At 44.8% G+C, this 57,671-nt stretch carries 50 protein-coding genes and 1 pseudogene (2 of these 51 cut by a window edge); 11 read left to right on the top strand and 40 right to left on the bottom strand.

From position 1 onward, the window contains the following. On the top strand, positions 1 to 657 hold the 3' portion of the coding sequence (locus tag P364_RS0127675; protein ID WP_024633276.1) for a LysR family transcriptional regulator. Its footprint begins 243 nt before the window's first position; the window shows 657 of its 900 coding nt (coding positions 244-900); the start codon falls outside the window, past its left edge; it ends in the stop codon at positions 655 to 657. Between the two features lie 116 nt (positions 658 to 773). On the opposite strand, the gene P364_RS0127670 is transcribed toward P364_RS0127675, so the two are convergent. From P364_RS0127670 to pdxS, 11 genes and pseudogenes are all read right to left on the bottom strand, one after another. Further along, entirely contained in the window at positions 774 to 2,123 is a 1,350-nt protein-coding gene (locus P364_RS0127670; RefSeq protein WP_442952273.1) for an FAD-binding oxidoreductase, read from the bottom strand. A 189-nt stretch (positions 2,124 to 2,312) separates the two neighbouring features. Next, positions 2,313 to 4,364 carry a serine hydrolase domain-containing protein gene (locus P364_RS0127665; protein WP_024633274.1) on the bottom strand — a complete coding sequence of 684 codons (2,052 nt, stop codon included), beginning with the start codon at positions 4,362 to 4,364 and terminating at the stop codon, positions 2,313 to 2,315. Positions 4,365 to 4,494: 130 nt separating this feature from the next. Further along, positions 4,495 to 5,793 (bottom strand): GHKL domain-containing protein, encoded by a 1,299-nt coding sequence (locus P364_RS0127660; protein ID WP_024633273.1) that lies wholly within the window; start codon positions 5,791 to 5,793, stop codon positions 4,495 to 4,497. Position 5,794: 1 nt separating this feature from the next. Beyond that, entirely contained in the window at positions 5,795 to 6,535 is a 741-nt protein-coding gene (locus P364_RS0127655; protein ID WP_024633272.1) for a LytR/AlgR family response regulator transcription factor, read from the bottom strand. A 263-nt stretch (positions 6,536 to 6,798) separates the two neighbouring features. Then, positions 6,799 to 7,566, bottom strand: coding sequence for an ABC transporter permease (locus P364_RS0127650; protein WP_024633271.1), 768 nt, complete (start codon positions 7,564 to 7,566; stop codon positions 6,799 to 6,801). Further along, positions 7,567 to 8,328 carry an ABC transporter ATP-binding protein gene (locus tag P364_RS0127645; protein WP_024633270.1) on the bottom strand — a complete coding sequence of 254 codons (762 nt, stop codon included), beginning with the start codon at positions 8,326 to 8,328 and terminating at the stop codon, positions 7,567 to 7,569. Between the two features lie 12 nt (positions 8,329 to 8,340). Next, positions 8,341 to 9,204 carry a pentapeptide repeat-containing protein gene (locus P364_RS0127640; RefSeq protein ID WP_024633269.1) on the bottom strand — a complete coding sequence of 288 codons (864 nt, stop codon included), beginning with the start codon at positions 9,202 to 9,204 and terminating at the stop codon, positions 8,341 to 8,343. Between the two features lie 14 nt (positions 9,205 to 9,218). Beyond that, positions 9,219 to 9,548, bottom strand: a complete 330-nt coding sequence (locus P364_RS0127635; RefSeq protein WP_024633268.1) for a PadR family transcriptional regulator — start codon at positions 9,546 to 9,548, stop codon at positions 9,219 to 9,221. 258 nt (positions 9,549 to 9,806) lie between these two features. Continuing rightward, the gene (locus P364_RS0127630) at positions 9,807 to 10,202 is read right to left on the bottom strand and encodes a VOC family protein (protein WP_024633267.1); all 396 of its coding nucleotides are present in this window, start codon (positions 10,200 to 10,202) and stop codon (positions 9,807 to 9,809) included. A gap of 33 nt (positions 10,203 to 10,235) precedes the next feature. Then, positions 10,236 to 10,448 (bottom strand): annotated as a pseudogene (locus tag P364_RS38310) (phage tail protein); the annotation flags it as partial. A gap of 284 nt (positions 10,449 to 10,732) precedes the next feature. Further along, positions 10,733 to 11,614, bottom strand: a complete 882-nt coding sequence (gene pdxS / locus P364_RS0127625; protein ID WP_024633266.1) for a pyridoxal 5'-phosphate synthase lyase subunit PdxS — start codon at positions 11,612 to 11,614, stop codon at positions 10,733 to 10,735. 132 nt (positions 11,615 to 11,746) lie between these two features. Between pdxS and pdxR the strand changes: the two genes are divergently transcribed. After that, on the top strand, positions 11,747 to 13,225 hold the full coding sequence (gene pdxR / locus P364_RS0127620; protein ID WP_024633265.1) for a MocR-like pyridoxine biosynthesis transcription factor PdxR: 1,479 nt from the start codon (positions 11,747 to 11,749) through the stop codon (positions 13,223 to 13,225). A gap of 164 nt (positions 13,226 to 13,389) precedes the next feature. Here pdxR and P364_RS0127615 read toward each other — a convergent pair whose 3' ends face one another. Beyond that, positions 13,390 to 14,796 carry a family 4 glycosyl hydrolase gene (locus tag P364_RS0127615; RefSeq protein WP_024633264.1) on the bottom strand — a complete coding sequence of 469 codons (1,407 nt, stop codon included), beginning with the start codon at positions 14,794 to 14,796 and terminating at the stop codon, positions 13,390 to 13,392. A 178-nt stretch (positions 14,797 to 14,974) separates the two neighbouring features. On the opposite strand from P364_RS0127615, the gene P364_RS0127610 reads away from it, so the two are divergent. After that, a complete protein-coding gene (locus P364_RS0127610; protein WP_024633263.1) occupies positions 14,975 to 15,829 on the top strand; it encodes an AraC family transcriptional regulator in 855 nt (284 codons plus the stop codon). Positions 15,830 to 15,907: 78 nt separating this feature from the next. Here the strand turns inward: P364_RS0127610 and P364_RS0127605 are convergent, their stop codons facing one another. Further along, positions 15,908 to 17,050 carry a phosphotransferase enzyme family protein gene (locus P364_RS0127605; RefSeq protein ID WP_236642116.1) on the bottom strand — a complete coding sequence of 381 codons (1,143 nt, stop codon included), beginning with the start codon at positions 17,048 to 17,050 and terminating at the stop codon, positions 15,908 to 15,910. Between the two features lie 267 nt (positions 17,051 to 17,317). Next, positions 17,318 to 19,570 carry a glycoside hydrolase family 3 N-terminal domain-containing protein gene (locus P364_RS0127600; protein ID WP_024633261.1) on the bottom strand — a complete coding sequence of 751 codons (2,253 nt, stop codon included), beginning with the start codon at positions 19,568 to 19,570 and terminating at the stop codon, positions 17,318 to 17,320. 193 nt (positions 19,571 to 19,763) lie between these two features. Here P364_RS0127600 and P364_RS0127595 point away from each other — a divergent pair, with 193 nt between their 5' ends. Beyond that, positions 19,764 to 21,785, top strand: a complete 2,022-nt coding sequence (locus tag P364_RS0127595) for an ATP-dependent DNA helicase (protein WP_024633260.1) — start codon at positions 19,764 to 19,766, stop codon at positions 21,783 to 21,785. 143 nt (positions 21,786 to 21,928) lie between these two features. After that, positions 21,929 to 22,456 (top strand): DinB family protein, encoded by a 528-nt coding sequence (locus tag P364_RS0127590; protein ID WP_024633259.1) that lies wholly within the window; start codon positions 21,929 to 21,931, stop codon positions 22,454 to 22,456. A gap of 6 nt (positions 22,457 to 22,462) precedes the next feature. On the opposite strand, the gene P364_RS0127585 is transcribed toward P364_RS0127590, so the two are convergent. The 3 genes from P364_RS0127585 to P364_RS0127575 form a co-directional block, all read right to left on the bottom strand. Beyond that, positions 22,463 to 23,536: an NAD(P)H-dependent flavin oxidoreductase gene (locus P364_RS0127585; RefSeq protein WP_024633258.1), complete on the bottom strand. Its 1,074-nt coding sequence runs from the start codon at positions 23,534 to 23,536 to the stop codon at positions 22,463 to 22,465. Between the two features lie 235 nt (positions 23,537 to 23,771). After that, positions 23,772 to 24,236, bottom strand: coding sequence for a hypothetical protein (locus tag P364_RS0127580; RefSeq protein ID WP_024633257.1), 465 nt, complete (start codon positions 24,234 to 24,236; stop codon positions 23,772 to 23,774). An 18-nt stretch (positions 24,237 to 24,254) separates the two neighbouring features. After that, complete coding sequence (locus P364_RS0127575; RefSeq protein ID WP_024633256.1) at positions 24,255 to 24,734, bottom strand: GyrI-like domain-containing protein; 480 nt, start codon at positions 24,732 to 24,734, stop codon at positions 24,255 to 24,257. A 106-nt stretch (positions 24,735 to 24,840) separates the two neighbouring features. On the opposite strand from P364_RS0127575, the gene P364_RS0127570 reads away from it, so the two are divergent. After that, positions 24,841 to 25,803: a helix-turn-helix transcriptional regulator gene (locus P364_RS0127570; RefSeq protein ID WP_024633255.1), complete on the top strand. Its 963-nt coding sequence runs from the start codon at positions 24,841 to 24,843 to the stop codon at positions 25,801 to 25,803. A gap of 188 nt (positions 25,804 to 25,991) precedes the next feature. Here the strand turns inward: P364_RS0127570 and P364_RS0127565 are convergent, their stop codons facing one another. Together P364_RS0127565 and P364_RS0127560 are read right to left on the bottom strand one after the other, a co-directional pair. Continuing rightward, positions 25,992 to 27,023 carry a ketopantoate reductase family protein gene (locus P364_RS0127565; protein ID WP_024633254.1) on the bottom strand — a complete coding sequence of 344 codons (1,032 nt, stop codon included), beginning with the start codon at positions 27,021 to 27,023 and terminating at the stop codon, positions 25,992 to 25,994. A 44-nt stretch (positions 27,024 to 27,067) separates the two neighbouring features. Then, positions 27,068 to 27,811 carry an acetoacetate decarboxylase gene (locus tag P364_RS0127560; protein WP_024633253.1) on the bottom strand — a complete coding sequence of 248 codons (744 nt, stop codon included), beginning with the start codon at positions 27,809 to 27,811 and terminating at the stop codon, positions 27,068 to 27,070. Positions 27,812 to 27,972: 161 nt separating this feature from the next. Between P364_RS0127560 and P364_RS0127555 the strand changes: the two genes are divergently transcribed. Beyond that, complete coding sequence (locus P364_RS0127555; protein ID WP_024633252.1) at positions 27,973 to 28,857, top strand: LysR family transcriptional regulator; 885 nt, start codon at positions 27,973 to 27,975, stop codon at positions 28,855 to 28,857. Between the two features lie 59 nt (positions 28,858 to 28,916). On the opposite strand, the gene P364_RS0127550 is transcribed toward P364_RS0127555, so the two are convergent. Both P364_RS0127550 and P364_RS0127545 read right to left on the bottom strand, forming a co-directional pair. Next, positions 28,917 to 29,432, bottom strand: a complete 516-nt coding sequence (locus P364_RS0127550; RefSeq protein WP_024633251.1) for an AAA family ATPase — start codon at positions 29,430 to 29,432, stop codon at positions 28,917 to 28,919. An 81-nt stretch (positions 29,433 to 29,513) separates the two neighbouring features. Further along, positions 29,514 to 30,425 carry a helix-turn-helix transcriptional regulator gene (locus tag P364_RS0127545; RefSeq protein WP_024633250.1) on the bottom strand — a complete coding sequence of 304 codons (912 nt, stop codon included), beginning with the start codon at positions 30,423 to 30,425 and terminating at the stop codon, positions 29,514 to 29,516. A 108-nt stretch (positions 30,426 to 30,533) separates the two neighbouring features. On the opposite strand from P364_RS0127545, the gene P364_RS0127540 reads away from it, so the two are divergent. After that, positions 30,534 to 30,998, top strand: coding sequence for a VOC family protein (locus tag P364_RS0127540; protein ID WP_024633249.1), 465 nt, complete (start codon positions 30,534 to 30,536; stop codon positions 30,996 to 30,998). A gap of 160 nt (positions 30,999 to 31,158) precedes the next feature. On the opposite strand, the gene P364_RS0127535 is transcribed toward P364_RS0127540, so the two are convergent. From P364_RS0127535 to P364_RS0127515, 5 genes are all read right to left on the bottom strand, one after another. After that, positions 31,159 to 32,130, bottom strand: coding sequence for a hypothetical protein (locus P364_RS0127535; RefSeq protein ID WP_024633248.1), 972 nt, complete (start codon positions 32,128 to 32,130; stop codon positions 31,159 to 31,161). Further along, positions 32,127 to 32,621 (bottom strand): RNA polymerase sigma factor, encoded by a 495-nt coding sequence (locus tag P364_RS0127530; protein WP_024633247.1) that lies wholly within the window; start codon positions 32,619 to 32,621, stop codon positions 32,127 to 32,129. Before P364_RS0127530 ends, P364_RS0127535 begins: the two co-directional genes overlap by 4 nt. 157 nt (positions 32,622 to 32,778) lie before the next feature. Then, positions 32,779 to 33,843 carry a Gfo/Idh/MocA family protein gene (locus P364_RS0127525; RefSeq protein ID WP_024633246.1) on the bottom strand — a complete coding sequence of 355 codons (1,065 nt, stop codon included), beginning with the start codon at positions 33,841 to 33,843 and terminating at the stop codon, positions 32,779 to 32,781. A gap of 156 nt (positions 33,844 to 33,999) precedes the next feature. Next, positions 34,000 to 34,890 (bottom strand): AraC family transcriptional regulator, encoded by an 891-nt coding sequence (locus tag P364_RS0127520; RefSeq protein WP_024633245.1) that lies wholly within the window; start codon positions 34,888 to 34,890, stop codon positions 34,000 to 34,002. A gap of 280 nt (positions 34,891 to 35,170) precedes the next feature. Further along, entirely contained in the window at positions 35,171 to 35,851 is a 681-nt protein-coding gene (locus P364_RS0127515) for a TetR/AcrR family transcriptional regulator (protein ID WP_024633244.1), read from the bottom strand. 170 nt (positions 35,852 to 36,021) lie between these two features. Between P364_RS0127515 and P364_RS0127510 the strand changes: the two genes are divergently transcribed. Beyond that, positions 36,022 to 37,374, top strand: coding sequence for an MATE family efflux transporter (locus tag P364_RS0127510; RefSeq protein WP_024633243.1), 1,353 nt, complete (start codon positions 36,022 to 36,024; stop codon positions 37,372 to 37,374). A 477-nt stretch (positions 37,375 to 37,851) separates the two neighbouring features. On the opposite strand, the gene dnaN is transcribed toward P364_RS0127510, so the two are convergent. The 7 genes from dnaN to P364_RS0127470 all read right to left on the bottom strand — a co-directional run bounded on the left by dnaN (position 37,852) and on the right by P364_RS0127470 (position 45,976). After that, positions 37,852 to 38,988 (bottom strand): DNA polymerase III subunit beta, encoded by a 1,137-nt coding sequence (gene dnaN / locus P364_RS0127500; protein WP_024633242.1) that lies wholly within the window; start codon positions 38,986 to 38,988, stop codon positions 37,852 to 37,854. 16 nt (positions 38,989 to 39,004) lie between these two features. Next, positions 39,005 to 39,244, bottom strand: coding sequence for a CopG family transcriptional regulator (locus P364_RS0127495; RefSeq protein ID WP_024633241.1), 240 nt, complete (start codon positions 39,242 to 39,244; stop codon positions 39,005 to 39,007). Between the two features lie 279 nt (positions 39,245 to 39,523). Next, positions 39,524 to 39,745: a DUF896 domain-containing protein gene (locus P364_RS0127490; RefSeq protein ID WP_024633240.1), complete on the bottom strand. Its 222-nt coding sequence runs from the start codon at positions 39,743 to 39,745 to the stop codon at positions 39,524 to 39,526. A 205-nt stretch (positions 39,746 to 39,950) separates the two neighbouring features. Beyond that, complete coding sequence (locus tag P364_RS0127485; RefSeq protein WP_029881341.1) at positions 39,951 to 41,585, bottom strand: hypothetical protein; 1,635 nt, start codon at positions 41,583 to 41,585, stop codon at positions 39,951 to 39,953. A 76-nt stretch (positions 41,586 to 41,661) separates the two neighbouring features. Continuing rightward, positions 41,662 to 42,558 carry a carbohydrate ABC transporter permease gene (locus P364_RS0127480; protein ID WP_024633239.1) on the bottom strand — a complete coding sequence of 299 codons (897 nt, stop codon included), beginning with the start codon at positions 42,556 to 42,558 and terminating at the stop codon, positions 41,662 to 41,664. 1 nt (position 42,559) lies between these two features. Continuing rightward, complete coding sequence (locus tag P364_RS0127475) at positions 42,560 to 43,453, bottom strand: ABC transporter permease (RefSeq protein ID WP_024633238.1); 894 nt, start codon at positions 43,451 to 43,453, stop codon at positions 42,560 to 42,562. A gap of 57 nt (positions 43,454 to 43,510) precedes the next feature. Beyond that, positions 43,511 to 45,976 (bottom strand): beta-mannosidase, encoded by a 2,466-nt coding sequence (locus P364_RS0127470; protein ID WP_024633237.1) that lies wholly within the window; start codon positions 45,974 to 45,976, stop codon positions 43,511 to 43,513. Between the two features lie 127 nt (positions 45,977 to 46,103). Between P364_RS0127470 and P364_RS0127465 the strand changes: the two genes are divergently transcribed. Then, positions 46,104 to 46,964 (top strand): helix-turn-helix domain-containing protein, encoded by an 861-nt coding sequence (locus tag P364_RS0127465; protein ID WP_024633236.1) that lies wholly within the window; start codon positions 46,104 to 46,106, stop codon positions 46,962 to 46,964. Positions 46,965 to 47,089: 125 nt separating this feature from the next. Here the strand turns inward: P364_RS0127465 and P364_RS0127460 are convergent, their stop codons facing one another. Beyond that, the gene (locus P364_RS0127460; RefSeq protein ID WP_024633235.1) at positions 47,090 to 48,553 is read right to left on the bottom strand and encodes a sensor histidine kinase; all 1,464 of its coding nucleotides are present in this window, start codon (positions 48,551 to 48,553) and stop codon (positions 47,090 to 47,092) included. A gap of 1 nt (position 48,554) precedes the next feature. Next, the gene (locus P364_RS0127455) at positions 48,555 to 49,271 is read right to left on the bottom strand and encodes a response regulator transcription factor (protein WP_024633234.1); all 717 of its coding nucleotides are present in this window, start codon (positions 49,269 to 49,271) and stop codon (positions 48,555 to 48,557) included. Between the two features lie 160 nt (positions 49,272 to 49,431). Here P364_RS0127455 and P364_RS0127450 point away from each other — a divergent pair, with 160 nt between their 5' ends. Next, positions 49,432 to 50,184, top strand: a complete 753-nt coding sequence (locus P364_RS0127450; protein WP_024633233.1) for a hypothetical protein — start codon at positions 49,432 to 49,434, stop codon at positions 50,182 to 50,184. Positions 50,185 to 50,340: 156 nt separating this feature from the next. Here the strand turns inward: P364_RS0127450 and P364_RS0127445 are convergent, their stop codons facing one another. The 5 genes from P364_RS0127445 to P364_RS0127425 form a co-directional block, all read right to left on the bottom strand. Then, positions 50,341 to 52,857: a glycoside hydrolase family 38 C-terminal domain-containing protein gene (locus tag P364_RS0127445; RefSeq protein WP_024633232.1), complete on the bottom strand. Its 2,517-nt coding sequence runs from the start codon at positions 52,855 to 52,857 to the stop codon at positions 50,341 to 50,343. After that, positions 52,811 to 53,848: an ROK family protein gene (locus tag P364_RS0127440; RefSeq protein WP_024633231.1), complete on the bottom strand. Its 1,038-nt coding sequence runs from the start codon at positions 53,846 to 53,848 to the stop codon at positions 52,811 to 52,813. The genes P364_RS0127445 and P364_RS0127440 overlap by 47 nt, the downstream gene beginning before the upstream one ends. After that, a complete protein-coding gene (locus tag P364_RS0127435) occupies positions 53,845 to 55,749 on the bottom strand; it encodes a class I mannose-6-phosphate isomerase (RefSeq protein ID WP_024633230.1) in 1,905 nt (634 codons plus the stop codon). The genes P364_RS0127440 and P364_RS0127435 overlap by 4 nt, the downstream gene beginning before the upstream one ends. A gap of 93 nt (positions 55,750 to 55,842) precedes the next feature. Further along, positions 55,843 to 56,769, bottom strand: coding sequence for a helix-turn-helix transcriptional regulator (locus P364_RS0127430; RefSeq protein ID WP_024633229.1), 927 nt, complete (start codon positions 56,767 to 56,769; stop codon positions 55,843 to 55,845). A gap of 134 nt (positions 56,770 to 56,903) precedes the next feature. Beyond that, a protein-coding gene (locus tag P364_RS0127425) for an ABC transporter substrate-binding protein (protein ID WP_024633228.1) crosses the window boundary here: on the bottom strand, positions 56,904 to 57,671 show its 3' portion. The gene runs 174 nt beyond the window's last position; 768 of the gene's 942 nt are visible here — the last part of the coding sequence; its start codon lies off the right edge, out of view — the gene reads right to left on this strand; it ends in the stop codon at positions 56,904 to 56,906.

The following is a 57,671-nucleotide window of genomic DNA, read 5'->3' as shown; positions in this document are numbered from 1 at the left end:
ACTCTGGATGACCACAGGGGCTCCCAGGCTGGTCGATTGCTGATCGGAAGCACTCACACACCCGCCACATATATGCTTCCAGTATTGTTATCCGAATTCAAACAGCAGCATAATCTGCTCCTGAGTCTTGATGTAAAACCGGCACGCTACATCATGGAGAAAATAAAATATTTCGAATTGGACGTGGGTGTCGTCTCCCATACTTCCCCGGATGACGCTGATCTGATCTTTGAGCCGCTGATGAAAGATGATCTCGTCATTATTTTCCATCCCGATCATCCGCTGGCTCATCAAACTATTGTCCAGCCCAAGGATTTACAGTCATATCCGCTCGTTGCCCATGAAGAGGGCTCAAGTAGTCGTAAGCTAATAGATCAATGGGCAGATGAACATGAAGTCCAGTTCACCCATGCTATTGAAATATCCGGTTCCGAGGCACTGAAATCCATTGTACGCCTTAATCTCGGCATCGGTATGGTTTCTGAAGCCTCGATTATTCAGGAACTGCAAAAGGGAGAGTTAAAGGCCATCCCCATTCCCGACTGGAATCCAGTCAGAACGATCTATGCGGTAAGACATCGCAATAAACTGGTTACTCCAGCTTTAAGCCTTTTTTGGCGCATGTTAGTCACTAGCTTTTCCGTACGAAACGCATGAGTCCTCGTTTCCATTTACAACAAAAAACCGTTAACCTTTTATAGAATTAACGGTTTGAAAATTATAGTTATTACGATCCTTATCCCGATTACCCTCTTGATTTTAAATCCGGTGTCTTATTTATATTTAGCCGGTGGAATGCTTTGCGGGTTATTAAATACATTTTTCGGATCATATTTCGCTTTTACTTTCCGCAGTCTCGTGTAGTTCTTACCATAATAGGTTTGCCCTGGATTTTTAATACCTTGGTCTGGTACGTTAATGTAGGACCCTACAATATAAGGTTGTAATTTCTTTCTCGTGTTCCGAGCTAAGGCAATATTTTTAGCGGCATGGGATGGCTTCACCCATGAGCTGTTCCATTCCACATAAAATTCAGCTTTTCGCCAATAGAACGCAGTGGCTTGAGGAGCTACTCGACTTACAGCACCGCCCCAGTTAAGGAAATAGAACCCGGCTGGTGTGCCTTCCTCCGCTTTTTCCAGAAACTCGCGCATGACTTTGAAGGCTTTATCCGGGAATGGCTGTCTGCCAAAGCCACTGGAAAACTGGTTGCTGTATCTTTGGGTGAGCACAGGATCTGGGGCTAGCAAAAACTTCGTTGCTGCCCTGTATGGCAGGTACAGAATGCTTTTTTTAGTAGGCGTTCCTACGCTAAGAATGGGCTCCAGCTGACGGAGAGCTTCACTCTTCGATCCGAGGTATACCCCTAACATGCTAACATTACCGCCTTTTTTGGGACCAACACTTAATTCACTGCCCAGCTTGGTGCTGGCCTTAGGCGCCCACACTTGCCATTTCTTCACGACTTTTTCGAACTGTTCCCATGGCCAAGTGATACTAAATACAGTAGCTTTGACTGGTGAGCGCCGCACTTTGAATTTATATTTGGTATATACGCCGAAGTTACCGCCGCCACCCCCACGTGTAGCCCACAGAAGATCAGAATTTTGTTTTTTGTTTGCCCGAATGATCCGCCCTTTAGCGTCAACCATTTCGAGTTCGATTAGATTATCGCTGATGAGACCCGTTGTCCTTTGCAGTGGACCAATTCCTCCACCAGGTGTTATTCCACCAATCCCAACCGTTGGACTGTCACCGAACGGGGCCATGAATCCTTGTCGAGCCAGCGTATCCACGAGTCTTCCGACCCGATTACCTGTCTCAACGACGGCTGTTCCGCTTTTTTTGTTTAACTTGATTCTCTTCATTTCACTAACGTCGATGACAATGCCACCATTGACTTGTGAAAGGTTCGGCTCAAGGGCATGCCTACCACTTCTCGGCCGAATAGGGACCTTATTTTGACGCGCCCATCTTATGGCATTTGCTACATCCTGTGTTTTTTGAGCGAACACAAAAACCTTAGGAAATCTGTCCGTATGCGGATCCCAGTTCTTTCGAGCTACTTCATAACCAGGATCACCTTTAAACACCACTCGCCCTGTAAGCTTAACTTTTGAAATCACGCTTCTATCCAACTCCTTAGTAATGAAAATACATCCTTTTCATTAACAAATTAGGCTGATTCCATATAACCTATGTAGGAGAATCATAATGAGTTTGGGCTTATAAAAAAAAAGAAAATATCGGATTACGAGCAACGTAAGCTCGTGATCCGATATTTTCAAATGAAATCACTTTTGCCAAACCATTTACTTTAGTTGGATCTTGAAGACATCTCCGACTTCACCACCAAAAACGATAAAACCACCTTTTGGAAGCTGCGTCGATTGTTGATTGGTCGCTACGGAAAAGTGAACCACTTCACCTTTATCGTTATACACGGCATACCCTCCGCTCTCCGGAGAATCAACGGTTAACGATTTGTTCGCTGAACGGGAGTCGATAGCATACCACCGGGCTTGCCCGTTTGACGGAATGGTGGTAACTCCTGTTTTGCCGGCAAAGATCGGTGTTATGGCATCCTCAGCGATGTACTCCTGTCCATCCTGAATCAAAACTTCAGCTCCATTCTTTGTGTAGAGTTGCAAGTCGAATGCATCTCTTCCATTCATAACAGGAATCTCAACCACATTCTTTGCGTTGTTCGGATCAATGACTTTTGTGCCATTCGTGTATCCATTCTCCGTATCGACGGACAGGTTCTTGATCAGCATCGAAGGAAGCAGATAGAAGATCGACGTTATTTTTTCATCCAGCGCGTAATATTTCGAGCCGTTGCGTGCTTCCCATTTCGCTTTCGTTATTGCTTCCAATGGATTTTGTTCCAGTTTTTGATAATTATAGGTGTTCATCTCCGTTTGGCCTAAACCAGGGAACGTTATATTTGACTGTACTTTAACATACACCTTGTCGTTACGTTCTTTCTCAAAACGGACCTCCACACTTCCATCGGGACTCGTAAATTTCCCTTCACCTGTGTACACGTAGCCCTGCTCCGGGATAAGTCCTCCCTGCAAAGCCGGCAGTTTGAACTCGCTATTTTTAATGTCTATATTCAGCGTTGTACCTACCGTGCCATAAAGACCGGAATACGCAGTCAACTCGGTCGGCATCTTCACTTTGACGGGTGCTGAGAACGTTTGATCGGGCTTGATTTTCTCGATGATACCCTGATCCTCCAGAACCTCCAACAAAACTTTGCTGGCAAACATCTGGTTATACGTAGAAGATCCGCCAGAAGAAAGAACGGCCATCGATATATCATGTTCAGGTATAGTGATTAACGAGGCATGATACAACATGGTGTCTCCACCTTTGGAAAGTGCAGTAACGCCGTAATCGCTGAACGGTGCAAGTGCAACAGCATCCCAACCCAGACCGTAGTTTAAGGTATTTCTTTCTTCAGACACCCAGATTCCATGACGATATTCATGATTTTGCATGGACTCTGCCGAAGATTTGGACAGAATGTCGGGTCTGTTCCCCATCAACACTTCAGCGAATTGGCTCAATTCTTCTGCAGTCGAATAGATACCACCTGTACCGATAATATTGGCATTTTCGATAGGGAGTTTTGTTTCAATCGTAGGCCAATATGTTTCTGATAATCGGTCTCTATCAAAAGAATCAAGAGGGGTCTTGGTTGCTTCCAGCTGTAACGGATTGCTGATGAACTTGGCAATATATTCGCTGTAGCTTAATCCACTCACCCGTTCAACCAATATCTCAAGCAACTGGAAACCATCATTGCAATAAACAGAATAGGCTCCCGGTTTAGATTTAAGCTTTTCTGACTTTAGTTTGAGTAACAATTCATTATGATTGCGGGTATCATTATCGTTAAACAACATGCTGTTCCCATAATGTGTGCCGTAGAGCCCTGATGAATGGTTCATCAGCATGCGCGGCGTAATTTGAGTATATCGGGCATCCGCCATTTCAAAGTCTTTGATATACGAAGTAAGAGGCTGATCCAGATCTATTTTACCGGAATCGACCAGCATCATCGTCGCAGCCGTAACAACCATTTTGCTAACCGAGCCTATGCCAAACATCGTGTCCTTGTCGACTGGTTTTTGGGATGCCTTGTCGTGAAATCCAACACTGTCCGACAAAATGATCTTCCCTTCATCCCTGATGGCATATTGCAACCCTGTGACACCATAATTCTGCACCATCTCTGTGGCGATCTTGTTGGCCTGAACTTCAATTGTTGAGCCCTTGTTCGACTCTGCCATGGCATGTGTCATCGGTGTGACCACAAGCACAGCCGTGCATAACATACTGATCAGTTTTTTCATCTAATAACTTCCTCCTTATGATGCTGCTCATCTGATTGCATTCATCTGATTGCATTCATCATATCGGAGAAGAAATAAATGGAACGATAAAAGTCCCTGAATGGAAAAAAACAATCCCCGAACGGTATGTTCAGGGATTGTTCATGTCAAAAGGAAGCACGACCATGTTATTGAATGTTCGATGATGGTTCTCAATACTCATATGTCCACCATACTTTTCGCACATTCTCGATATATTGGTCAGACCGATCCCATGATACTCCGGATTGGGCTTCTCCGTCTTTAAGTGAGCCAGTTTTTGCTCCACATGATTCAGAATCTGGATGACAAGTGCTGACGCTGTAGAATGAATCGCGATCAGGATATATCTGTCTTCGGCATGTCTTACTTTCTTGGAAGCTTCGATGGCATTATCCAGCATGTTACCGAGTACAACGCACAGGTCATATCGATCAATGAGGACATGTTGTGAATGGAGCTGAATTCGGGTATCAATTTTGATCCCGTTTGCCTGCCCTAGAGCAATGGTATTCGTAACAAGAGCATCGATGACGAGATTGCCAGAGTTCACCCGCTGGTATGCTCCTTCAATCTTATTCAATGTGAGTTTAATATGATCTCCTGCCGAATCCAGCTTGTTTTGCTTAATGCATTCATCAATGTATAGGAACTGCTGATTGATATCGTGAATAATGCTTTTCACATTTTTGAAACTGTGCACCGTCTTCTCATAATTGGCATCCTGATAATCCATCTGACGCTGCAACTGGGCATTTTCATTCGCGAGCTGAACCTTTTCTACCATATTATCGAATACATAAACAATGAACACATTGAGAAAAAGGGAGCCCAGTACGGAGACGACGTAATATATGTTTTTTTCACTATAAGTCGAGGCCACATTGATCTGATAGATCGTAATGGTGGGTACGATCAGAAACAAGAAATAATAACGATAATGCATAGCGAAACTTCTCCGTTTGGCAATCAAACGAACAATCTGGATAACAATGAACATGATACTGCAACCAAGCAGCATCACTTTGGAGAACACCCAATGATATTCCACGTCGAAATGATCCCATATGCTATAATCCGTGGAGTCGATCGCACTCATAATATATACGGCAATGTAATTTACCGTTGTGAGCAGTACTGCATAGAGGATAGTAAAAACAAGTTTTATTATGAATTCCACCTCATAGGATTGTGCCAGGCTGAAGATGAATAACAATGCAAAAGCGGACGAAACGACGGGTGAAAATGAAGATGCCAAATAGAAATAACCCAGCACGACAAATACAATGAAGTAGATTGCTCTATATGGTTTTCGTTTAGGCTTGCCTAGCACTGAATCGAAATAAAAACTCACCTGGAATGCCATAAGTAAGGGAATCCCGATGACGGACAAGATCATATAAGTATCCATATCATTGAATCCTCATAATCATAAATTTAGTATATGCATCTTTGACTTCCTTGACTTTGGAGCGGCCTATGGGCAATTCCGTACCATTTAACATGACGACCTGGGTACCCGCAAACTTCTGAACATGCAACAGGTTGATGATAATTGAACGATGAATCTGCAGGAAACCATGGTCTTTCAAGGCGGTGGCATAACTGGAAAGGATGCCTTTGCTCTCATGCGAATTCTCCTGAGTCACAAATTTTAATTTGTTCTTGATCGTCAAACTTTTCATGACCTCAATCCAGAGAATATCATCGTATTTCAATAGAAGTTCTTCATAATCTGACTTAATCAGTACATACTTTTTGTCCAGCGCTTTAAAATATTGGCACAGCTTAATCATTTTTTCCTCGAAGATATCCGGCAGGATTGGTTTGATTAGATACTGAAAAGTTACTACATCAAAGCTCTCCACCATATACTCCGGATAGCTCGTTAGAAACATGATCTGCACATCCAGATACTTCATATTTCTAATTTCTTTGGCTGTCTGGATCCCATTCATTCCACTCATCTCTACATCCAAGATCAGGACATGAAACGTGTCCCCCACGTTTTTATAATGAGAGACGAGCTGCTCACCGGATGCAAATAATGTAATTTGGAAATCAATATTCGTTTTTAGGGATAAGGAGATCAGCATCATTTTTACAAGTTCTCTTTGTTTCTCCTCGTCATCACAGATTGCAACATTGAACATGTGGGAACATCCGCCCTTCTTTGACATCGACTCTGAATTTCACTCTCGAATATACTATTTTATCATAGGTTTCGGAGCGAATATGGGATGAAATGCATTATTTTGACCCTAAAATGCTGGACCCTTAAAAACGTATCCCAATAAAACAAAAAGGCCGCTAAAATAGCGACTTTTAATGGGATAGTGTTTCTTTGCCCCTTAGCACGAGCCTGCGAGTATGTCTCCCGGCTTGGCATTTTCTTTTAAATGCTTCCCTAGCTGGTTCATTTCCCCTTTTTGTACGCCCTCATTGCAAAAAAGTACGCTACGAGCAAAATCCCAATACACCACGCAAGAGCGATCCATATATCATTGCCAACCGGCTGATCTGACAGTAGCGCTCGAATGGCTTCCACGATCGCTGTCACCGGCTGGTTTTCGGCAAAGGCGCGAACAACCGATGGCATCGACTCGGTCGGCACAAACGCCGAGCTGATAAATGGCAGGAAGATAATCGGGTAGGAAAAGGCGCTTGCGCCATCCACCGTTTTAGCGGACAGACCTGCAATTGCTGCGACCCAAGTCAATGCCAGCGTAAACAGCAAGAGTATGCCGGCTACCGCAAGCCATGGCAGAATCCCTGCCGATGAACGAAAGCCCATAACAAGCGCTACGAGAATGATGACAATGACCGAAATGGCGTTGGATACCAGCGAGGTTAGCACATGTCCCCACAGAACGGCGGAACGTGAAATCGGCATGGTGTGAAACCGCTCCATTATGCCCCGCTGCACATCGGTGAACAGACGGAAAGCCGTGTAGGATACTCCGCTGGCAATCGCAATCAGTAGTATGCCGGGCAACAGGTAATTCACATAGTTATCCGTTCCGGCTTGAATGGCGCCGCCTAACACATAGACGAACAGCAACATCATTGCGATCGGCATGACGGTGACGGTGACGATGGTGTCCATACTGCGGGTAATATGGCGCATGGAGCGCCCGAGCATAACACCCATATCGCTAAAAAAGTGTTTCTTTACGGCTTCCATTTACATGGCCTCCTTCTTACCGACGATTGCGAGGAATATCTCCTCTAATGACGGCTGCTTTTCAACATACTCCACCTTGGCTTGTGGGAACAGCTTTTTCAGCTCCGAGAGCGTGCCACTCGCAATAATCCTGCCTTCGTGCAGAATGGCAATTCGGTCGGCAAGCTGCTCAGCCTCCTCCAAATACTGTGTAGTGAGAAATATCGTCGTACCTCCAGCGGCAAGCTCCCGGACAATCTTCCAAACCTCGATGCGCGACTCGGGGTCAAGCCCAGTGGTCGGCTCGTCGAGGAAAACGATCTGTGGTTTTCCCACGAGACTCAAGGCGATGTCGAGCCTGCGGCGCATACCCCCTGAATACGTAGACGCCCTACGGTCGGCAGCCTCAGTCAGACCAAAACGAGTAAGCATATCGTCTGCAACCTGACGCGGATTTTTGAGGTAACGCAGCTTGGCAATCATGATCAGATTTTCCCGTCCGGTCAGCATTTCATCCACGGCGGCAAATTGCCCGGTCAGACTGATCTCCTGTCGCACATTGTCGGGCTTGGATGCAACGTCGAATCCGTTTACGGTGACAGTTCCGCTGTCTGGTTTGAGCAGCGTGGTGAGAATTTTGACAACCGTTGTCTTGCCCGCCCCGTTGGAGCCGAGCAGGGCAAAAATACTTCCCTTATCCACCTCGAAGTCTACGCCCTTTAGGACTTGCAGCTGCTTGTAGGACTTTTGCAGCCCACTCACTTGAATCGACTTGATTTGCATATTTTCCCCTCCTTAAATAACGGTTACCTTTGACAAATCGGCATTCATGCCTTTAAGAGCGGCATAGGTCAGTTTATCCATCATTGCGCCATCAAAGCTGATGGTTTTGATGGCACGGTAATACTTCTTGGAGAGGACGGACACAGGGAAAGACACATTTTTGAGGGTCGCGTCCTTAAACGTAACGTTGTTTAGCGCCGATTTGTCAAACTTGACGCCGATGAAGGTTTGCCCGTCAAAACACACCCCTCCCAGATCGGAAGATTTGAACTCCACGCCATCAAAGATACAGTTTTCAAAGATGGTTTTTCTGAGGTCGTTCATGGTCAGTTTAACGTCAGTCAGTTTTACATCTTTGAATTTTGCTCCGTCTAGCCCCGATTTGCTGATATTAGTTCGTACAAGTATGGACTTATGGAAGCTCGCATGCGATAGGTCAAGGGTGGAAAAGTTGCAATCCGTCAGATTGGCCTGGTCAAAAATAGCTTCACGGACATCACTGCTCGCAAATGTGCTACCAGTCAAGTCAGCACCCGTAAAGTCAGAGCCCTGTAACGCACTCGCTTCAAATTTCCCTTTATGCGCGATGACGCCCGCAAAGTCACTCTTCACCAGGTTGCTCGCGCTTAAATTGGTTACCACCTGTCGTTCCAGCGATCGGGAAAGGTTAGCCACCTCTTGTACCGTTTGCTCAATGTCGCCGATGCTTTCAATGGTCATCTCAAACGCGGTTTCATCGTCCTTGCCCTCGGCTTTAAGTTCATGGAACCGCTCCTGCAGATCGGAAAGCAGGTCAGCCTTTAATTCGGTGACACTTTTTACCCCATCGTACGGCGCGAACACGCCGTTCAAATAGTTGTTCAATTTGTCATTCATCACATCAACTCTCCTTATAATAAATTTTCAAGCACACGCTTTGCATACTCCCAGTTGCTTTTGTTGCGGGCATAAGTCATTTTGCCCTTTTCGGTAATCCTAAAATATTTACGCCGTCCGCCCTGAGATTCATCGCCCCAATACCACTCGATATCACCGTCGGCCTCAAGCCGACGTACGCTGGAGTACATCGTGGCTTCTTTTAATTCATACTCTCCACCCGAGCGCTGGCCAATCAGCTTGACAATTTCATAGCCGTACCGGTCAGCTTCGGATAAAAGTCGTAAAATCATTGTGTCGGTATGGCCGCGCAGCAAGTCGGATGTGATTTTGTTATCGCTCATGTAAGCACCTCCACATCTGCATCATACGATACACTACTGTGTCTGTCAAGGTAGTGTTTTAATTACACTACTCTGATGAATGCACTTCTGTGTTTGTCTGTACGGTTTGGACAAGGACATATAGCGTTAAAACTCAAAAAAAGCCGCAACAATGCGGCTTTTTTGAGTGTATACTCTTGTCGACTTATCTCGTGTTGATCAACATTAGACACATCATCTGATCAGCTATGAATATAAGTTAATGTCCATACATTATCTCTATGTTAATTGCTGCGCAATCTCCCAGACATGTCCTGCCGGATCTGTGAAGGCGGCCGTACGTACTCCCCAAGGCCGATCCACCGGACCGTTAAGCAGAGCAACGCCATGTGATTTCAATTCGTTACACACTGCATCCACATCTTCCACTCGGATGGTAAACTGGAAACGAGATCCGGATTCTCGACTTGCGACTGTTCCAGGATGGATCAGACCGTGTGCTTCGGAGATATTCAGGAGATTAATACTCATATTTCCGAAGTTGTATACGGCAGAAACATTGTCTTCATATACAGCGGACATTCCGAATACGTCTTGATAGAATGCCCTCACCTTAGGCAAGTCCTCCACAAACAACGTTATAACATCAACATTCATTGACCCTAATGTCCTCATAGGTATACCCCTTCTCATACATTTTTGTTTACTTTAATACGCTCCTTTAATTACAAAAAACGAGCCCCGAATGGTTCCAGCTAATTTAGATTTCTGTCTGGCAAACTTAAACTTCCCTTCTAACTCCTTTGGTACCTCCATCCCCTCAGAAAGCTTAAAACCAACGGCCCGCTTCTTCGGGTCATCAACCGTATACATGACATTGAGATCAAGACCATTTTCATAAAAGACATAGGAAAATTTAATTGTCCACTTGATGGGTTTATAATAACCTTAAATCATGTCAAAATATGATACTGTTTAGGGGGCCCAATGAAAAAAGTTGAACGGATTAATATCATCATGCGCTATATCAACTTAAACCTCTCCCTTTTCAATTCATTATTGTCAAAAATAACAACAAAGCCGATCAATTTGCTCCACTGATCGGCTTTGTCTAATATCTATTTATACTCTATTTAAGCTCAATGCTCATTTACAGCGCTGTGCAGAATCATAACACTGCTTTAAAACCGCTGTTCTGTTCACTCTTACCAACCACGGTTGGACATACGCTCTTCTGGAGCTAATTTGGAAATTTCAATCCCTTTCATAGGAGCGCCCAAGTTTTTGGATACTTCGGCAATCAGTTTGTAATCCGTATAATGGGTTGTAGCTTCAACGATTGCACGAGCGAATTTCTCAGGGTTATCTGATTTGAAAATACCGGATCCTACAAACACACCGTCTGCTCCCAAATGCATCATTAGTGCTGCGTCTGCCGGAGTAGCTACACCGCCTGCTGCAAAGTTAACGACAGGAAGCTTTCCATTTTCATGAACTTCGCGCAGTAGTTCATAAGCCACGCCCAGGTTTTTGGCTTCAGCGTATAGCTCATCCTTAGACATGTTTTGCACTTTGCGGATTTGGCTGTTAATCAGACGCATATGACGAACGGCCTCAACAATGTTGCCCGTTCCAGGCTCGCCTTTTGTACGAATCATCGAAGCACCTTCGCCAATACGACGAATAGCCTCTCCCAAATCTTTGGCTCCACATACAAATGGTACAGTGAACTCATGCTTATCAATATGGAACACTTCGTCTGCAGGCGTCAGAACTTCACTTTCGTCAAGATAGTCTACCCCTAGAGATTCAAGCACTTTGGCTTCTACGTAATGACCGATACGAGCCTTGGCCATAACCGGAATAGACACAACCTTCATAACCTCTTCAACGATGGTTGGATCTGCCATGCGAGCTACACCGCCGGCTGCGCGAATATCAGAGGGTACCCGCTCAAGAGCCATAACAGCTGTTGCTCCTGATGCTTCAGCAATTTTAGCTTGTTCTGCATTCATGACGTCCATGATGACGCCGCCTTTTTGCATCTCAGCCATTCCTCTTTTTACACGATCTGTACCTGTTTGCATATTTGTATTCCTCCTAATTACTTTTTTGTTTCACTTCAATCTATAATTTAGTATAAAATGAGAATGGACAACTAAAAAGATCCAATATTTTCGGTTTTTATTGTACCACTTCAAACGACCATAGGAGGACCTATGCAATTTCATGTAGCTTACAGTTCATATTTGAACCGACCATATACCAAGATGAAGGCTCTTTATCATGCGATTCGTGATGCTATTCATGAAGGTAATCTCGCATATGGCGAGAAGTTACCCTCTACAAGAGAATTAGCTGCGACGTATCACATTTCCCGAGGAACAGCGAATCAGGTATATGATACGTTGACTGCTCAAGGTTACCTTCATTCAGAGCATGGAAGAGGAACCTTTGTTGCTTATCAGTTGGATTTGAGCAAGGATTCTTCCACAGAAAAAGCTTGTACCCATCACTTATCCGCCTGGGGAAATCGTATTCAGCAGTTTGAACAGCAGACGACTCAAAGAAATGCTCAAACAATTGATACCACAATAGAGAGCGACGCAGTTATAGATTTCAGCAAATATCAGCCTGATTTATCCAAATTCCCTTATGATGAATGGAACAATCGACTGTATGCTGAGATACGGCATCGTGAGCATCACATGAATACAACCTCTGCTTTTGTTAGTTCAACAGGGGAGCCGAAATTGAGAGAAGCGATTGCTGCCTACCTTCGAAGGATGCGGGGCATTCAAGTCGATGCAGGTCATATCGCAGTGACTGCAGGCTCTATGCAAGCTATAGCTCTACTCACTCAATTACTTGCAGATCCCGGGGATCATGTGGTAACGGAAAGTCCTTGTTATGTCGGGATTTCTCAAGCGATTACGGCTGCGGGCGCAAAGTTGATTGAAGCCAATCTCGATGGTCAGGGACTTGTACCCCAAAACTGGGAAGCGCGTATGTTGTTTGTGACGCCCTCAAGACAATTTCCTACTGGCGAAATGCTTAGTCTGGAACGCAGACAAACCTTGCTGGACTGGGCACATCGTCATGATGCTATGATTGTCGAGGATGATTATGATAGTGAATTCCGTTATCGCGGGATGCATGTTGAACCTCTGAAAACACTCGATAAAGGGGGGCGTGTAATCTACCTTGGCAGCTTCACGAAAACCTTACCTCTTGAAGTGCGACTTGGTTATGTGGTCCTTCCTCCGACCTTGGCAGACACCTTTAGAAAGGCACAAGCATTATACGAGCCAAGACCTGTCAATCTGATCGAGCAACGGGCATTAGCTGAATTCATGACAAGCGGTCAATATGAGCGTCATCTGCGCAGAATGAATCGTCTATACAGTCGCAAATTTCATCTTTTACTCACACTTTTGAACCAAAAGCTCTCGACATGGTTTGATTGGGTGGAAAATGAAGCGGGTCTTCACGTGTTTGGCTGGTGGCGAGGTGATGCGTCCACTTATGAAGTCTTTCGCGCATCAGCCAGATCAGAAGGGGTTGTATATTCGGAAGTCAGCAGTTCAACGCCTGACGGTACAAAGTATGGTATATATTTATCATTTGCACATTTGTCAGAAGCTCAGTTGCAGGATGGCGTATCCAAATTAAAACATGCTGTCACAGCTCCATTGTGAGGCGCCTCGCCTCTCTCGTCTCTCTAAACTGAACATTAGCTAATGTACACACCGAACGCATATTTTGCCAGCAAAGGTGTGGACTAAGGACTTCTTAATAAAATCAAAGACCACGTTACCCTTTGGCAAGGAAACAACGTGGTCTTTGGATCGTTACCTATTCCTTAGCTATACTGCAGTCTGTCCTTGTACCAGACGTCTGGAATCATATCACGCTCCAGTTCCAACAATTCATGAATGATCTTGTCCGCGTCACTGATGGAATTCACAAGCGGATCGGTGAGCATCGCCCTTCTCAGCTTCTCGTAGCTCTGTTCCATAACAGCTTCGACCGTAAGCTCATGCGTATCCAATACAAGTTCTTGCATACCTCTTATTCCGCGCGGCATCTCGCCTACATGAATTGGCTTCACTCCATCCATGTCCACGTCGCACAGCAGCTCCAGGAACGAATCGGAATTCATATTGGTTACGGCACCTTGATTCAGCGTATTGATGAAAAACTTCTTCCCCAAATTCCCTACCATGTTCTCTATGATATCAGTCGCATGATCCGGGCCAAAGGTGCGCATGTAATCAGCAATCGGGACAATTCCGTCAAGAAAGTCATCCACTTGACGCCACATTTCGTCGTGACGCTGGTACCTGTCTTCTGTCTCCCAGATGGATAGTGGCGGGATCGGGTCTGTAGTCTTGCCGAGACCTTGCCAATACCGAACGTATTCCTTCGTATGCGCCGTACAAGTGGGAATGATTCCGAAAATGTCATACAGTTCATAGGTAATGGCATCGTTAAAAATAGCTTTTGCACCGCGATCACCGCCGTTGTTCTCATCACCAGCCATTTTGCGCATGGCTTCCGCGATTAGGGGCATCACATTTTCCCCTTCGTAATCCGCTTTGAGCAGCCAAGTGAAATGATTGACGCCAGCGATACGGAAATCAAATTTCCGGTCGATCTCATGGGTGAACTCACCTGTCTCTTGAATGATGCCGGCTCGTACAGCGTAATAGGCTTTCTTATGCGGCATATGATGACTATCGCACAGCGCAAACGATTTTAGCTTCGGTGCATAGCGATGTAACGCGATGCCATGAACGGTAGACGGGTTAATATAATTAATCACCCAGGCATCAGGGCATAGCTCTTCAATGTCTCTGGCACATTCCATAATAACCGGGAGCTCTCTCATGGCCCGAAAGATCCCACCCGGGCCAATTGTATCGCCGGAGCACATGCGAATGCCATACTTTAGAGAGACTTGGCAGTCCATTCCCCGGTATTTGACTGATTGTTCTGCAAAGCTAAGCACAACGAAGTCAGCTCCCGGAAGCACTTGTCTTCGGTCCACCGAGCCCTCAATCTTTAAGGATACGTTGTTCTCCCGCGCGACCATCTCTGCCAGTGCTACCATTTTCGAGAGCCGCTCTTCGTCCGTATCCACTAAAGCCAAAGTTCCCTGGTTCAAGTATGGTGAGTGAACCATCTGCCAGATGGATTGGCGACCGAAAAACAGGCTGCCCGCTCCAATAACGACTACCTTTGGGTGCTGTATGTTTGTACCATTCATTACAAACCCCTCCTCTTAACGATATAAGTTCATTATAGGTGAGTGGCCTGAGATCGGAATGTGTGATAGTTTTCAAAACATGTCATATGGTACGATCATTAATAAGAGATAAACTCTTGATTATATTGGTGTAAAATCGAAGGATGTCACAAAGTGGAGAGGAATGAGTTGAAATCATATGCATGCTGGGACCGTGAATATGAGTATAATCGACGAACTTTCGGAGTATATCACACTTCGCATGAGCTCTTATTTGGAACAAACTCACGACAGCAATTGGATGGAGCACAAGTCACATTCCGATTATGATCTGTGGTTCATTACAGCAGGCTCCGTCAAGATTACCATCGATGGGATTGAACATATGGCGGCCCCGGGTGACGTCGTGTTTTTTTATCCGGACATGCCCTATATTGCTTCCACAACCGGAGAGCTGTGCCGATTCATATACATGCACTTTGATTTCAGCATCGTTGAGCAAAAGCGAATTCTAGGCGAATTTCAACTGCCAGGCATCGTACCAGGCAACCTGGTTCGGGAGGAATCCACGCTGTTCACCTCGTCCTATCGAAGGTTCAAGCAGCAGGACAGCGGCGCTTCCGGAAGTCCGCTCTACTTGAAGGCTTCTCTGCTTCTGGTTATTGCAAAAATTTTGGAGCTTCACGGGCAAGGTCTGTATAATGGTGAATTTCTAAAAGGCCGAAAACCGAGGAAAACGGAAGGAAGTCTGGAGGTTCTGCAGAACGTATTCCCATACGTGGATGCGAATCTGCATCGTGTCATCCGAGTTAACGAGCTTGCAGCCATTGCAGGTGTCTCTGAGAAATATTTTATTTCTTTATTCAAGAAAATTCTGGGTATTACGCCGGGACAGTACATCAATCAAATCAAGATGAACCGGGCACGTGACTATCTGTATGAGAAAAAATATACGATCCAGCAGATTGCCGGATTTCTGGGCTATCCCGATCCCTTCACCTTCTCCAAAGCATTCAAAAAATTTTACAACGTGCCTCCTTCCAAATTTGAATAGCGTGTCGTAGACAAACATGGAGGCAACCGGTCTATGCCGGCTGCCTCCACATTTGTTTAGTCATGGGTTATTCACGTTTCAGGTGTATGTCTCTTCAGCGTTCCTCATTAACGTAAAGGGTGCTTCACTCGAATAAATATCATGGAAAAATCCCTTGTACGGTATATCCTCTTCCAGGCATTTAATGAGATACAACAGTTCGTCGTCATCCTCCGGTTCTTCGCCAGTATGCTGCATTTCCTCAAATTGTCCTAGGATATTCTCCAAGAGGGTCACTTGAATAAATAAAGGCAGCTTCTCCATCATCGAATCTTCGATCTTGGTTTCGGAAGTATAACCCGCGAGGGCGGTTTCAAAATAATGATCCATTAACGCTTTGCGTTTACCGGCGTCAGGTTCAAATTGTATCCAGCCCACACCGTGTGTCCATAGATCTGCCAGATCATACATATACCAGCCAAAGCATGAATTATCGAAATCATACACCGTGATTTGACCGGTATCAAAATCGATTGAGTAATTCCCATCGTTATAATCGAAATGAATCATCCCGAATATTTCCTGATTTGTATCCAAACCTTTTAAGGTTTTCAGGAGCTCGACCATCTTCTCCTTAAGCAGAGAGAATGATTCTGGTATCATGTTATCGATATATTCACCCTTGTAATTATCAAAAAAATGATGCCGGCGATGGACGGGAGCATACCCTTTTGATATTTGATGCATTTTCCCCAGGACTTTACCGCAATTATAATAGTGCTCGGTAATTGGAACGCCTTCCCTGTACTGATAATTGTTCTCTGCTAGCATCTTGCCCTTGGCCTTCACAAACAGACAGATGAAGAACGTATGTTCATCAAAAATGATCTCTTCCAGCAGATGCCCCTTTTTCGAACAGATGACGTTCGAGACACTGGCCCCATGCTCGTATAGATATCGGACATATTCCAGTTCGGCAATGTAATCTTCGCGGTTTCTGTCAGGCAAGAATGAAATTCGGAGAATTAGGGATTCACGTCCCTCTTGCTCACAGGTGTAAACGACATTCCGCCCACCCTCATGAGGCGGAATAAGCTGAATGTTGTAACCCTCCAGATGAAACAGCTCGGATACCAATTCCAGTACATGCGTGTTGCTAATGTTAACAGCTTCGTTAAAGTTAATAATGATCTCCTCCAGTAAACATTGATGGGACGGTTTCCCGCACTGCAATGTCCACAAAAGGAATCCCTTTTACGCAAATATCCTTCTGTGAACCTAAAGCACAATCACCTTGTTAGTCATTGAAATTCGCTCCTTTTTGTTCAGATGGTTATATCTTATCCTACAATTCCATATTAATCCAGAGGAGATCACAAAACCGATTTCCCATTGGATAATACACCTTCTATTCCAACAACTGATGAAACCAAGATCAAAATCAAAATACTAAAAAGACGAATTCCGTAAGTTGGAATCCGTCTTCTTTTTGATCATTACTAACCTTGCTTACTCCATTTTCACGGGCAAGATTCCTCCAGCTTCCTTTTTGCCAACCAGCACGTTAATCCCGGCTGTTGTATTGGGCTCCTGCTTGCCATAAACGGCCAGTGCAGAGTGCACGTCCTGCAAATAAATCATCTCGTACGGGTTACCGAGCGATAAAAGCGTGTACCTCTGATTACGACTATTCATCGCATCGATCAAAGTTTGATAAGCGTTCCATCCGAACTGACTTGCCACGTTACGGAACTGATAGGAGGCCAGGATAACGTAATCCGCCTTCGCAACCGCCTCATTCGTTTTGCCTTGTCCGATAACGGAAATCTCCGTCTTTAACGACAGGCTATTTGAGGCTTGCTTCAGTTGCTTCTCGAGCTGCTTCGCCTGTTCTTCCTCAGCTGCGACAATAACCACCCTGTCTCCTTGATGAAGTTGATCTGGTTGCACGCCGTCACGACTGGACAATAATGTGACCGCTCGTTCTGCAATGTTCGTCTCCACCGTGCGATGCTCCTCAGATCCGATGACTGTGTTAAGCTTGGCTAACTTATGTGAAAGACTTTCGCTGCGTTTAAATAAACCATATTTCGATTTCAACTCCAAAATACGCTTCACGGACGCATGCACAGTTTCGATCGGGATCGTCCCACCCTCCACGGCATTCACTAGGGTTTGATGTGCGGCAGCCGAATCTTGCGGCATAAGTACAATATCCACACCTGCCGAGACTGCACGTTCTACCGCTTTATTTTCACCGAAATGCTCCGCAATTGCCTTCATGGTGAACGCATCGGAAATGATGAGACCTTCATATCCCATCTCTTCACGAAGCAGTCCATTCAATACTTTATGGGATAACGTAGCAGGTATCGCCACGCCGCTACCGTCTTTAAGTGAAATGACATGTTCGTTATCTATGGCAGGGAAAGCAATGTGCGCGGTCATGATCATCTCCACACCGTTCTCGATCGCAGCCCGAAATGGTTTTAACTCTACCGAATTCAGCCGCTCAAGGTTATGTGTCAGCACCGGCATTCCGAGATGGGAGTCTACCAACGTGTCCCCATGCCCTGGGAAATGCTTGACCGCCGCGATTACGTTCGATTGTCGTAGTCCTTTTATGGTTGCGAGACCCATCCGCGTTACCAAATCCGCATTCGAGCCGAACGACCGCATACCGATGATCGGATTGTCCGGATTGCTGTTAATGTCGAGCACTGGCGCAAAATTAATGTTGAGTCCAAGTGCTTTCAGCTCCTCCCCCGTCAGTTTTCCAGCCGTTTCGGCCAGCGTTGTGTCCCCGGTTGCACCAAGAGCCATTTGACCCGGCAGATTGGTTCCTCCTGGGATTCGCTGAATAACGCCTCCTTCTTGATCAATGCCAAGAAACATAGGTATGTCCCCTGCTTCTGTTTGCAGAGCGTGCGTGAATGTCGTGACTTGCCTAGTGTCTACAATATTTTTGTCAAAAAGAATAAGTCCGCCCAAATCTTGATCGTGGATGATATCTTTCAGCCCATCATGAACAGTCGTGGTGGCTTTACCATTCCATTGCCTAATATCAGGCATGAGCATTTGGCCGACTTGCTCGCTAACCGTCATATATGAAATTAGCTTATCCCAATCTTGGAACTGTATCGCAGCTTGGCGTTCGAACCGAATCACTCGTGACATAAATACGGCATATTCGGCCCGCGTGACCGTCTGATTCGGACGATAGGTGCCATCCGAATATCCGCCGACCAAACCGTTCGAGCTCATGATGAGAATAGGTGCTGCCGCCCAATGTTTTTCTGTATCTGACCAATGGGCGGATTGTTTGCCTTCCGAAAGTGAGTACGCGCGAGTAAGGAATGCCGCGGTCTCAGCGCGACTAAGCGATTTATCTGGACGGAAGGTGCCACCTGGCAACCCGCTAGCCAGCCCGTTTTTTGCAGCTATAGTTATTTCTCTATAGAAGGGGTGTGTTGTTGGAACATCCGAATATGTCGTACCTTCCACCGGTTTCTCTAACTGTTCTGGATAAAGCTCACGTACCAGAAAAGTGACGGCTTGTGCTCTTGTTACCAAACCTTCGGGCTTAAATTTCCCATTGCCGTATCCTGCGACTGTTCCCCGTTTGGCCATATACTCTATTCCGTTTTCTGCCCACTTTGAATGCTCCAGATCATTAAAACGTTCTTCCGCAGCTGCACTTCCTGCCCATACGAGCAAAGAACCCAGAACGGCACCACATATTGTCATCATTTTTAGTTGCATCTATCTCACTCCTGCTGCTGTTTTATGTAAGATAAATAGACGCTTCCGATATACATTTTGTTGCGTATATACATTTTATTTCCTGTTACCTCCTTATGAACACTTGACTGTTATGGCAGCTTCAAAGATAATTAAGGTTTCACTAAAAATATCCATACAGGTTCATTTTACATTTGGGAGTGAGGTGATCATCATGAATTGGTTGAATGAACTCTATACATCACAGAAGCGTGAGTCGAAAAAGGACCTCGAACGTTCTTTGGTTGATGCCATCTTTCGGGTGTATGACCGCTTTCCACGAATTGGACTTAGAGAGCGAATCGGGCAGCAAGAAATGTCTCTTGATATAGCCGATGCTTATGTCCATGGACGTAACGCCATGATCGAAGCCGGTGTCGGAATCGGCAAGTCTTTTGGGTACCTGATACCAAGCCTGCTCACGAATCAAATGTCCCATCAACCGGTCATTATAGCTACATCCTCCATTCAACTGTCGGAACAGATACATAAAGATTTAAGAGTCATTGGCAGCCGTTTGGGATTCACAACGGTTCGCTCCGTCGTGGGAAAAGGCATGGCCCAGTATGCCTGCCGAAGCAGGGCGGCGGAATTGTTCAGGCCAGATGATCCGAACTCCTCATTGTCTACCCTTGCCCGGCGCGTTTTAGCTTTTGAGATTGATGAACGAGCGGATATTAAAGGTGGAATTCGCGATGCCGAGTGGTCCAATGTATCCGTGAATGATTGCCAATATGAACGTTGTCATCATAAAAATGGCTGCTTGTTTTACAATATGAGAGCCAAATTGAACGCAAAGGCTCACGAGATTGATTTTATTATCGTGAACCAGGACCTGCTCATACGAGATTTGATGAAGAAAAAAGAAGGAACCAGAAGCATCATCTCGGAACAGCCTGCTCTGATCGTTATTGATGAAGCGCATAATCTGGAAGCAAAAGTTCGAGATGCCAGAACGCTCGAGTTTACTTATCGGGGAGTCTGCCGTACTCTCGATACCACTGTGCAGCTTCTCACGAAGCAGTCCGGGGATAAAAGTCTCTTTTCACAATCCAAGTTCATAAAAAACTGCGCCCAGCTTATCTTTAAACAGATAAACGCGGACCTGCTCCACCATGCCAAACAGGATAGCGACCGTATAAAATTATCAGAGATCAACGGTATACCGTTAAACCAGGTCTCGAACGATTTGAAAGATCTCAGTCTTCGCCTTTCCATTTTGACCTCCCGCCACGAGCGGGAGATTGATGACGCTTTTGAAGCCATAAACGGGCTTATTACCCTCATAAATGTTTTGGCGGAAATAGAGGACAACTATCTCATATGGGCAAGCAGTCCTCTTGGAGCAGCCATGATCAGTATTTGTCCCAAAGATATAAGCCACTTTCTGAAGTACGCTTTATTTAATGGCAAGGCGCCTGTTATCCTAACGTCGGCAACACTGTGCCAAGGCGGGGAAACGCTGGAGGAACAGTACTCTTATATGACGCAGTCCCTTGGTTATAAGGGTGATTTTTTGGATCGCAAATCCTCCCCTTTTGACTACACCAACCATGCCATGATGTACATCTCGAACAACGTTCCTTATTACCACCATGAACAGCGCGAAAACTATCTTGAAGCAGCCTACAAAGAACTGATTCAACTCTGTAATTTAACACAAGGAAGAACAATCGTCCTTTTTTCAGCAAAGGAGGACATGAAGTACATTCATAAGAAGTTGGTTTCAAGAACTAATGAGTATACCTGGGCTGTCCATGTTCAAAAAGAAGGGTCTTCCCAGGACGGTGTCATCACCGAATTTAGGGAAAGCAAAGGTGTACTCCTAAGTACCGGTGTATTCTGGGAAGGCGTGAATATCGAGGGTCCCGACCTGTCGCAGGTCATTATTTTCCGTCTGCCCTTCCCTGTTCCTTCTGATCCCATTTATGAATATAAGGCATCTGTAACGGAGAATTCGTTTATGGAAGTGTTTGTACCGGACATGCTGCTCCGGTTACGGCAAGGAACCGGTCGTCTGATTCGCAGTGAAACGGACCTTGGCATACTCAGCATACTGGACTCCCGACTTAGCGCAGGGGCAAAAAAGAGTTACCGGGAACAGGTGCTGGAAACATTACCGTTCAAAAAAGTAACAGAGAATTTTTCGGTTTTGGAGAAGTTTGTTCAAAAAAAGGGGATACGACGTACGGATTGATAATGGAACAATCAAATTATAAAACTGTGAACTCACATGAAAAGGCCCTTCCGTCCATAAAGCGGAGGAGCCAATTTCATGCTGCACGCAAGATATAAGCTAGTATATAATCCAAATATATGAATCTCAAAGGAGGCATTTTCATGATTGAAAGACCAACTACAGAGGAGTATGCAGCTTTTTATGAAGGGTACATGCAGCTGGTTCCAGAAGGGAACATCATCGAACTTTTGGAGCAGCAGGCCAATATCGTACAAACGTTGCTTTCTTCATTGACAGAGGAGCAAGCAAATCATCGTTACGCCGAAGGCAAATGGAGCGTGAAGGAGGTCATCGGTCACCTTTTGGATAACGAACGCATCATGAGCAGTCGATTGCTTCGCATCGCCAGAGGCGACAAAGCGAATCATCCCGGCTATGATCAGGACGTGCTAATGCAGAGCCATCCCTTCAATGCGTATACAGTATCCGATTTGAACGAAGAATATGCCGTTACACGCCGCTCAACCATACTTATGCTCCGTCGCCTCACGCCGGAAGCTTGGCTCTGCAGAGGGATCGTTAGTGATAATCCTGCTTCCGCTAGATCGATAGCCTGTATTATGGTTGGACATGAGCTCCACCATCTGTCAGTACTTCGCGATCGTTATTCGCTGGATGTGAACTTATAATCACAACTAAATAATAGTTCTGGCCTCTTCTACAATTTGATTAATGATATCGCCTGCAGAGTGGTTATCTGTTAACATTCTCGTTCCCTGCCCTGCCCAAAGGGCCATATACTCTGAATTATTTTGGTGAGCAGAAGCATTTCTGATCTCTCGAGTTAATGTATTTTGGGTAGGGAAGGGTAGCGGTTTAGTACGGGATGCTTCCCAATGTTGTATAAAATCGTTCTTTATACCACGCGCTGGCCGTCCAGAAAATGCATTTGTTATTACGGTACTTTCCTCTGTGCTATCAAGTAATGCACGTTTATATACCTCATGTGCGCCAGACTCAGCGGATGTCAAGAAACGGGTCCCCATCTGTACACCTTGTGCTCCCAAAGCAAGTGAAGCCACCAGCCCTCGGCCATCCATAATTCCACCCGCAGCAACGACTGGAATATGGACCTGATCTACAATTTGTGGAACAAGTGCCATGGTTCCGATGTTCGCTCCGCCCGGCTGAGATGACACATCAAAAGTTCCTCGATGTCCTCCTGCTTCACTACCTTGTGCAACAATGACGTCACATCCGCGCTTCTCCGCTTGAATAGCTTCCTCTACCGTGGTGACCTTACTCATGATTTTGATCCCTAACGATTTTGCCCTCTGCATATGATGCTCAGAAAGCAATCCAAACGTTGTACTAATAATCGGAACTTTTTCGTCCAACAAGATACCGAACTGTTCCTCAAAATGATTAGGTGAATGGATTTCATCTTTAGTCCGCTGCTTCACACCTAAGGACTCTCGAATCGAGGTCAGTTCTTCGTTTACTGCATCAAAATTCGTATATTGATCTGGTCCAACATAAGCAAAAATATTTACGGCAAACGGTGCTTGAGTCCGTTTTTTAATCTCGTGTATGGCATCTCTTAGCTCTTCAGGGCTCATATACGCAGCGCCTAGCGTTCCTAACCCACCTGCATTGGAAACCGCAGCGACTAAGGGTGCCATGTTGGCGATACCCGCCATGCCCGCAAGAACGATGGGATAACGAATATTGAAGCTTTCACAGAGCTTGCTGTTTAATTGAATAGACATCGATATGTTCTCCTCATTCATTAGATTGGGTTCTTCTTCAGTTTACATCGAGTTTACCCATCATGTATAATCCGTAAATCAGATGCTACATATCACCATTTCAGATAGATCGTAATCCAACTCTATTTGTCTTTTTCAGTCATCGGGTCAAGAACTCCTGCAAATAGAACAAAAAAAGCCGCTATTACAGCGACTTTCAATGGATGAAATCCCCCACATGTGCTTTTTGCTTATTTTAATACTCTTTCTTTATTACGAAAAACGAACCCCGAATGGTTCCAGCTAACTTCGATTTCTGTCTGGCAAACTTGAACTTTTCTTCTAATTCTTTTGGTATCTCCATCCCCTCAGAAAGCTTAAAACCAACAGCCCGCTTCTTCGGGTCATCAACCGTATACATGACATTGAGAGCAAGTCCATCTTCATAAAAGACGTAGGAAAATCGAATGTTTTCCACTTGAAAAGCCGACGTCTCCAAAGGCTTGGCCGCAAACTCAATATCTCGTTCTTCCTTCAATATTCGGTTTACAAATTCAAGAGTATCCTGACTTTCGCTAGCGGGTACAACCGTGAATTCATGCTTATATTTGTTCATAAAATAACGGGCTTCGTTTGCACGTAAACCAGCCAATGCTTCTGCTACCGGTGAAGACTCTAAACCAACCGTAGACACATTTTTGAAATCAACGCTATACGACATCACGATCTCTCCTTCTCGTTATTTCCTAACTACAGGAATCCACATTTCACCAAACAGCAAGCCGTTTCGCTGCCCCATCTCAACCGTTGTATTTGGCCCACCTACATAAGCGTAATTCTTTTCTTGTGGCAGAACTTGCCCAAAAGCAACGCCAGTAAGGTTATTACTCAACTCTTCAGCCGTTGTCCCTTCCCCCTTAATCACCAGATATTCACCCTTAGGGAATTGGATTACTCTAGTTGCTTCTGGCAATGTTGCTTCGGTCATGACGCCAGCATAATACATCATTTTGTTATTCACCGCTTCGTTCACAGCAAAAATGTAGTCATTTGTAGCTACAGCTTTTAAAGCATCCAGACTTCCATCTTGTTTCACAGCCGACCAAAAATCCGCTTTTTCTTTGTTAATGCCAGCAAAATCTGTGTAGTGGCTCTTAAGCTCAGTTCCAATACCCAAAACGATAAAGCTGTCTTTTTCTTCAAATTGATAATTACTCATCATGAACACCGTCCTCTTTAAATTTATCAGTGGTTTGTCTATTCACTTGATGGGTTTATAATAACCTTAAATCATGTCAAATTATGATACTGTTTAGGGAGGCCCGATGAAAAAAGTTGAACGGATTAATATCATCATGAGGTATATCAACAACCGCGCTCACTTTACCATTTCTGAAATCATGCGGGAATTTAACATCTCACGTTCGACCGCAATTCGTGATATCAGGGAAATTGAAGCCATGGGCATGCCACTTGTCGCTGAAGTTGGGAGGGATGGGGGTTATTTTGTCATGAACAACTCTGTCCTTCCCACGGTCCGCTTTACCGATAATGAGATCAAAGCTCTGTTTATTGCCTTTATGGCCACCAGAAATCAACAACTTCCTTATCTGAAGAGTCGTCAGTCTTTAACAGAAAAATTACTGGGTCTCATCTCCGAAAATCAGCAAGACGACCTGGTTCTTTTAAATCAAATATTATTATTTGAAGGAACCAACCCTCATAATCCCGACTTGCTTGATCTATCAGACCTGCCTCATCCAATGTTGGAAAAACTCATTCAGATTCTTCTTATAGAGGGCTATTTATTGGTTACCGTCAAAGAAGACAGGGAAATAAAGTCTTATCCCATATATCTCTTGCACCTTTATCGTGAAAAAAGTCTTTGGCTCATTGAAGGCTTTGACTTAGATGCAGAAAAGAGGCGGATTTTATCTGTTGACAATCTCATCCATGTAGAACCATTCCCCCCGAAGAAAAGGGTCAGTAAGAAAAAGATTTTAGAACAACTAAGCAAGCAGGAAGAGGTTATCAATCTTGTCCTTGAGCTTGGTCCAAAGGCGATTGCCCAGTTCAAGAAATACCACCCTTTAAAGTTTACTCTTTCATATACGAATCCTTACCAAACCACAGCTGTTATAAAGGCGTTTATTAATGTTCATCATCCAGAAGAATTAACCGAAATAATTAATTGGTTGCTTTTCCTGGGAGGAGATATCAAGGTCAAGGAGTTGCCTGAAGAAGTGTTCGCAGGTGTACAAGAGAGATTTAGCTTATTTTGCCCTTAAGTAGTGGATAGTTAAACCAAATAACTTTGAACTTAATCGTGCTTTTATTATCTGCTGTTTCTACTGGGATCTACTATGGGACATTATCCCAATTGACTAAGCTTTAAGGAAACGTTTAGCGATAAAAAAAACGCATTGAGGAATTATTCTCCTCAACACGTTTTCTGGCGATCTTCAACTCGCTTATATCATCTGTTATTGTTAAGCTCTTCAAAGAACTTAATATTAGTCTCGAAATCAGGCACGGTTTGAGATTCTTCAGCTTGTTTGACTAATCTTACTACCATATCATTATAAGGTGTTGAGATCTGTTTGCCTGAAGCTGACCGTGGAACTACTCCATTGATATAATCAATTTCGGTCTTCCGTTGCTTTTCGAGATCCTGTAGCATACTTGCTTTTAACAGTCGGGAGGACTCCATGAGAACCCGAAGTGTGTCAATGCGTTTCGGGATATCCTTATCACTTTGTATTTCCAAAGATTCAATATCAAAGCTACTCATCGTGGCAAATTTCACACCATTTGCGTGTCCAACTTTGATCGTTTCATCGGCAATACGAACGGCACTTACAATACTAATATCATGATCAAGCACAACGCCATACTCCACGTTTAGTGCTGCAGATAAGCCGCTAAATGCATTGTTAATAAGCAATTTAGACCACTTCGTGCCCACCAGATTATCGGAAATATGTGTTCCACCCACAAGGTCAAGTATAGATTTGATCTTTTGAATTCTTTCGGTTGTTTCACCATTTAATTCGCCAATTTGAAAAGCGTACTGTTTAAAGCGATTGAACTCTGTTGTAAGTCTTGATACTCCCGGTTCAATAAACGTAGCACCAAATTCAACAGATCCGGCAATTACCCGTTCTAGGCCAACAATGGAAGCCACCTTCTCTTCTGGGATACCGTTTTGCAAGGAAAGCACAACACTTTGGTCATCTAAATACGGCAACAGGTCTTTTAGAACGGACTCGTTATATAGCTGTTTAGTTAAAAGCAAGACTAAATCATATGTTCCTGACATGTCGTCAGGAGTAATGGCCTTCACCTTTGCTTGAAAATCCGTAGTTCCAGTAATTTGGGCCCCTGTCTGGTTTAATGCGTCAACATGTGCTTGATAGACATCGATCAACTCTACATCTTTTCCGCCGGCAGCAATATATGCACCAGCGATGGTTCCTAAGGAACCTGCTCCTAAAATTGCAATTCTCATATGGAATTCCCCTACCTTTTCTTTTTGATTGCTTTTAATGACGTTTATTTTTCATCAGCTAAATAATCATATATAACTGTTGGAGAAGGCAGCGAAAGCTCTGTTATGATATGGGAAGCCGAAACAACCTCAAGTACAGGCAAATCTGCCATCGGCGCAAGTGCATGAGCGAATAGCTCCAGTCTTGCAGGGCCTGACCAGGCACCCTTTATTTTAATATCCGTAATTTGGCTCCGGACCAATTCACAGATTCTTGGATATCCGTCATAACTAGGCATCTTTTTCAGCATATAATTTGGTTTAACAATCTCTTGTAGCGCCTCCGAATGATCAAGCGGAAAATGCTTGTATCCCATGGTAGCGGTAGCCACTCTCAAAGAGCCATAATCCATAAGTCCAACCAAAGTGTCGGAGTCTACATACAAACTAGGTTTGCCCATTTTTTTAGGATAGGCACCTATTTCCCTACCTGATGCGATTGCCGGAAAACTGTCTACGTACATTGCGTGGAGATAATCTCCTTCCTCTCCTTCATAGTTAACAGGTATTACCTGACCACACTCTGTATAGGAACCCAGCCCTGTTACATCTGGCATTTTCATAATCTCAAACCTTACAAGCGGAGAGGTAACCTCCAATGGTTCCGGAACGATTTTTCTGATGCTTTCCAGATCAGTCCTATATAAAATGTTCAGATATTCACGATTATAAAAACGATATGGCCCCAAAGGATATGCTCCTGCATCCAGCGGAGTTGTAAATTGCTTAACCACTTCTTCCTTTCTCATCTGAAAGACACCTTCCGATCTCTAGTTTCTTCATTCTGTTGTCTGATTTCTCTATCGAAATGATGATTACAAGACCCATTGTACATCTCAATTTACATTTAATCTAATACATGATAATATATAAACTCATTTATTATAATAAATATAAGAGGTGCGATATAGTGGAGCTGCTTCAGTTGAAATACTTTCAGACCGTCGCTTATACAGAACATATTTCTAAGGCTGCCGAACAATTAAATATTGCTCAGCCTTCTTTAAGCCTGACGATAAAGAGACTTGAGGATGAGTTGGGTACAACCTTATTTGATCGGAAAGGGAGAAATATACAATTGAATGCATCCGGAAAAATCCTCTTGAACCATGTCAACAGGATTTTCACCGAAATTGAAAATGCAAGAATGGAAATTCAGACGAAGGATAAGGAAATTGACCATACCATCAAAATATCGATTTCAAATCCCAGATTCCTATCTGGATTGATCAGCAGGTACATTACCCAGTGGCCGGATTCCAATATACAACAAGGACTTGGAGCTAGAAATGACATCCTTGCAAGCTTAAAAAAAGGGGATATTGATTTGGGGATCGCAGGTCCACCTATAGCGGACGATGAGATTGAAAGTTGTGTCCTTATTAATGAAGATATAGTGCTAGTTTTACCATCCACTCACAAGTTTGCGACAAAATCTGAAATTTCGCTAAGCAATGTGGCCGATGAATCTTTTATTTCCCTTGCTAATAATGAGGAATATAGCTTCTTTACAACCGAGCTTTGTAAAAAAGCAGGATTCACTCCTAAGAATATATTCGAGGTAGATTCTCATTTACTTGCGGAAATTATTAAGGTTAATCAGGGTATCGCATTGCTCCCTATTTCTGTCTGTAGAAAATTGGATTTGATTTACGTCAGAATCGCGGATATTAATCCTACCTATCCAGTGGGACTATCTTGGGTGAAGGATAGACATTTGTCTTCTTCGGCCAGAAATTTCCGTGACTTTATTATTGCATATTTTAATGATCATTATGCATTGTACAAAGTTTGAAAAACTACATATTCAGAGCATTCTGTGACTTTTTGCAACTTGAAATTAGTCATTGGTTTTCATCTAAAGTGCTGTAAAATATCATTTACTGATTGCTCAGGTGACTGCTCCGAACTGTCCAGCCAAAATCCGATTTGAGGTGTTTCTTTCAAAAAGTCTGAATACAAATTCTCTACCGTAAAGCCAGTGTACCCGACCTTTCCTCTTGATTTTTCACGCTCTTTTACTACCTCTACCTTAGGACAGAGCACAACTAACTGAACCCGGTAATCCTTTAACTGGTCCATCATATAGACTAATTCCGCACCATAGTAATTATCCTGCAAAACTACAGAAAAACCATTTTCATAGTAGGTTTTTGCGGCATTTGCGGCTAACTGATAACGCAAATATAATTGACGGACTGCTTCTTCCGACGGTTCAGCGGACATGTCTTCGCGTCCGGATACAATCATGCGACGGAATATATCTCCACGCAGATGCACGGCTTTTTCCAGCTTCGAAGCCAGCAGCTCCGCTACTGTTGACTTTCCAGAAGCCATTACGCCTGTAATTAAGTAGATCGCTTTTTCCATAACTAAGTACCTCCTTCTTTTCATTATTAGAAACAACCCGATACAAAGCCGAAACATGTAACAGAATTAAGTTATAAATTACTAGGCATATTTATTTATCATCGCATTTAGAAACTCTCGAAATTCTTCAACATATGCTTTAGGTTCTATGATTTCCAAGTCCGTTCCGAAACTAGCTAAAAACCGGAATCCAAAGTCGTTTTGCGGCATATCTATTTCGGCTATTAGGAGTTCAGAATTATAGGCTTCAATCCTTTTTTGACCATATCTTTCAATAAATTGATCTTTTATCCGATGTGAGATCAATACTTTAATTGTAATTAGTTTCGGTTGATAATATTGCTCTGATTTCTGTTCAGTCATATAATCTCTAGCAACAAATGTTTTAATATCGATATTCAGATTATCCGTTCTGGACAATTTAAAAGTTCGATATTCCATTCGATCTAAACAAAACCCCTTCAAATACCAACTCATTTCACTAAAATGAAGCTGGTATGGCTCGACCCGTCTCTGCGACTTGACTCCACTTTGATCTATATAATCGAATGTAAGTAACCTTCCTTGCTCTATTGCTTCCTGACAAGTCTTTAAGATTTGCACAATTTCAGGACGACCATCCCAATTGTAAAAAGACAGTTGAATTGTACCTCCCGAAGTCGTTGAACCTATCATCGATTCAATCTTTTTAAGCGTTGATTCTACTTCGTCGCTAAATAGAATTTTTCCTAATCCACCGAGTGCAGTTAGTATATTTTCTAAGTCTTTGCTACTTAAAAGTCGTTTGTCTATTTTGTATTCATTCATAATCCCGTATCCGCCGTTCACTCCATTAATAGAATAAATGGGAATGTTTGATAATCCGAGTGTTTCCATATCACGCAGAATCGTTCTTTTTGACACATTGAATAATTTGGCGAATTCGGTGGCTGAAACCACATTTTTTTGCAGCAAGATCATTATGATAGATATTAATCTTTCAATCTTATTCATAGTACTCCTTTTAGTTAAAAAAAATTTGAACAAAGCTATAATAGGTGACAATGTAGATGTCACCTATTATAGCTTACACTTCAAGTATTACAAAGAGGAGGTTTTATCATGTCAGTTATCTCATATTTAAACTTTGATGGGAACACAGAGCAGGTTATCGCGTTTTATTCAGAAGCTTTAAACGCAAGTGAAGTAAAAAAAGTGAAATTCAAGGATTTTTCACAAGATCCGGACTACCCTTTGCCAGAAAATGAGTTAAACATGATTATGGAGTCATCGTTAGAATTCGCTGGAGGAAAAATAATGATGTCAGATATACTTCCTTCGATGAAGAACGTAACGGGGGAGTTGGTTAAAGGTAACAATGTAATCATTAGCATTATTATTGATGATAAACAGGCAATGGGCAATTACTTTTCTAATTTGTCTGTAGGTGGCTATGTCATCATGCCTTTATCAGAAATGCCTTGGTCTTCCTGCTTCGGAATGTTGGTCGATAAATTTGGTATCGTTTGGAAATTTAATAGCGACGCTGATACATTCCTGGATAGAGTGATTTCTAACCAACAGTAATTCAAATCGAAGCCCACGTGCTGCTCAAGTTGGAGCATTACGTGGGCTTTTTGCCATCTTAATTTGATCCAAACAGTTAGACGATCTTCTCCAGTATCTTTTGAATCAGCATAAAGTTAGTTCCCTATTCCTGAACGTTCATCTTCTCGTTGGTTTCACCTTACTCACCCAGGCTGTTCCAGAACGACTGGAAGGCACCTTTCTCCATTTCGAAGAACACCGGTACATTGCCGTAGCGAACCAGACCTTCGCCGAACAGAACCAGTTGGACCTGCGTCTTATCTTCAAGCGTCAGGTAGATGATTTTGCGATCTTCCTGCCCGTAAAGGTGCTCCTCCAGTTCCGGGCTCGTCGCTATCGGTTTTGCCGCATATAGCGCTGAAATAAAGCTTTTTAGCGATTTGTCCGATGCGAGCGACTGCAGCTGCTGTAAGCCGTTGTTCCAGCTGGCGAAGGTCTCCCACTGCGCCGAAGCGACGTTGCCTTCGAGATGAAGCTTGCCGATCAGGTCTTCGCCGCTGCCGATAGTGATGCCGTTGCTCTGGTCAAACAGTTGGGCATACCCCTGACCATCGATCTCGGTGTAGGACATGATGCGGAAATTCGTGTCGTAGCCGTTGACCGCATAGATGTCCGCTTCTCCAATGTTGGAGGCCAGCTCCGTGTACTCATCTTGGTCGCTCAGCTCATGGATGCCGCCTGTTGTAGTGCCTAACTTCTGTCCGCGCAAAGCAAGCGCATCCGGACCGTCAAGCGAAGTAGCGGACTGTGTGTAGACATTGCCTTGATAGACCACCAGTTGAAGCATATCGGCCTTAACGCCATTACTCTTCGAATCTGGAAGCTCCATCTTCGGAATCACCACCGGGTCGAATAACGCGCCCGGAGTGACCTGTGCCACCTGTGTCACTGGCGCGGCCGGTCCGCTCACTTGCTGCCATATGCTTGGCGCCGCAAGTCCAATACTGGCAGCGATGACGACGCTTGCTGCAATATAAAAAGGTTTTCGCTGGCGTTTTTGCTCATGACGTTGTGTGTTCAAAGTCTGCTCTATCCTTTTTTTCATTTGGTCGTTTGTTTTCATCTGATCCACCGCTTTCTTATAGTTTCGTTTGAATTGTTCCTCGTTCATTGGGGTTCTTCTCCTTCTAGTTCCAGTTTTAACAGCTGTCTTCCCCGCTTCAATCGCATCTTCACCGCAGACTCGCTGATCTGCAGGATCTCGCCGATTTCCCGGATCGGATAATCTTCGTAATAGTACAAATGAACCACCGATCTATACTTGACGGGCAGTGACAGTACGAGTTCGATCAGCGCCTGATCTTCGGGGTCGTCTGTCGTATGGGAATCTGCTCCCTCCAACTTGACCTCCCGTTTGCGCCAGCCTCTGCCTAATAAGGATTTACAATGATTGGTGATGACCCGGATCAACCATGCTTTCTGATGTTCTGCATCGTTGAACGTAGGGGCTTTTTCCATTAACTTGATGAAGGTATCCTGAGTGGCTTCCTCCGCGTCCTCTCGCCTGCCGAGGTGCACCATGGCAATCCGGAACAGCGTATCCGCGTAAGTCTCATAGACTTTCATCACATGATCTCCCCGTTGGGGCACTAATCGCTGCATGGTTGTTCTGCCCTCCTTTATATCTCTAACACTCTCAAGGACGGCATTTGGTCACATTTTGTTGTAAATTTAAATCTAGACAGACAAAAAGCCGTCATTATGACGGCTTACAAGTTTTAACGCATCTATGGTAGTTACAGCAATAACAGAAAGCGTGTTAAATACTTCTATGGATCACACTTTTGGTCTCTGCTGCCTCAAAAATGGTCTCAATCAGTACAAGTACTCTGTTAACTTCATCATTCTTAATTGCAATTTCAGATTTCCCTTCGAGTACAGAGACAAAATTCTCATAGAAACTTTGCTCTTCCAAGTCCGGCTTTTGTATTGCAAACTTTAACGTGGACTGTTCGGACGGCGGTGCCATCGTTTTGGTCAATCCCTGCCCCGCTTGAATAGGTTTCGGCTCTATATGAGCAACATCCGGATTTCGAGTGATAATCTCTCCACTTAAATCCCAGTCCCTAATCACTGCAGTACCTTCCGTTCCTTTGAGATACCATCTCGGTAACTTCACATAATTAGTCGTTCCCACTTCAATCAGTGCCGTCAGGCCATCTTTAAACGTTATATAACTCGTAAAACCATCATCCACTTCGGTTCCCAAAATATAACTTAAATTAGCCGCCACACTTTCAATTTGGCTATCTGTAATCTGCAGCAGTTGGTCCAGCAAATGCACGCCCCAATCCAGCAGCATACCTCCACCGTAATCCTTCAGCTGGCGCCAGTCGCCAGGTATGCCGTTGGCTCCTTGAACCCGGGATTCCAAATGGAACAGCTCGCCCAAAGTCTTTTTATCGATGATGTCCTTGGCAGTCCGGAAATCTTCATCCCAGCGACGATTTTGATGGACCGTAAACACGCGTTTCTCCTGGTTCGCTACCTTGACAATATCATTAAAGTCCTTGCTGGTTATTGTAACCGGTTTTTCGCAAATTACATGTTTACCAGCCTGCAGAGCTTGAATTGCTATATCTTTGTGAACATCATTAGGTGTAGCAATCAAAACGATATCCACCAGCTCATCTGTCAGAACAGCATCCAGACTTGCGTATGTTTTATAGCCGGCTTCCTTGCCCAATTCCATCCGATATTCAACAGTATCATATACACCGATTACGGAAATTTGTGATACAGGCTCAATTAACTGGCAATGATAGCCGCCCATCCCCCCAAAACCAACAATTGCTATATTATAAATTCGGTTATTCATCTTCATCGTCCTTTCCCATTTTGACTATGCCTACATAGACTTCTCACAGCAAACTTTATGTAAAAAAAGATGAGTGGCTGCGACCTTGATTCTATGCAAGATGTATAGCACCTCAACTTGTTTAATACCCTTATCATACAAGTCTGATAAAAGACTATCTTCCTATTTTCTTGCTGTTTTATTCCCGGATATTGTCATGCGATACTTTAAAGGCGATGTCCCCGTTGCTTCCTTGAAGAAGTGATGAAACGTCTTAACGCTATTGAATCCCGCCTGCTCAGCTATTTCGGTAATTGAATAATTTTCATTGAGCAAAATCCATTTCGCTTTATTAAGTCGATATTCATTTAGAAAGGTTATAAAGGTCATTCCTGTATTTTTCTTGAAGAACTTAGTGAAATAATACGGGCTGAACCCTATATAGTCGGCAACGTCCTTTAATATAATTGATTCCTGGTAATGCCTTTCTACATATTCGAAAATTCGTTCCAGCTTTAAAAGCATTTCTTTGGTCGGAGTCAAGATATGTTCCGAAATTTGGGGTCGATGTGTCTCATTCCCCCTTGGTACTTCTCTTAGAATAAAAGCCAACATTTCGTAAAGCCTAGCCTTGATCATATATGCATAGCCCTCTTTGCGCTCATCATCTTCTGTGCTTATGCTTTGAAGAAGAGGAAGAAGCCTGGTTGCCGTTTCATGAGGCCAGTTCCTGCTGGATTGCTCTATTTGAGTAAAAATGTCACGAAGCGACCGATCATCGTAAATTAGTGTGGATACGTCTTGAAACAGATTCAGATCAAATTGAATAACAATTCGCTCACTGTCTGGGGATGACAAAAAAAAGTGGACGTCACCGCCATTAATGAATTGGACTTCCCCCTGCTTCAGACGGATCACCTTATCATTCAAGCCCAAATCCAAGCTTCCTTGGGTAACATAAATAATTTCAATTTCCTTATGCCAGTGAGGATAACAGAGCACATCTCCTTTGTGAATAAAGCTCCGAAATGGGAGTCGTTTGTCAAGTTCCGGGATTTCCAGATATAAACTCATGTACGTTAGCTATCCTCCTTATATATGTTTCATTTAATACATATCATGTAACCGATTTCGGAACAACTTCATGTGCAAATTCCTTCTGTTCATTCTCTGTTGATCCTAATCATAATTTAAAAGGATGTGTTTATAAACGTATTTCTCATCGTGATTGTTGCTGAATAATCCTGCATCATCAAGTTCGATTTTGACGGTAACGGTGCAATATAGAATTAACAATAAGCCTTTATCAAAAATCGCACATCCGAATATCCGGATGTGCGATTTTTTTTACATTCTAATTCTCTTGTTCCTTAATTACCTGCTCAATTCCCAGAAGAATCAGCTTCAAGCCAAATTCAAACGCTCCGTCGGTTCCCATCAGTTCAAACAAGCCGTTCGTGAACATTCTTCTGAACAATCCTGCTTCCGCTTCGCCCATGGAGTCCAAAAGGCGAATCATCTCTTCACCAGGAAGTGCTGCTTGGTCCTTAAAGATTGCGGCGACATTGCGCTGATGCTGATAATCATCCAGAACGAAGTAGAAGACATAGTTCACAAGTGTAGTAACCACTTGCATTTTCTGTTCTTGCTCAAGCGGCGTCGATTCTACGCAGAGCAGCATGCGGTTGGTGAACCGAATAATGTCCGGTTCGTGGGGCAGCGTCATCATCATGAGCTGTGTGGAGCAAGGATATCGGCTGAGCACACTACGTACCGTTTCCGCTAGACCCGTTAGCTGCTCCTTCCATTCTCCCTCGGAGTGAAACTCCTCCAGGATTATTTTCGAAACCTGGTTGGCCAGACGCTGATAGAGATGCTGCTTGCTTTTAAAGTACCAATACAAAGAGGGTGCTTGAATGCCCAGCCGAACGGCCAATCGCCTCAAACTGAATTTCTCGATACCCTCCTCTCCCAGAAGCTCCCACGAAGCTTCCAAAATCTTATCCTCCGAAATTTGAGGCTGTTGTTTTTTCATGGATATCCGCCCTTTTATCTAACAGTGTAAGATTATACTTTACAGGTTCATAAGTTCATGATACCATCTAACACTGTAAGGCACAAACTAACACTGTTAGATTGGAAGTTGAATATATTGTTCGAATTCCACGCCATTTCAAAAAATAAATGAAGAAAGTAGTGAATCACATGGATGCAGAAAACCTCCATTATTTTGAAAAAGCACCGATTGCAAAAGCCGTAGTTCACTTCGCCGTACCCATGATGTTAGGCACGTCGATGAGTGTCATCTATTCCATCTTAAATGCCTATTTCCTTGGTACACTGGGCAATACGGCCATGTTAACCGCACTCGCTCTAACCTTGCCTTTATTCGCGGTGATTATGGCGCTCGGTAACTTGATTGGTATGGGTAGCGGTACATTCATCTCCCGTTTGCTCGGTGAAAAAAGATATGATGATCTAAAGCATGTGTCTTCATTCGCCTTTTACAGCAGCTTAGTGCTTGGTGTTATTGTGATTGCCGTTGGCCTTCCTTTTATAGATCCAATTGTTCATGGCTTGGGAGCAACGCCTGAATCCTTCGGATTTACGAAGGACTATGTCACGATTATGCTTATTGGTTCACCATTCGTCATATTATTTTTCACACTCGAGAATATTGTGCGCTCTGAGGGTTCAGCGATCAAATCGATGGTCGGTATGATTCTCAGTGTGGTTGTAAATATTATTCTTGATGCGATAGCCGTCTTCATCTTCCATTGGGGTGTGATCGGTGTTGCTTCTGCTACGGTCATCTCTAACTTGATTGCAAGTGTTTTTTACGCATTCCATATGGGATATAAGAGCCAGTTTTTGACCATCTCCGTAAAATGGTTCAGGGCTTCCAAGGAAATTATGAGCAATGTTTTCAAAATCGGAGTTCCCGTTTTTATAATGAGTATCTTCTTGGGTGCAATGTCGCTCATTTTGAACCATTTTCTTGTCGAGTATGGGGATCAGGCCGTAGCGGGGTACGGAATTTCATCACGTTTGTTGCAATTTCCTGAGTTTATTCTGATGGGCTTATGCGAGGGAGTTGTGCCGTTGATTGCCTTCTCTTTTACAGCGAATAAATTACGCATGAAGCATACCATTGGATTTACGATCAAAGCCATTGTAGCGTTAGCTGTTGTGTTCGGCGTTGTCGTCTATCTGATATCCGACCACTTGATTGGTTTATTTACAAATGACCCGCAATTAATTGAAATGGGCAGCTACATTCTGCATGTCACATTCTTATCCTTATTTATTACAGGAATGACCTCGTTGTTTGTGGGGATTTTCCAAGCAACAGCGCAAGGTACCGCCGCCTTCATTATGTCAGTCATTCAAGGAATTACTCTCATTCCTGTGCTCTATATCGCCAACCGACTGAACGGCTTCCACGGGGTCGTTTGGTCCCTCGTCATTGCAGATGTCGTCGCGTTCCTTGTTGGAGCTATTATGCTGTATATTCTGCGAAACAAATTGCAGCCTGAATTGGAAAATCTAGTACATTAGAAAACAATAATTCACAAGACAGCAAGATGCATGTTGAGTGCTGTATGCAAAAGCATGAGAGTGGTATCCCTGCTCTCATGCTTTTTTTGTTTCAATGTTTTCTATTCCATTATTGTAAATCCAAGGTGACACTAAGATCACGGAGATAGTTGGTAGGATTAAATACAGGTGTGGTACATGACAACTTTATGAGCTTGAATCAAGTTCTCAAAGGCGTGAACGTTGCCTTTTTGAGCTTTTTTCACCTCTTTGAGTACGTCCAATAAGTTTCCCCTCCTTCCGTTTAGACAAATGTTAGATGCACAACATCGCAAAGAGGTTTCAAATTTTAAATTTTGGAGAAAACCAGCACTTTTATTAGGCAGCGCTCTCGTGTAGCAAAAATCGTAAGTTTAAATTTATAAGTGTATTGCGAGAATTTTCATATGTAGGGTAACTTCTGCTGGATTTATCGTTTTTAAATAAATAATTTAAAATCTATACGTTTATCCTTCTCATAACAGGATTCAATAAAAATAGCCATGTGCTGTCTTCCAACACTGGAAGCAGAACAAGGGGACTCTTTGTGCCAGTAAACCGTATTCGGATGCTATCTGATTCAATGCACCGTAACGTACTCAGAAGATACTTTCCATTAATCGTAATGCTAAAATCCCCTCCGTTCTTATCTTCTAAAATTAGCGTATCCCTCACATCACCAATTTCGGCCGTACTGGATATAAGCTCCAACTTTTTCTCTGATACATGCATTGTAATTAAATGATAGTCAGCCAAAACAAATACGCGGTCAATCATTTGTCTAAACGATTTGATATTAAGAATAATCTCGGAGACATAAGAAGTTGGGACAAGATTTCTGGTTGGAGGGTAAAGACCTTCGATTAAGACCGATTCAATAAGCTGATTTTGCGTTATAAACCTGATTTCATGAGGGCTAAATTGTATAGTTACCATTCCATGGTCGTCATCCAATAGTTTGACTATCTCTATTAAATTAACACCAGGAATTACTGCACTTCCCGAGAATCCCATTCCGTTCTTGATACAGATTGACCCTGTAGCCATTCGAATAACCCCGTCTGTAGCAGTCATAGTGAGCTGATTCCCTTGAACCTCCAGCGATACACCCGTCAAAATTGGTTTCCCCTCAGATGTTGAACATGCCCCCGCAACCTGTTTAATCAAAGACTTTAATGAATTGCACGATACATCTATGCCATTGCCTGTCTGTTGATGATTTTGTGTTGGGATAAATGGGTAGTCAATAGGCGACATTCCGCTCAGGCAAACACGCGTGTTTCCAGAAGTTATACTCAGTATGAGCTGCTCATTCACCTCCAAGATCACATTGCCATCATTCAATTTGCGAATGATTTCATATAAATACTTTGCTGGACAGACAATGCTCCCCTCATTAAAAATATGAATCTTACTATCAGTAATACAAGCCTTATATTGAACCGTTAGGCTTGTATTACTCCCCCTAAAAACGACCTCTTCATTTCCTGCAAATATGTATAGCCCGGACAATATTCCCTGACTATTGTTCGATAAAGCCTTAAAGACATGTTGAATAGACTTAATTAGTAAATCTCTTGATATGTGTATTAACAACTTATTCACCTGCCTTTCAATTAGCTTCGTAATAAGATTCAATCAAATGTCTTAAAAATGAAGACCGAGAGATGTCTAAATCTTTACACTCACGATCAACTTCTTCCCAGAGATCTTCAGTTAAAGTCAAGGAAACCTTCTTTGTCACACCAATTCCCTTTCTTCCTGCACCTTCACGCGGCCCTCCACGAGTAAAAACAAAACCGAGCTGACCGTCTTTCTTAGAAAGACCTATCTTAAATTGTTTGTCCTCCATCTTATATCATCTCCATTGAATTAAGTTACCTAAATCAATTTTACATTCTCACATTTTATCATATAAATTTATTTCCTTCCAGTGATTCAATACTCATTGACCGAAATCCGGAATTCGCACCAATTAGGTACACTTTATATATTACGTTTATAAAGATAGTTTATAAAGTGTATGAGAAGAACCCCACGTTATCAATTAGAAAAAGAGCGTTTTAATACAATCCATTTCTGTCAATGAATAATCGTGGGTTTTTCGTTTTTCGGAAAAGCTAATCCTTCCCTATAAATCAATTCCCTTTTCATTTCTTACTTTGTCCGGTGTTACATCATTTCCATCTGGATCGAGTATTGTAAGCGCTGAAAAAGTGTTTAAGACCTGCCCTCGAATTTCCCGCAAATAGTCTTCTCTTAAAACTTGTTGTTCAACTCGTTCAGCATTTGTCAGACCCTCTTCACGCTCTTTTTTTGCCAATTGATTAATGCGATCTAAACTTTTAATCATTCTTTTCCTCTCCTCTGGTACAATTAATCTACTGGTAGTCTAGCACTGAAATGCATACGCTGCACCTATTTATTAGATAATGCCGAGAAATATGGCACCACTCTCTCCTCTATTTCTTGTTCACATTTATTTAATTTTCCTTACCACCACATAAATATGCAAAAGCAAGAAGGGAACTGTCATATTGACAGTTCCCTTCTTCTAACTATTGATTACCTTGAAGCTCCTCATGCCATTCCTGTTTGAGTTCGCTCCAATGAGCCCGTTTTTCCAGTGCAGCCTGGAAATCACTCCATGCCTGTTCAAATTGTGAATCATCCTTAGCCATAATCAGCTTGGCTTTATACTCTTTTCGCACATTATCAAGTTCAGGCAAATATTTCTCCCATAAGCCGCCTGGTTTGGCCTTCACCATATCGTAATTTTGAGCAACCCTGGTTCCACCCATTTTGCCAATCTTTTCGGTGAATTCAATCGTTTTGAATCTCCCCTTTGGTTCAGTAACCCCATAATTCCACCATGGATACCAGTCATTACTATAAGAAGAAGCCGCATAAAGCTCTGGTGTCGTGCTTGCCTTCTTCGCTTGATCTCCAGAGTCATGCAAGGCCTTATAATTCTCGTCCGTATACAACCATTTCCCCAACGGTTTATCCACCCAATCCCAGAACACTCCAGGCGGACCTTCATTCACGACCTGCTGCTGTTCGGGCTTGGGCTGTAGTGTGTAATCAAAGAAAGCAAGAATAGAATCGAGATTTTTTGTATTTTTGTTGATAAACACGTCATTGGCAGGATACGGATTGATAATCTGATTAGCCCCAATCTCACTCACGCCGTCCACTTTCGGATAGGGAATGACATCATAGTACCATGCCGGATCGGTTGGTCCGTCGAGAACCTCCCATAACTGGGCGTCCATATTAAAGAAACCACCCGTATTCATGGCTACACGTCCGGATTTGTTTTTTTCCTTGTAACGCTCCTTCTTGTCTGTAATTGCTTCGTGATCCAGAAGCCCTTCCCGGAACATGTTGTTCATCCATTGGTAAGCCGCTTTATATTGCGAATTGTCATAGATGAATTTATAGTCATTACCTTGCTTCTCCACTGGAATAACGCCGCCAGCTGTGCTGACCGTAACGCCAAATGTACTCAGAATGACATTTTCATCGCCCGCGTCGGAGAGAAAACTAAGGGGAATCAAAGGTTTCCCGTTTTCATCCTTCTGGTTAGCTGCTGATCTCAGATACTTCTCTATACCGTCCAACGATTTCAGATCGTCCATCGTCATGCCGATTTTCTCCAGCACATCTGTACGGACAAACCAGCCGTAGGAAGCCCAGCCGGGCCAAGGATCATCGGGTTTTTGATCAAACCAGGTCGGAATGGAATAAATATGTCCGTCTGGAGCTTTCATCTGATCCAGATAGATTTTCGGAATGGAGGCCAGCCCCGGATATTTATCTGGCATATCAAAGTATTGCTCCAGCGGAAGAACGCTGCCCGAACGCGTCATCGCAGTGGTGACAACATCACTGCGTGAGAACAAGGCGGCATCATCAAAGCCACCGGTATTCAATTTCAGATTAAGCTCTGTCATTACATCGCCCTGCGTAGCTTCCAGACGAACGTCAATGCCGGGTTCCTTTTCTTTCCAATATGTTAGGACCATACTCTGATTATTAATCGTTGCATTCCATCCTAGCCATAGCTTAAAAGAATCTGCAGAACTGCTGCCACTCTCCGTGCTGCTGCTTGAGCATGCCGTTATCCCAAACATCAGTAGAGCCATGGCTAACAGAGCCAGCTTTCTTCCCTTCTGTTGACGTAGACTCATCACATGCGTCCCCCTCGGTTATTATGAATTTGTATAGGATTAGAAAACCCATTCTGTTGCTTAATTTTTCATTGGGTTATCCTTTTACTGATCCGATAAGCACACCTTTTACAAAATACTTTTGCAGAAATGGGTACACACACAGGATCGGAAGCGCGCTTACCATGACTGTCGCCATTTTGATGGACATAAGTGTAACGTTAGAGAGCATGGTACCTCGTGCCAGAGCTTCCTGATTATTGTTGGATCCGAGGACAGTCGAAATATCCTGGGCAGACAGCAGCTGTTGCAAAAACGTTTGAACCGGAATCAGACTCTGATCTGAGACATAAAATGCGCCAGAAAACCAGTCATTCCAGTGCCCCACTGCAGTAAAAAGACCAATGGCTGCAAGCATGGGTTTCGAAAGCGGCATAATAATGACGAAGAGAATGCGGACAGGATTGGCGCCGTCAATCTCAGCCGATTCGATCAGTGCTTCCGGAATACCCTGGATGAATTTCATCATCACAAACATATTCCACGCCGAGAATGCAGACGGGATGATATACACCCAGAATGTGTTTAATAATGACAAGTGATTAAGCTGGATGTACAAAGGGATTAATCCGCCACTAAACAGCATCGTAATCAGCACGTACCCCAGTAAGGATTTCCTGAAAGGAAGATGCCTATAGGACAAGCCATAAGCCGCCAGAAGCGTGATCAGCAAGCCTACAAAAGTGCCTATGATCGTACGGGATATCGTAATGAGGTAGGCACGTTGAATAACCGAATTCCCAAGCACAACCTCATAATTGTACAAAGTAAACTCCCTCGGCCACAGATAAACACCACCCTTTGCCGCATCGCTGCCAACGTTTAAGGAGACAGCGAGCATATACATGAAGGGATAGATTACCGAGATACAGAGCAGTGCCAACAGAAATACAATGATGGTCTGACCCACACGTTCCCTCATGGAAGATCTCATATTACCAAAGCCCCTCTCCGTTGAACTTTCGCGCCATCTGATTAGTGCACAGTACCAACACCAGGCTGATGACCGAGGAAAGGAGACCGACCGCAGTGGCCATTCCAAAATAACCTTGCTGTAAGCCGTTGCGAAGAATGTAAGTGTCGAGTACATCCGCGACTGGCTGATTGGCCGGATTCATCAGAGGATAGATCTGATCCATTCCTACGGCAATCAGTCCAGGCATACTGAGAATCAACACGATGGAGATGGTCGGCATTATACCGGGCAAGGTGATGTTTCGTATTTGTGCGAGCCGTCCTGCCCCTTCAACTCTTGCGGCTTCGTAGAGCTGCGGGTCAATCGTCGTAATTGCTGCCAGATACAAGATCGTATTCCAGCCAACCTCCTTCCATAAACCGCTGACTACGATCATGGGCCGGAACCACTCCGTAGATCCCAAGAAAAAGACAGAATCTCCGCCCAGCTTCTCAATCAGCTGATTGACCAATCCACCGTCCAACGTCAGCAGGGATTGCAGGATATAAGCTACCACGATCCATGAAAAGAAATGTGGAAGATAACTCACGGATTGCACAAACCGCTTGTATTTGTTATTTTTCACCTCATTGATAAGCAAGGCCAACATAATAGGAGCTGGAAATCCGAATACAAACTTGAGAATCGCGATGTAAATCGTATTCTTCACCACAATCCAGAACTGTTCATCTTGCAGGAATGAGAAGTTTTCAAAACCAACCCATTCACTACTCCACATGGTGCTGCCGATGTGAAAATCCTTGAATGCCACCTGGATGCCCACCATCGGAATGTAGCTGAAGAGAAGCAGCAGGATCGCAGCAGGTAGAATCATTACATACTGCCAACGGTATTTTGCCAGTCGTTCAATCATTTAACCACCTCTGCCATCATTATGGAGATCAAATTGAAAGCGGTAACATAAAACAGCTTACAAATCAAATACGCTGCGTACGATTAGCTGTGATTGCAGTTCCTCAAGGGAGGCTGATCTGGTAATATCATCCTTCTTCAGAACAATGGTCTTCGTCTCACCTGCTGATATATCAAAATAATTATTGCTGAAAATACCGTCTAATTCGCTGAAATCCAGCTCCACAAACCGCGCGAAGGCTTTTGAATCAACCGTAATTACAAAACGATCCTCTTCTTCCTTCATCGTGGTCTCCATTGCAGGGTCAACAAAACCAAAATGCTTTGGCTTCACAAATAACACCGTACCTTCGCTTACAACTTCACCATCCACAACAAAGGAAAACTGTAAATACGTATTCCGCTTCTTAGCAGTTGTATCGAGCATCTCAGTGAAATCAAGCTGTTCGAATAATGCTGTGGATAACGCTGACACCGCTATTGCTTTTGACGAAGCTACGATTTCATTGGAACGCGAATCCATGAGCCTCCATTTCAACTCTCCTTGCACATCACTCCTACTCTCATTCGATACGTGAAGTTCTACCTTCGGACCATCTTCCCGAGCTGATACAAGGATAGGTGCGAAAAAGCGTTTGGTTGCATAATGCATCGCTTTCCAGCGACCAAAGTAATCGATACTGGACCAAGACGCAACAGGCCAGCAATCATTCAATTGCCAGTATAATGCGCCCATACAGCGTCCACGATGTCTGCGCCAGTGCTCTACCCCGCACGAAATTCCTTCAGCCTGAATGAGCTGCGAAGCATATAACAGGGAATTGAAATCCTTCGGCAAGCGATACGTCTCTCCGATGTAATACAGAATTTTCTCATTTCCCGTACCATTCTTCTGATGAGATTCCATAACTGGTGAGAAGATATTGCGGTCTTCCGGTAACGTAAACGTCTCAATGGTCTTGTGATTAGGAAAGGATTGCAATCCAAACTCGGACATGTAACGCGGGTACAAAGTGCGAAATTCGGTAAAAGGTTTCTTGCCATGCCATACATCCCAGTAATGCATATCTCCGTAATTCTCATCGTTCGGATCATCAAAGCTGCCTTTGGACGAAGGCGAAGCTAACCAGTAGAACGTGTTCGGATCGTATTCCTTCGCAATTGCCGGCAGTAAAACCTCGTATTGCTTAATATAGTCCGCTTGTAACTGTAAGGATGTTTTCTTTGCCCAGTCCCATTCGACCCAAGCCATCTCCTGCTCATTGTTTCCACACCAAATGCCTAACGAGGCATGATGGCGCAAGCGCTTCATGTTGTCGATGGTCTCTTTTGTAATCGACTCCTTGAATTCCTCGGTCAATTCATATACACCACAGGCATACATCAAATCCTGCCATACAATCAAGCCGTATTCATCGCATAAATCATAAAAGTAATTCTCAGGATAATGTCCGCCACCCCAGACACGAATCGTATTGAAATGGGCCTCCGCACAGCTCTTGATCAATCGTTCTGTTCGTTCTGGATTGCAACGCGGCAAGATGTTATCTTCCGGAATATAGTCCGCACCCATCGAGAAAATGGATACACCGTTCACTTCGAATTCGAAGGACTCGCCCCACTGATCCTTCTCTTGCTTGACGGTTAATGTTCTCAGTCCAATACGCTTCTCATCACGATCCAGCTCAATACCTTGTTCCATGAGAGTAACGCTCAGATGATACAATGGCTGTTTGCCCAGACCATTCGGCCACCATAGCTCGGGATGCTCCACTTCAATCCAGATATGATGATCTCTATCATTCACGACAGACGTGAATCCGTTCAATGTCTCCCCGGAAGGAGTATCGAATGAGACCTGGATCTCCCGCTCTTCTTCGACCCAACCGGATGTCCTTACGCGAACATCTAAGGTCACTTTGCCTTCGCTATGCATCTGTGTAATGTAGACATCATCCAAACGGGCATGATCGTAGCCTTGAATGGAAATATTCCGCCAGATCCCCAAATCAGGTAATTGTGGACCCCAATCCCAACCGAACATGGAATGTGCTTTGCGCAAATGGGAAATCCCTTCCACCGCATCACTGCAGTTAATCAACGGGCGCTCGGCTTGTTTACGCAGCACATACTCCACAGGGGAACGAAGAATAATGTGTATGGTATTTTCACCTTGTTTGATAACAGAAGTAATATCGATTTCATAAGTACTGTGCATATTGTTTACATTCCCGATATTCATTCCATTCAGAATTAATTCGCCAAGTGTATCCACTCCTTCACATAACAGGATGATCCGGTCATGCTTGAGATCCGCTTCGTTCACTTCAAATGAGTGTATGTACTCATAATCATAATTGCACAGTTCAAGTGCAGCCTGCTCTTGCTCGCGGTAATAGGGGTCTTCCATTTGTCCAGCCTGAAGCAAATCATGAAAGACCGAGCCAGGAACCGTCGCCGGAATCCATTCGGCATGATCTACTCTCTTCATTTTCCACCTGCCATTTAGATCGATAAGCAACATTTGTGATACCTCCTGATGTCTTTGTAATCTATTTCATTCTATCAAGAGGCCTCCATACTTTCTTATGTTGTGTTCACGGAATTCGTGTGCTATTTTGACATTAACAACAATAGGAGATGTTCGAGCCATGATCAAATACACAGCGTCAACTCACATCCATCCCGACTTGCTCGTGGATCCATTCTGGGTCGATTCCTTATCGAAAGTATCACCCGAGCACACCCATGACTTTTACGAATTTTTCATTCTAAGTGAAGGGCAGTGCCAGCATATTGTCAATGGAACAACTCAGCATTTGAGGCCGGGTTGCCTTGTCTTTATTCGACCGCACGATATTCACCGCTATGAGCCGGAAGGCACTCAGGACTGCCGTTTCTTGAATAGCCCTTGTCGCTCCGCAGTAATAGAAGAAGCTTTTGCTTACTTGAATGAACAGAAGTATGCACAAGGACTATTGCAGGCACCCTTTCCTCAGATCGCCATGCTATCACAGTTAGAAATGACCGAGATAATTAGAAGCTTTGAACGGATCATGATGCTCTCCACCGTTGATAAGAAGAAAGCTCGTGTATATGCAAAAGGTCTGATTATTCAAATCTTGACGCAGCATTTTTTTGCATTGGAAACGATGGAAGAACCCGTCCTCCCGCTGTGGTTAGAGCATGCCATCTCCAAAATGCAGCTGAAAGAGAACATGAATTATGGTCTTCATGCCCTCTATGAATTATCAGGTCGAAGCGTCGGTCATGTGAACCGCGCCTTCCGTCAATATCTGAATCAGACACCAACAGAGTATATTAATCAGCTTCGGTTGAACGTAGCCAAGAACTTGCTGCTTACCACTGAGTTACGCGTGCTTGAAATTGCACTGGAAGCGGGATTTGAGAACGTCAGCCACTTCTACCATCAGTTCAAAAAATTTTATAATCAAGCCCCGCTTGATTTCCGTAAGAACGCGACAATGAATAAGGAATCGCTGCTACCATAGTGAATTCAAAGCGTGCATGTGGTGAAATCTACAGCATCCCATCATATCCGTACCCAAAACTCAAAAAAGCTCTCCCTGTATACAGAGAGAGCAACTAGAAGGGGACTTATTGCCGCCCTTTTCTTTTAGACACGTTGAGCAGCAGGAAAGCCGAACGAGATTACAGCTCCTCCCTCTTTACGGTTGGTGGCCTGAATCAGTCCGCCGCAGCGTTCTACAATAGCCCGGGCAATCGCCAGTCCCAGTCCGGACTCCCCGTCTTTTCCTTTGACGAAGCGGTGGAATAAGGTGGGCAGCAGCTCCTGTGGAAATCCGGGACCGTCATCCGAGACGGATAGCGTGATCTTTCCTTTTTCCAAGCTTGCATTGATGTGAATTTCTTTTTTGGCGTATCTTGCGGCATTCGTCACGACGTTAAGGAGTGCCTGCAGCAGTTTATCCTGATCAGCCATAATGAACAGCTCTTGATTCTCCGGGCAGGTGATATGAAGGGTAAGTCCTTTCTTAACAAGTAGTGGATTAACACGCTCTGACGTTTCCGTCAACAATTCATTCAGACTGACCTCGGAAGATTTGAAAATATCCTCTTCACTATCCAGCTTTGCGAGCAGCGTCATTTCGGTGACAATCTTCCCTAATCTGCCGCTTTCCCCCAGAATCACGTCCAGCCCTTTACGAACATTATCACCTTCAAAGATTCCATCCCGGATGCCCTCCGCATAGCCTGCAATGGACATCAGAGGAGTCTTCAGCTCATGAGACGCATTCTGGAAAAACTGCTTCTGTACCTCGTTAAACCTGTTCAGTTCGCCTGCCATCTCATATACCGTCTGTGCGACAGCCCCAATTTCACCGCCAGCCCTGACCAGCTGCACATCCGTGAAATGACGTTCTTTGACCTTTTTTAGTTCCTGCTTCAGATTCATCAATGGCTGAATCTTCCTTTTCGTAATAAATAGACTCAGCAGGAACATAACCGCTCCAACGATAACGATTACCAAGATGAGCCGACCCAGAAGTGCCTGTTCAATGGCTTTGATCTTGCTCATGGGAGTCAACAGGGTCAGGGTTCCTTGAGGGATAGGACTAACATCCATAACATAACGCCCGTCCGTTCCGGACCATAGGTCCTTGATGCTGGAAGACGTGACCGCTGTATACTGCTGCAAGTTGGTAGGCACTGCTTCAATCAATGTATCGCTACTTGCCTTTCCGGTTATTCCATTCACAGACAAAGTCGTACCCGACAACACATTGCCGTTATAATCGGTGACAAAAGCTTCAACATCGGCAGGAATCAGTGTTGTGGAAGCACTCGCAACCTCCCCTGTTACCAATTGGACGGACTGCATACCTGCAATATTCGAATTAGGCAGAGTTACAGCTCCAGCGGAAAGAACCGGACTCATTGCAAAATCACCCGCTTCAGTTATAGAAGCAGACATGGCGGCACTTAACGTCTTGAGATCATTTTTCTCTGTCCCAATGAAATGATCCAACAGCACATAATGGAGTAAAACGGCCGTGACGGAGAGGATCAGAACTAGCGACAAGCCGAACGCAAGGTTAATTTGATGAACGAGTTTCATATTAAGCTTCACTCCGATCTGTTCGCATTCGATACCCGTGTCCCCACACGGACTCGATGGGAAGTTCCTCTATCTTTTTGCGAATCCGCTTAATTAAATGATCTACGGCACGGTCACTGCCAAAATAATCTTCCCCCCAGACAAAGCTGAGCAGCTCGTCCCTGGTGAACGCACGATTCGGATGTTCAGCCAGTACCTTGAGCATGGTAAACTCTTTGCTTGTCAGGTCCACTTCTTCCCCGCGCCATATGGCGCGCCTCTCTTCCAACATTAATTGGAGCTCTCCGGTATCAATTCGTGGCGTCGCAGCCTCGCTTACAACCCCTTTTTCTCCCGCTCCGGTAATTCTAATCCAGCGTTCCAGCTGCCGCTTAATACGGGCAACCAGTTCACGGGGGCTGAAAGGTTTCACCAGATAATCATCACTGCCCAGCTCAAGGCCAAGGATCTTGTCCACCTCGTTATCCTTTGCCGAGATCATAATAATGGGAACCTCTCCTTCATTACGGATGCGTTTGCATAATTCATAACCATCCATGCCGGGAAGCATAATGTCCATCACCCACATGCTCGGCGGACTTATTCTATGTAAGGACCAGGCATCCTCCGCATTCGAAAGGCCTATCGTCCGATAGTTCTCTTTGTGCAAATAAGCTTGAATCAGTGTGCGTATATTCTCGTCATCGTCTACAACCGCGATGAGGTAATCGTTATTCATGAACGGACCTCCAGTACTTTTCTCTATAGTGAGTATACCAAAGGTAGATGGAAGGAAAGAGCTTTGCCATTGTTTTTCCACAATTACACCAATATTGTGCCACACTCCTTCGGTAAATTGATAACTGTAAGACAAACCAAATCATAAGGAGTGTTACGAAATGAACTACAGTTTCAAATTCAGAAATGTTGCCCTGTCCGCCCTGCTGCTCACTGCGATCTCTGCACCGGTTGTCGCGAATGCCGACAGTGACGCTAACGCCAATGCTGTCACAAACGGAACCGCTACCTTGAAAGAAGCGAAATTCTCCATTGCAGCCTTCACAATGGCTAATCCAGTGGAACTGGCTAAAAAATACGCACCAGATACCGTAAGCGAATGGGAAAAAACGTTGGCCAATTATAATAAACTTCTTTCGCAGACTTCTATGTCCGCTGGATTGGCCAGTTTGGTTGCTGTTGACATAGACTCTGACCAATGGAAGGGAACTTCCGAGAACGCCAAACCAGATGAGATGAAAGAAATGCAGACTTTGAAGATTGAGGGAGTAAAGGCCGTAAAAGCCGAACAAATACCTCATTCCGAAAGCAAGAACACCCTGTCTTTTTCGATCACCACAAGTAGTGCTGATCTGAAGAAATTAGTGGAAAACGCCAAACCTGGAGAGGCAGTAGCCATCAGCACCGTGGAACTTGACGAAAAAACAACCGGAGTAACAAGCGCGGTAATCGCTGATGCAGAAACGTTTCAAATCAGCGGTATTGATCCTACTGCCAGTGCATTCTTCAAAGCTCAGACTAACTTGAATAATGCTGTATCTGCCAAGGATTCAGCCGCAATCAAAACTTCTCTTGCCGAGCTGTTGAAGCAATACAAGGAACAAATTGTCGAACTGGAAGCTAATCAAGAGTAAACATAGAGATACATTTCCCTTCTCCTACATCAGTAAGCAAAGCCGGAAATCTCCATACGCTACAGAATGACCGGACGCCAACAACCAGCAAGCCTCCATGTGGAGGCCTGCTGGTTGTTGGTTTATTGACTATAAGAAGAGCCTTTACTATTCGGTTTATTGTTCATTAACCCGGGCAACTACAAACGGCTCGTTCAGTGCTTGTAAAGCGGCTGCCATGTCTTCAGCCGAAAGTCTGCCGCCAGCCGATATATGATATTGAAACTCATAGAATCCGCCCAAGGTCGCTTTGAAATTCGTTTCCCAGTAATTCGTCATCAGCCAGGCATACGCTTCCGGTTGGGCATCAGATGCTTGCTGGGTGTGGACCTTTCTAGGCCCGTAATCCAGTGTTCCCCATTGAACAAGCGGCGTGTCCGGTACGGCAAGCAGCAAGCTGCGCTCGTTATCCTGCCAGGCGATGCCCGCCTGCACGGAGGAATAATCCAGGCAGGTTCCCGGAATCTGATCCTTCCAGGGGCGAACGAGGCCTCCCGGCTTATCGGCAAACAGGGTAACCGGCCCACTTCCTCCCGGGGTGAACGGCAGAGCCAGATATACGTTCTCCGGATTCCAAACACTTTCTTTATGGAACCGTGCCGAAATGTCCATTCTGTTTTGACGGGTATATATCCGCAGGAACAGTGAAAAATAGGCGATGCCTTTTAGCTGATAACCAAGCTCAACAGTAGCATACAGCGGTCCGTTATCTACCGCGCGGACAGAGATGAGCTGACCGACCGAACGCTCCACGTTTATCCCCTTACGGTTGCGTCCCATTTTTGAACGGACACTCCATACCTGAGAAGCATCCAAAGGGTTCGACGGATTTGTCACCTCATAGATGGGTGTGAACGCCCCATACAGATCATCCGCTTGCAGCAGATCGCGGCCTGTCTCCTTATCAATCCACGACACGATGCCGCGTTCTTTGGACCAAGTCAAGCGTACAAAAGGCGACTCCAGCCCGTTTTGAAAAACGGAGATCGGCCCTTGCAGCCCGCCCGGTGTTAAGGTATACATATCCTCCATGTCGTACACCTGATCAGCGCCGATCAGCTTCGAATTGGAAGTTGACGTCAAGGAAGAAGACCCCTGCTGTGCTGACTGCAGCGGGCGCAAGATCAGTATGCAGCTCTCCATCCCTTGAAGTTTAAGCTCCGCAATAATCGTCTGCGCGTGGGTGGACTGCTTGATCAGAACCTCTCCCGTGTCCTCCCGGATCACCTCCACTCCGTTCAACAGTTCATCCGGTTCCCAGCCTTCGAGCTTAAGCTCAACCAACTCGGTAACCTCTCGCTCGGACAGGTTCGTGACCTTGAAGCGGTAAGGACGCCCCGGGTACAAGGTAGCAGCGTTATCGGCCAGCAGCGCCTGATCCAGCGCCCGGTAAGCAAGCCTGCTTGCCTCTGCAGCGTTCGCCGTCTTGCGGACCTCTAGCAGCTGAACATTTTTGTGCCACGGTTCAAAAATAGAAGAATGATAACCCCATGTGTGTTCGGCATAGAGAGCCAGCGCCTGCTCCACAGCCTCAATTTCCTGGAGACTGACACTGTTTTGTTCGGGATCGAGCTTTTCCACCTTGCGGAGTGTCCGCTGTGCGTCCCGGTAAATCTGGGTGTGCATCGGTGTGGAGCTTACGCCATCCGACCACCAGTCCGGCCAATCCCCTTTATGAACCGGTAAGCTATCTGTTCCTTCCTCCTTCAGCCGGGCAAAAAAGCCGCTCAATGTGCTCATCTCTACGATAATTCTCTCACCGTTTTGCTGATTCCACGCCTCGATCCATTCCATGATTGCGCTGTTGGGCGATCCATTGTCTGTAGGCAGTCCGGACAGCATTACCGGCACAAAATCATACGGATACTGCTCCGCCTCAAGCTGGGCTAAATATCGATGGATGCGAGTATTGGCGATTTGATCGTGAATATTTGCCGGTTCAACAAGTCTATGGTTGAATTCATCACGAATCATGTATTTGCCCAGCGCACCAGGGCAGAAGCCGAGTTCGTTGCCAAGCATGTAGTGATCTCCATTCCAGACCAGCAGGCGTTCCCCGCTTGGGGCCTCCCACCAGAACGGAGATTGCTTGCGGCCCAGCGCATACATGCCATGATGGGTATGTATACAGCTGAATAAATGCTGGATTCCGTTATCCAGCAGGCTGTCGGCATATCCCCAGCTGTAGCCATTGATATCTGCTGTCATCGCGCTGTCTATTTGGTGACCGATCGAGCCGGCATATGTCTGAGCCTTGCTGTGTATTTTGTTCAGCAACTGCAGGTCGGGAAGCTCAGTCATATTCAGATACGTGCCGGACAGCTCGATATCGCCGCGCCGCACGGCATCGGCAAATGCAGTTTTTTCCTCGTCCCCGGCCTGCTTCAGGAATTGTTCCACGGCCCAGAAGGTCTCACAGGTCCAGCGGAACCCTTTCCAATCGGGCTTTACGCCGTTATGAGCATTATTAACAATACGCAGCGCCTGACGGATAAAGTCGACATGATATTGTTCAATCTTTTCCTGCCTGTCGGTATAACCAAGGTCTGTATGAGAATGGTGAATGACGTATATTTTCCATTTTCGTTCAAGCGTCGGGATGGCGGCTTGCTTGATTTGTTGTTCGAGCGTCATATTTATTTTCTCCTTTGTTGGTCGAATAGGTATTTTTTACGAGCTGGAAAATCCCTTGAAACACGTGCTCCTGCATTTGCTTCTCATGATGCAGAAGAATCACCTCGGGCAAGAGCGCTTCTGAAAGCGCCTCGCCAAACAAATCATTGGCGCCCGCAATTTGTCCGCCCAGAATCAGACGCGCGGGGCGAAACTCTGCCACATACGGACGCAGCATTTCCCCTAGCCGCTGGCCGTAAAGCTGCCATACAAGGTTGGCGGAGGAAACCCCCTGTCTTGCGGCTATGGCCAGATCGTACACGTCTTCCCCCTCCTTTCGAGCATCATGGCTGTCCGCCAAAGCCAAAATCCCCCGGCTTCCGAACAGCTCATCCACGGTTTCTCCCTTGTACTTCTCTGCATATAACATGCCTGTGTCAGGAATCCCCCATTTCCCGCTAACCATAGAGCCGTTCTCAACAAAGCCGGAGCCTAGGCCCGTTCCAAGGGTAAGGCACAGCAACCTGTCCTGTGGAAAAAGCCTGCCGACCCCTAGAGCGAACATAGCAGCATCATTGCCAAAACAAATATTTGCGGCGGCAAGCCGGCTCATCCATGTAGGAGCTGAGTGTTCCGCTGCAAGCGCCGTTAATTTGCGCCGCAGCAGCGTTTTTAAATTGCGTTCATAGAGCTGCTCGTATTTATTCAATCCCTGAATACGGGAAACGCCTGTTTCGTATTCAAAAGGCCCGGGGAAAGCAAAGCCGATATGAAAGTTGGGAAATCCCACTGGGGTCTCTTTAACGGAACTAAGCTGCCCCATGTAGGCGACGTATCCGGCGGCAAGCTCCTGAATCACATCGGCCAGGTTGGCGGCAATTTCATACGCACTGCTGTTGGAGCGCGACGACCTTTTGACATAAAATTGAGGCAAAAGATCCCCATTACTCAGTACGCCACCCTTCAAGAAAGTCCCGCCTGCATCAATGGCGATCGTGACGTCAGGATTCATAAGTGCCCACCAGATTTCCAGTGATGCGGAAGCAGAGGCATGTTCCACTCTGGCGAAACCTGTGCCCGGATCAGGGTGCACGATCGGTCACCCAAAGACTCCATTCGGAAGGCTCCAACGGAGGCGGGAACGATATACGCTTCTGCGTACCCCCATTCCACGGCCGCTGCCTCATCATCAAGCGGAGTAAGCCTCACGCGTTCGCCTTCTACGAGGTTGAACATGACAAACTCTCCAGCCGTATCGTCAATCCATTCTCCGTCCAGCTTTAATCTTTTGACCTGAAAAAGCAGATCCTCCCGTTCACCCAGCAGTTCTTCACTGCTAGCTCCCTGTACCCGGCACTCCCTTGGAACCGCTATCAAATGTTCCTGAACGTATTGGGTGTCAAATTGTTCCTTCATGTTGGGTCTGGCATGATTGCTGTTGATCGGTCGCGGCCGACCGTCTCTGTCTACCCGCAAATGGTCGTAAATTTTGAAGGTAAACCACCAGGTTGTCGAGGAGATCTCCAGCACCAGATTGTTTTTGCCCGAAAAATGTACGGCTCCAGGCGGGATCAGGAACAGGTCGCCCTTATTCGCATCCAGGATGTTCACATATTCTTCGACCTTTAGCGGTGTTCCCGAGGAATGGGCGGATTCAACTGCCTGAAGCAGTTCCTCCACGGTTGTACCCTCCGTGAAGCCCAGCCCCACAAAAGGTTGGGCTCCCTCCTTCTGCTCCATAATGTAATAGGATTCCTGCTGTGTCATCGTTTCATTGAAGGTCTGCTCGATATAAACCTGCTGAGGATGGACCTGCACAGACAGATGATCCCCGTCTATCGTATCGAGATAATCAAACCGGATCGGAAAATAGTCACCGAACAGCCGTACATTACGCTCCCCCATAATTGCTTCAGGATGAGCGGACAGAAGCAGCGGAAACGGAACCTCCAATATAAAATCCCGATAGCCGATTAAAAGTGTGTTCTCCGGTGCGATCGGTTCAAAACTCCAGGCGCAGTTATTCCATTCTCGGGGCAGGCCGCACAGCTCTTTCAAATACTGTCCACCCCAAATTCCCGGTGCAAAGAATGGTTTTACTCGAAAAGGCTGCCGGGCTACTGAAGCCAACAGTCGGCGCAGCATGGGAACGGTGACCAGAACGGGGCGTTCCTGGTTGTTCGTATCCACATAGTAGTCAAAATTGTACAAGCGGCGTTTCCGATATTCCTCCCAGACGGGCCACTCCAGAAACAAGGCCTGTTTGTAGGTTTCGACCGTATCCCGGCAAGGACCTAATCCCAGGGAACCCATCCCCTGCTGGTGCAGGTTCTGCTGAACCTCTCTGGATAAGTCACAAAATAAAGAAACGTTGGCCGGACCCGATGCTGCAGTTAGGAACCCAGAGCCTGGCCCAAAGGTCACAACGATGGGGGCCAACTGATCTGCCTTTGGTGACTGGTCCCCTGCGTGTTCAGCAGAGTTATAAAGCTGCAGTTGATGTTCTACATCACTGAGCCAGACCGACTGAGCATCTGGCTGAAAATAATCCTCGACGTTTACGTCCGAGGCCACAACACCAAAAGCGCGGTTATCCGTCAGGTAAGGGTGAAACTGCTGTAGCAAATCTGCTGAAGGTTTTAAATAATAAGCGCTATCTATTTCAATGATTATCCTGTTCTCCTGACGGCAGCGCGATCGGAGCTTTTCCAGACACTCGCTGAATGCGGCGCCGTGTGTACCGTCAACGACCGTATAAAATGGAAGCCGACCACTCTGTACACATTCAGGCCATATTTGATCAAGCCATTCATCATACCCATTCCAGATCACGGGTTCTGTCTCTTGGTCGGGCTGAAGCCGAATGAAATTGACCGGCTCAGTATGAAAGGGCAAGGGGGTTATTCGGGGCATGTTTATACCTCCAACTCTCTATCGATTTATGTCATCATTCTATAGGGAGTTGGAGATAGTGTCTTTAAACGATCAAGCTACGTTTTTGTACAATCAGGACATTGGGGGCGGAAAGTGCATTTTGCCAGAACGGCCTTCGGCAAACTGAATGCGGCGGAATTTGGCAGGGGAAACGCCAAGCTCGCGGGTGAAGATTCGGGTAAAATAGTGCACGGATTGGAACCCGCACTGGATGGCGATATCTTTGATTGGAGTCTGTTCATTTAACAGGAGCCAAGCGGCATTCTGCACACGTCGTTCCTGAATGTAGTGGACGAAGGACTGCCCCAGATTTTCCTGAAACAATCGAGTTAGGTGACGCGACGAAATGTGGAGGTGGCTCGACACCGTCATAAGTGTAAGCTCATTGATCAAATTATCATCAATATACCGTTTAGCCTGGCGAAACAACGTATTGGGTTCCACGGGTTGCTCTCCTGTATCGGCCGAATCTGTTCTGGCAGGAACGTGCAAATCCGCTATGGATAACAGAAGAGAAGCGGAAATTTGCTTTACAGCAAGAGGAAGAGTTGCCCCGGGTAAATCGAAAGAAGCGATGAGCGCTTGCCATAAATGCCCAGTGGGCGTAAGGTCCGCTTGCTGCGCTACGCTTTGCCCAAGCTCGGCTAGACGACGGAAGGATTCAGTATAATAAACATCGGTGTGCGCTTCATCCAGTTCAAAAGCAACATAACAAAGCGTCAGCCCAGTCTGGCTGCGGATTTGATGCCATGTGCCTGGAAGAGAGAGAAAAGCTGTTCCTTTATTTAAAGCATAATGCTGGTTTTGTTCTATGTAACTTCCTTCACCTTCTACCACATAACAGGCCTCGAAAAAGGAATGCCGATGGAAGGCATTGTCGAAATGATCGGGCATGAATCCCCAGTATAAAATGGATAAGGAAAGTCCCGTCTGCTCTACTTTTGTAATATAACGATTGCATATGTGATTGGCCCGGCGAAAGCTGGCTTCGATGGTCATGACGATCCTCTCCCTTCAAGCTCTCATTATACGTTTGCATAGCAAAAAGGCAAACCGGAAGTCGATCTGTCTGCTGGCACCAAAAGATCCGATTGCGCTCAGTATCAGCAATCGGATCTTTTGTATAACAATTATTATTCAGCCAATTTCAGAAAATACTCTGAGGCCAAACGGACAGCCAGGATACTCGCACTATTGAGGGAATTATCAAATATAACAACATGGTTGTTTTTTACAGCCTTCAGTGAATTCCATACCTTCGAAGATTCCTTTTCCTTCACAGCTGCCTTTGCAACGTCAATATCATGCTGGATAATAATATAATCGGGATTCATGTCATATAGACCTTCCAGCGTAAGCGATTCACCACCCTCAGGATACCCCTTCGGTGCCAACAACCCAAAGCCCGCAGTTTGATTATAGTACATTGTATTTTTAGATCCTTGAGCATAAAAATTTGCTTTTCCATCAACCCGCAACAAGGCAAAGGTCTTATCCTCAAGAGTACCTAAATGCTTTTTCGTATTTGCTATCATTTCTTGGGTTTCCTTAATCAGTTCTTTCGCCAACTTCTCTTTTTCAACAACCTCAGCAAGAAGCATCGTCGTTTTGTCCCAGGTATCCGTGTAGTCGATTAAGATGACTGGAGCAATCTTGTTCAACTCATCATAAATGGTGTCCACAGACCCCTTGAAGGTTACAATTACATCAGGCTGAGCGGCAATAATCTTTTCCAAATTCGCTGAGTCGCTTCCCAAATCAATAATATCAGCAGATTTGGCGTAAGGCTGTAACGTAGCAAACTTTTCCAATGCTTCCAACGCGCTGATTGATGCGATTGGAGGAGTATCCAAAGCAAAAAAGTAATCCAAATATAAGGGATGAAGCACCGCTATACGCTC

It is taken from the genome of Paenibacillus sp. MAEPY2 (assembly GCF_000499205.1).
Classification (GTDB): domain Bacteria; phylum Bacillota; class Bacilli; order Paenibacillales; family Paenibacillaceae; genus Paenibacillus; species Paenibacillus vandeheii.
This window is presented reverse-complemented; position numbering and strand designations above follow the sequence as displayed.

Coding starts and splice junctions, on each gene's coding strand:
- P364_RS0127665 (WP_024633274.1), bottom strand. CDS start 4,364: ATGAAAAAACTGATCAGTATGTTATGCACGGCTGTGCTTGTGGTCACA.
- P364_RS0127660 (WP_024633273.1), bottom strand. CDS start 5,793: ATGGATACTTATATGATCTTGTCCGTCATCGGGATTCCCTTACTTATG.
- P364_RS0127655 (WP_024633272.1), bottom strand. CDS start 6,535: ATGTTCAATGTTGCAATCTGTGATGACGAGGAGAAACAAAGAGAACTT.
- P364_RS0127650 (WP_024633271.1), bottom strand. CDS start 7,566: ATGGAAGCCGTAAAGAAACACTTTTTTAGCGATATGGGTGTTATGCTC.
- P364_RS0127645 (WP_024633270.1), bottom strand. CDS start 8,328: ATGCAAATCAAGTCGATTCAAGTGAGTGGGCTGCAAAAGTCCTACAAG.
- P364_RS0127640 (WP_024633269.1), bottom strand. CDS start 9,204: ATGAATGACAAATTGAACAACTATTTGAACGGCGTGTTCGCGCCGTAC.
- P364_RS0127635 (WP_024633268.1), bottom strand. CDS start 9,548: ATGAGCGATAACAAAATCACATCCGACTTGCTGCGCGGCCATACCGAC.
- P364_RS0127630 (WP_024633267.1), bottom strand. CDS start 10,202: ATGAGGACATTAGGGTCAATGAATGTTGATGTTATAACGTTGTTTGTG.
- pdxS (WP_024633266.1), bottom strand. CDS start 11,614: ATGCAAACAGGTACAGATCGTGTAAAAAGAGGAATGGCTGAGATGCAA.
- pdxR (WP_024633265.1), top strand. CDS start 11,747: ATGCAATTTCATGTAGCTTACAGTTCATATTTGAACCGACCATATACC.
- P364_RS0127615 (WP_024633264.1), bottom strand. CDS start 14,796: ATGAATGGTACAAACATACAGCACCCAAAGGTAGTCGTTATTGGAGCG.
- P364_RS0127610 (WP_024633263.1), top strand. CDS start 14,975: ATGCATGCTGGGACCGTGAATATGAGTATAATCGACGAACTTTCGGAG.
- P364_RS0127600 (WP_024633261.1), bottom strand. CDS start 19,570: ATGCAACTAAAAATGATGACAATATGTGGTGCCGTTCTGGGTTCTTTG.
- P364_RS0127595 (WP_024633260.1), top strand. CDS start 19,764: ATGAATTGGTTGAATGAACTCTATACATCACAGAAGCGTGAGTCGAAA.
- P364_RS0127590 (WP_024633259.1), top strand. CDS start 21,929: ATGATTGAAAGACCAACTACAGAGGAGTATGCAGCTTTTTATGAAGGG.
- P364_RS0127585 (WP_024633258.1), bottom strand. CDS start 23,536: ATGTCTATTCAATTAAACAGCAAGCTCTGTGAAAGCTTCAATATTCGT.
- P364_RS0127580 (WP_024633257.1), bottom strand. CDS start 24,236: ATGTCGTATAGCGTTGATTTCAAAAATGTGTCTACGGTTGGTTTAGAG.
- P364_RS0127575 (WP_024633256.1), bottom strand. CDS start 24,734: ATGAGTAATTATCAATTTGAAGAAAAAGACAGCTTTATCGTTTTGGGT.
- P364_RS0127570 (WP_024633255.1), top strand. CDS start 24,841: ATGAAAAAAGTTGAACGGATTAATATCATCATGAGGTATATCAACAAC.
- P364_RS0127565 (WP_024633254.1), bottom strand. CDS start 27,023: ATGAGAATTGCAATTTTAGGAGCAGGTTCCTTAGGAACCATCGCTGGT.
- P364_RS0127560 (WP_024633253.1), bottom strand. CDS start 27,811: ATGAGAAAGGAAGAAGTGGTTAAGCAATTTACAACTCCGCTGGATGCA.
- P364_RS0127550 (WP_024633251.1), bottom strand. CDS start 29,432: ATGGAAAAAGCGATCTACTTAATTACAGGCGTAATGGCTTCTGGAAAG.
- P364_RS0127545 (WP_024633250.1), bottom strand. CDS start 30,425: ATGAATAAGATTGAAAGATTAATATCTATCATAATGATCTTGCTGCAA.
- P364_RS0127540 (WP_024633249.1), top strand. CDS start 30,534: ATGTCAGTTATCTCATATTTAAACTTTGATGGGAACACAGAGCAGGTT.
- P364_RS0127535 (WP_024633248.1), bottom strand. CDS start 32,130: ATGAACGAGGAACAATTCAAACGAAACTATAAGAAAGCGGTGGATCAG.
- P364_RS0127530 (WP_024633247.1), bottom strand. CDS start 32,621: ATGCAGCGATTAGTGCCCCAACGGGGAGATCATGTGATGAAAGTCTAT.
- P364_RS0127525 (WP_024633246.1), bottom strand. CDS start 33,843: ATGAAGATGAATAACCGAATTTATAATATAGCAATTGTTGGTTTTGGG.
- P364_RS0127520 (WP_024633245.1), bottom strand. CDS start 34,890: ATGAGTTTATATCTGGAAATCCCGGAACTTGACAAACGACTCCCATTT.
- P364_RS0127515 (WP_024633244.1), bottom strand. CDS start 35,851: ATGAAAAAACAACAGCCTCAAATTTCGGAGGATAAGATTTTGGAAGCT.
- P364_RS0127510 (WP_024633243.1), top strand. CDS start 36,022: ATGGATGCAGAAAACCTCCATTATTTTGAAAAAGCACCGATTGCAAAA.
- P364_RS0127495 (WP_024633241.1), bottom strand. CDS start 39,244: ATGGAGGACAAACAATTTAAGATAGGTCTTTCTAAGAAAGACGGTCAG.
- P364_RS0127490 (WP_024633240.1), bottom strand. CDS start 39,745: ATGATTAAAAGTTTAGATCGCATTAATCAATTGGCAAAAAAAGAGCGT.
- P364_RS0127485 (WP_029881341.1), bottom strand. CDS start 41,585: ATGAGTCTACGTCAACAGAAGGGAAGAAAGCTGGCTCTGTTAGCCATG.
- P364_RS0127480 (WP_024633239.1), bottom strand. CDS start 42,558: ATGAGATCTTCCATGAGGGAACGTGTGGGTCAGACCATCATTGTATTT.
- P364_RS0127475 (WP_024633238.1), bottom strand. CDS start 43,453: ATGATTGAACGACTGGCAAAATACCGTTGGCAGTATGTAATGATTCTA.
- P364_RS0127470 (WP_024633237.1), bottom strand. CDS start 45,976: ATGTTGCTTATCGATCTAAATGGCAGGTGGAAAATGAAGAGAGTAGAT.
- P364_RS0127465 (WP_024633236.1), top strand. CDS start 46,104: ATGATCAAATACACAGCGTCAACTCACATCCATCCCGACTTGCTCGTG.
- P364_RS0127460 (WP_024633235.1), bottom strand. CDS start 48,553: ATGAAACTCGTTCATCAAATTAACCTTGCGTTCGGCTTGTCGCTAGTT.
- P364_RS0127455 (WP_024633234.1), bottom strand. CDS start 49,271: ATGAATAACGATTACCTCATCGCGGTTGTAGACGATGACGAGAATATA.
- P364_RS0127450 (WP_024633233.1), top strand. CDS start 49,432: ATGAACTACAGTTTCAAATTCAGAAATGTTGCCCTGTCCGCCCTGCTG.
- P364_RS0127445 (WP_024633232.1), bottom strand. CDS start 52,857: ATGACGCTCGAACAACAAATCAAGCAAGCCGCCATCCCGACGCTTGAA.
- P364_RS0127440 (WP_024633231.1), bottom strand. CDS start 53,848: ATGAATCCTGACGTCACGATCGCCATTGATGCAGGCGGGACTTTCTTG.
- P364_RS0127435 (WP_024633230.1), bottom strand. CDS start 55,749: ATGCCCCGAATAACCCCCTTGCCCTTTCATACTGAGCCGGTCAATTTC.
- P364_RS0127430 (WP_024633229.1), bottom strand. CDS start 56,769: ATGACCATCGAAGCCAGCTTTCGCCGGGCCAATCACATATGCAATCGT.